The organism is Streptomyces sp. NRRL F-5630, from assembly GCF_000719475.1.
Lineage (GTDB): Bacteria > Actinomycetota > Actinomycetes > Streptomycetales > Streptomycetaceae > Streptomyces.
Window position 1 is genome coordinate 56,478 of the sequence record NZ_JOGO01000020.1, and the last position, 57,329, is coordinate 113,806.

Annotated in this window: 50 protein-coding genes, 4 tRNA genes and 1 pseudogene (1 of these 55 only partly in view); 13 read left to right on the forward strand and 42 right to left on the reverse strand. The window is 71.3% G+C overall.

Annotated elements, in window-relative coordinates; genetic code table 11:
* The 6 genes from tuf to IF99_RS0112545 all read right to left on the reverse strand — a co-directional run.
* Window positions 1-461 carry the 5' portion of an elongation factor Tu gene (gene tuf / locus IF99_RS0112520; protein WP_030996507.1) on the reverse strand. Its footprint begins 733 nt before the window's first position, so only the first 461 of its 1,194 coding nucleotides appear in the window; it begins with the start codon at window positions 459-461; its stop codon lies beyond the left edge, outside the window.
* 158 nt (window positions 462-619) lie between these two features.
* Window positions 620-2,740, reverse strand: coding sequence for an elongation factor G (fusA, locus tag IF99_RS0112525; RefSeq protein WP_030996508.1), 2,121 nt, complete (start codon window positions 2,738-2,740; stop codon window positions 620-622).
* Between the two features lie 39 nt (window positions 2,741-2,779).
* A complete protein-coding gene (rpsG, locus tag IF99_RS0112530; protein ID WP_008746138.1) occupies window positions 2,780-3,250 on the reverse strand; it encodes a 30S ribosomal protein S7 in 471 nt (156 codons plus the stop codon).
* 2 nt (window positions 3,251-3,252) lie between these two features.
* Complete coding sequence (gene rpsL / locus IF99_RS0112535) at window positions 3,253-3,624, reverse strand: 30S ribosomal protein S12 (RefSeq protein WP_007823146.1); 372 nt, start codon at window positions 3,622-3,624, stop codon at window positions 3,253-3,255.
* Between the two features lie 256 nt (window positions 3,625-3,880).
* Complete coding sequence (locus tag IF99_RS0112540; protein WP_234340677.1) at window positions 3,881-4,597, reverse strand: hypothetical protein; 717 nt, start codon at window positions 4,595-4,597, stop codon at window positions 3,881-3,883.
* 329 nt (window positions 4,598-4,926) lie between these two features.
* Window positions 4,927-5,595 (reverse strand): hypothetical protein, encoded by a 669-nt coding sequence (locus tag IF99_RS0112545; protein WP_030996510.1) that lies wholly within the window; start codon window positions 5,593-5,595, stop codon window positions 4,927-4,929.
* A gap of 235 nt (window positions 5,596-5,830) precedes the next feature.
* Here IF99_RS0112545 and IF99_RS0112550 point away from each other — a divergent pair, with 235 nt between their 5' ends.
* Entirely contained in the window at window positions 5,831-6,976 is a 1,146-nt protein-coding gene (locus IF99_RS0112550; RefSeq protein ID WP_030996511.1) for a hypothetical protein, read from the forward strand.
* A gap of 118 nt (window positions 6,977-7,094) precedes the next feature.
* Here the strand turns inward: IF99_RS0112550 and IF99_RS0112555 are convergent, their stop codons facing one another.
* The 12 genes from IF99_RS0112555 to IF99_RS0112610 form a co-directional block, all read right to left on the reverse strand.
* Complete coding sequence (locus IF99_RS0112555; protein ID WP_030996512.1) at window positions 7,095-11,009, reverse strand: DNA-directed RNA polymerase subunit beta'; 3,915 nt, start codon at window positions 11,007-11,009, stop codon at window positions 7,095-7,097.
* A gap of 139 nt (window positions 11,010-11,148) precedes the next feature.
* On the reverse strand, window positions 11,149-14,637 hold the full coding sequence (rpoB, locus tag IF99_RS0112560; RefSeq protein WP_030996513.1) for a DNA-directed RNA polymerase subunit beta: 3,489 nt from the start codon (window positions 14,635-14,637) through the stop codon (window positions 11,149-11,151).
* Window positions 14,638-15,314: 677 nt separating this feature from the next.
* The gene (gene rplL / locus IF99_RS0112565) at window positions 15,315-15,701 is read right to left on the reverse strand and encodes a 50S ribosomal protein L7/L12 (protein ID WP_030996514.1); all 387 of its coding nucleotides are present in this window, start codon (window positions 15,699-15,701) and stop codon (window positions 15,315-15,317) included.
* 114 nt (window positions 15,702-15,815) lie between these two features.
* Window positions 15,816-16,346, reverse strand: a complete 531-nt coding sequence (gene rplJ, locus IF99_RS0112570; protein WP_030996515.1) for a 50S ribosomal protein L10 — start codon at window positions 16,344-16,346, stop codon at window positions 15,816-15,818.
* A 327-nt stretch (window positions 16,347-16,673) separates the two neighbouring features.
* Window positions 16,674-17,678, reverse strand: coding sequence for a hypothetical protein (locus IF99_RS0112575; RefSeq protein ID WP_078655063.1), 1,005 nt, complete (start codon window positions 17,676-17,678; stop codon window positions 16,674-16,676).
* Between the two features lie 82 nt (window positions 17,679-17,760).
* The gene (locus IF99_RS0112580) at window positions 17,761-18,423 is read right to left on the reverse strand and encodes a hypothetical protein (protein WP_030996517.1); all 663 of its coding nucleotides are present in this window, start codon (window positions 18,421-18,423) and stop codon (window positions 17,761-17,763) included.
* Between the two features lie 144 nt (window positions 18,424-18,567).
* Window positions 18,568-19,290 (reverse strand): 50S ribosomal protein L1, encoded by a 723-nt coding sequence (gene rplA / locus IF99_RS0112585; RefSeq protein ID WP_030996518.1) that lies wholly within the window; start codon window positions 19,288-19,290, stop codon window positions 18,568-18,570.
* A gap of 94 nt (window positions 19,291-19,384) precedes the next feature.
* On the reverse strand, window positions 19,385-19,819 hold the full coding sequence (gene rplK, locus IF99_RS0112590; RefSeq protein ID WP_030996519.1) for a 50S ribosomal protein L11: 435 nt from the start codon (window positions 19,817-19,819) through the stop codon (window positions 19,385-19,387).
* Window positions 19,820-20,307: 488 nt separating this feature from the next.
* Window positions 20,308-21,057, reverse strand: a complete 750-nt coding sequence (locus IF99_RS0112595; RefSeq protein ID WP_030996520.1) for a hypothetical protein — start codon at window positions 21,055-21,057, stop codon at window positions 20,308-20,310.
* Between the two features lie 131 nt (window positions 21,058-21,188).
* Window positions 21,189-22,085: a transcription termination/antitermination protein NusG gene (gene nusG, locus IF99_RS0112600; RefSeq protein ID WP_030996521.1), complete on the reverse strand. Its 897-nt coding sequence runs from the start codon at window positions 22,083-22,085 to the stop codon at window positions 21,189-21,191.
* Window positions 22,086-22,168: 83 nt separating this feature from the next.
* Complete coding sequence (secE, locus tag IF99_RS0112605) at window positions 22,169-22,447, reverse strand: preprotein translocase subunit SecE (RefSeq protein ID WP_030996522.1); 279 nt, start codon at window positions 22,445-22,447, stop codon at window positions 22,169-22,171.
* 110 nt (window positions 22,448-22,557) lie between these two features.
* Window positions 22,558-22,630, reverse strand: a tRNA-Trp gene (locus tag IF99_RS0112610).
* 304 nt (window positions 22,631-22,934) lie between these two features.
* On the opposite strand from IF99_RS0112610, the gene IF99_RS0112615 reads away from it, so the two are divergent.
* Together IF99_RS0112615 and IF99_RS0112620 are read left to right on the forward strand one after the other, a co-directional pair.
* Entirely contained in the window at window positions 22,935-24,161 is a 1,227-nt protein-coding gene (locus IF99_RS0112615; RefSeq protein WP_030996523.1) for a pyridoxal phosphate-dependent aminotransferase, read from the forward strand.
* Between the two features lie 142 nt (window positions 24,162-24,303).
* A complete protein-coding gene (locus tag IF99_RS0112620) occupies window positions 24,304-25,362 on the forward strand; it encodes an adenosine deaminase (protein ID WP_051703465.1) in 1,059 nt (352 codons plus the stop codon).
* Window positions 25,363-25,520: 158 nt separating this feature from the next.
* On the opposite strand, the gene IF99_RS0112625 is transcribed toward IF99_RS0112620, so the two are convergent.
* From IF99_RS0112625 to IF99_RS0112665, 9 genes are all read right to left on the reverse strand, one after another.
* The gene (locus IF99_RS0112625; RefSeq protein WP_030996525.1) at window positions 25,521-26,249 is read right to left on the reverse strand and encodes a DsbA family protein; all 729 of its coding nucleotides are present in this window, start codon (window positions 26,247-26,249) and stop codon (window positions 25,521-25,523) included.
* Window positions 26,250-26,437: 188 nt separating this feature from the next.
* Window positions 26,438-27,493 (reverse strand): UDP-N-acetylmuramate dehydrogenase, encoded by a 1,056-nt coding sequence (locus IF99_RS0112630; protein ID WP_030996526.1) that lies wholly within the window; start codon window positions 27,491-27,493, stop codon window positions 26,438-26,440.
* 117 nt (window positions 27,494-27,610) lie between these two features.
* On the reverse strand, window positions 27,611-29,041 hold the full coding sequence (locus IF99_RS0112635; protein ID WP_030996528.1) for an MFS transporter: 1,431 nt from the start codon (window positions 29,039-29,041) through the stop codon (window positions 27,611-27,613).
* Window positions 29,042-29,174: 133 nt separating this feature from the next.
* The gene (locus tag IF99_RS0112640; RefSeq protein ID WP_037826825.1) at window positions 29,175-29,738 is read right to left on the reverse strand and encodes a TetR/AcrR family transcriptional regulator; all 564 of its coding nucleotides are present in this window, start codon (window positions 29,736-29,738) and stop codon (window positions 29,175-29,177) included.
* Window positions 29,739-30,093: 355 nt separating this feature from the next.
* Window positions 30,094-30,522: a MaoC family dehydratase gene (locus tag IF99_RS0112645; protein ID WP_030996530.1), complete on the reverse strand. Its 429-nt coding sequence runs from the start codon at window positions 30,520-30,522 to the stop codon at window positions 30,094-30,096.
* Window positions 30,522-30,980: a MaoC family dehydratase N-terminal domain-containing protein gene (locus IF99_RS0112650; RefSeq protein ID WP_030996531.1), complete on the reverse strand. Its 459-nt coding sequence runs from the start codon at window positions 30,978-30,980 to the stop codon at window positions 30,522-30,524. Before IF99_RS0112650 ends, IF99_RS0112645 begins: the two co-directional genes overlap by 1 nt.
* Before the next feature lie 340 nt (window positions 30,981-31,320).
* Window positions 31,321-31,485 (reverse strand): 50S ribosomal protein L33, encoded by a 165-nt coding sequence (rpmG, locus tag IF99_RS0112655; RefSeq protein ID WP_007823188.1) that lies wholly within the window; start codon window positions 31,483-31,485, stop codon window positions 31,321-31,323.
* A 90-nt stretch (window positions 31,486-31,575) separates the two neighbouring features.
* A tRNA-Met gene (locus tag IF99_RS0112660) sits at window positions 31,576-31,648 on the reverse strand.
* Window positions 31,649-31,700: 52 nt separating this feature from the next.
* A tRNA-Thr gene (locus tag IF99_RS0112665) sits at window positions 31,701-31,773 on the reverse strand.
* Window positions 31,774-32,085: 312 nt separating this feature from the next.
* Here IF99_RS0112665 and IF99_RS0112670 point away from each other — a divergent pair.
* Entirely contained in the window at window positions 32,086-33,333 is a 1,248-nt protein-coding gene (locus IF99_RS0112670; RefSeq protein ID WP_030996532.1) for an amidohydrolase family protein, read from the forward strand.
* 37 nt (window positions 33,334-33,370) lie between these two features.
* The gene (locus IF99_RS0112675; RefSeq protein ID WP_030996533.1) at window positions 33,371-34,027 is read left to right on the forward strand and encodes an SDR family oxidoreductase; all 657 of its coding nucleotides are present in this window, start codon (window positions 33,371-33,373) and stop codon (window positions 34,025-34,027) included.
* 7 nt (window positions 34,028-34,034) lie between these two features.
* On the opposite strand, the gene IF99_RS0112680 is transcribed toward IF99_RS0112675, so the two are convergent.
* A complete protein-coding gene (locus IF99_RS0112680; protein ID WP_030996534.1) occupies window positions 34,035-34,244 on the reverse strand; it encodes a hypothetical protein in 210 nt (69 codons plus the stop codon).
* Window positions 34,245-34,361: 117 nt separating this feature from the next.
* A tRNA-Tyr gene (locus IF99_RS0112685) sits at window positions 34,362-34,443 on the reverse strand.
* Window positions 34,444-34,643: 200 nt separating this feature from the next.
* Between IF99_RS0112685 and IF99_RS0112690 the strand changes: the two genes are divergently transcribed.
* A complete protein-coding gene (locus IF99_RS0112690; protein WP_030996535.1) occupies window positions 34,644-35,132 on the forward strand; it encodes a YajQ family cyclic di-GMP-binding protein in 489 nt (162 codons plus the stop codon).
* Window positions 35,133-35,244: 112 nt separating this feature from the next.
* Here IF99_RS0112690 and IF99_RS33425 read toward each other — a convergent pair.
* Window positions 35,245-35,310: pseudogene (locus IF99_RS33425) on the reverse strand (GlsB/YeaQ/YmgE family stress response membrane protein); the annotation flags it as partial.
* Window positions 35,311-35,554: 244 nt separating this feature from the next.
* Between IF99_RS33425 and IF99_RS0112695 the strand changes: the two are divergent.
* The gene (locus tag IF99_RS0112695) at window positions 35,555-35,977 is read left to right on the forward strand and encodes a YccF domain-containing protein (protein WP_030996536.1); all 423 of its coding nucleotides are present in this window, start codon (window positions 35,555-35,557) and stop codon (window positions 35,975-35,977) included.
* Window positions 35,978-36,184: 207 nt separating this feature from the next.
* Here IF99_RS0112695 and htpX read toward each other — a convergent pair whose 3' ends face one another.
* From htpX to IF99_RS0112750, 11 genes are all read right to left on the reverse strand, one after another.
* Window positions 36,185-37,057, reverse strand: a complete 873-nt coding sequence (gene htpX / locus IF99_RS0112700; protein WP_030996537.1) for a zinc metalloprotease HtpX — start codon at window positions 37,055-37,057, stop codon at window positions 36,185-36,187.
* 161 nt (window positions 37,058-37,218) lie between these two features.
* Complete coding sequence (locus IF99_RS0112705; protein ID WP_030996538.1) at window positions 37,219-38,790, reverse strand: NADH-quinone oxidoreductase subunit N; 1,572 nt, start codon at window positions 38,788-38,790, stop codon at window positions 37,219-37,221.
* Window positions 38,787-40,682, reverse strand: coding sequence for a complex I subunit 4 family protein (locus IF99_RS0112710; RefSeq protein ID WP_037826827.1), 1,896 nt, complete (start codon window positions 40,680-40,682; stop codon window positions 38,787-38,789). The genes IF99_RS0112705 and IF99_RS0112710 overlap by 4 nt, the downstream gene beginning before the upstream one ends.
* A 3-nt stretch (window positions 40,683-40,685) precedes the next feature.
* Entirely contained in the window at window positions 40,686-42,719 is a 2,034-nt protein-coding gene (locus IF99_RS0112715) for an NADH-quinone oxidoreductase subunit L (RefSeq protein WP_030996540.1), read from the reverse strand.
* Window positions 42,716-43,105 carry an NADH-quinone oxidoreductase subunit NuoK gene (gene nuoK / locus IF99_RS0112720; RefSeq protein ID WP_030996541.1) on the reverse strand — a complete coding sequence of 130 codons (390 nt, stop codon included), beginning with the start codon at window positions 43,103-43,105 and terminating at the stop codon, window positions 42,716-42,718. The genes IF99_RS0112715 and nuoK overlap by 4 nt, the downstream gene beginning before the upstream one ends.
* Window positions 43,105-44,010 carry an NADH-quinone oxidoreductase subunit J gene (locus IF99_RS0112725; RefSeq protein WP_234340678.1) on the reverse strand — a complete coding sequence of 302 codons (906 nt, stop codon included), beginning with the start codon at window positions 44,008-44,010 and terminating at the stop codon, window positions 43,105-43,107. Before IF99_RS0112725 ends, nuoK begins: the two co-directional genes overlap by 1 nt.
* Window positions 44,007-44,633: a NuoI/complex I 23 kDa subunit family protein gene (locus IF99_RS0112730; protein ID WP_030996543.1), complete on the reverse strand. Its 627-nt coding sequence runs from the start codon at window positions 44,631-44,633 to the stop codon at window positions 44,007-44,009. Before IF99_RS0112730 ends, IF99_RS0112725 begins: the two co-directional genes overlap by 4 nt.
* A complete protein-coding gene (locus IF99_RS0112735) occupies window positions 44,634-45,602 on the reverse strand; it encodes a complex I subunit 1/NuoH family protein (protein WP_030996544.1) in 969 nt (322 codons plus the stop codon). It abuts the gene before it with no gap.
* Window positions 45,599-46,963 carry an NADH-quinone oxidoreductase subunit C gene (locus IF99_RS0112740; RefSeq protein ID WP_078655064.1) on the reverse strand — a complete coding sequence of 455 codons (1,365 nt, stop codon included), beginning with the start codon at window positions 46,961-46,963 and terminating at the stop codon, window positions 45,599-45,601. Before IF99_RS0112740 ends, IF99_RS0112735 begins: the two co-directional genes overlap by 4 nt.
* On the reverse strand, window positions 46,960-47,580 hold the full coding sequence (locus IF99_RS0112745) for an NADH-quinone oxidoreductase subunit B (protein ID WP_030996546.1): 621 nt from the start codon (window positions 47,578-47,580) through the stop codon (window positions 46,960-46,962). Before IF99_RS0112745 ends, IF99_RS0112740 begins: the two co-directional genes overlap by 4 nt.
* A complete protein-coding gene (locus tag IF99_RS0112750; protein WP_078655068.1) occupies window positions 47,571-48,002 on the reverse strand; it encodes an NADH-quinone oxidoreductase subunit A in 432 nt (143 codons plus the stop codon). Before IF99_RS0112750 ends, IF99_RS0112745 begins: the two co-directional genes overlap by 10 nt.
* Before the next feature lie 382 nt (window positions 48,003-48,384).
* Here IF99_RS0112750 and IF99_RS0112755 point away from each other — a divergent pair, with 382 nt between their 5' ends.
* The 5 genes from IF99_RS0112755 (at window position 48,385) to IF99_RS0112775 (ending at window position 55,655) form a co-directional block, all read left to right on the forward strand.
* Window positions 48,385-49,611, forward strand: coding sequence for a sensor histidine kinase (locus tag IF99_RS0112755; RefSeq protein WP_051703470.1), 1,227 nt, complete (start codon window positions 48,385-48,387; stop codon window positions 49,609-49,611).
* Between the two features lie 243 nt (window positions 49,612-49,854).
* The gene (locus IF99_RS0112760) at window positions 49,855-51,408 is read left to right on the forward strand and encodes a sensor histidine kinase (protein WP_030996549.1); all 1,554 of its coding nucleotides are present in this window, start codon (window positions 49,855-49,857) and stop codon (window positions 51,406-51,408) included.
* 89 nt (window positions 51,409-51,497) lie between these two features.
* The gene (locus tag IF99_RS0112765) at window positions 51,498-52,157 is read left to right on the forward strand and encodes a response regulator transcription factor (protein ID WP_030996550.1); all 660 of its coding nucleotides are present in this window, start codon (window positions 51,498-51,500) and stop codon (window positions 52,155-52,157) included.
* A gap of 422 nt (window positions 52,158-52,579) precedes the next feature.
* Window positions 52,580-54,595 (forward strand): 2-oxoacid:acceptor oxidoreductase subunit alpha, encoded by a 2,016-nt coding sequence (locus tag IF99_RS0112770; RefSeq protein ID WP_030996551.1) that lies wholly within the window; start codon window positions 52,580-52,582, stop codon window positions 54,593-54,595.
* Window positions 54,588-55,655 (forward strand): 2-oxoacid:ferredoxin oxidoreductase subunit beta, encoded by a 1,068-nt coding sequence (locus tag IF99_RS0112775; RefSeq protein WP_030996552.1) that lies wholly within the window; start codon window positions 54,588-54,590, stop codon window positions 55,653-55,655. The genes IF99_RS0112770 and IF99_RS0112775 overlap by 8 nt, the downstream gene beginning before the upstream one ends.
* 106 nt (window positions 55,656-55,761) lie before the next feature.
* On the opposite strand, the gene IF99_RS0112780 is transcribed toward IF99_RS0112775, so the two are convergent.
* A complete protein-coding gene (locus IF99_RS0112780) occupies window positions 55,762-56,187 on the reverse strand; it encodes a winged helix-turn-helix transcriptional regulator (protein ID WP_030996553.1) in 426 nt (141 codons plus the stop codon).
* Between the two features lie 119 nt (window positions 56,188-56,306).
* On the opposite strand from IF99_RS0112780, the gene IF99_RS0112785 reads away from it, so the two are divergent.
* Entirely contained in the window at window positions 56,307-57,173 is an 867-nt protein-coding gene (locus IF99_RS0112785) for an SDR family oxidoreductase (protein WP_030996554.1), read from the forward strand.
* The last annotated feature ends 156 nt before the right edge of the window (window positions 57,174-57,329 follow it).

Here is a 57,329-nt window from a genome sequence, read left to right on the forward strand (position 1 = left end):
AGCTCGACGAGCTCCAGGATCTCCTCGTCGTCCACCATGTCGGCCTTGTTCAGGGCGACGACGATGTAGGGGACGCCGACCTGGCGGGCCAGAAGGACGTGCTCCTTCGTCTGCGGCATCGGACCATCGGTCGCGGCGACCACGAGGATCGCGCCGTCCATCTGGGCGGCACCGGTGATCATGTTCTTGATGTAGTCCGCGTGACCGGGGCAGTCGACGTGCGCGTAGTGGCGCGTCTCGGTCTGGTACTCGACGTGCGCGATGGAGATGGTGATACCGCGCTGGCGCTCCTCAGGAGCCTTGTCGATCTGGTCGAAGGCCGAGGCCTCGTTCAGCTCGGGGTACGCGTCGTGCAGCACCTTGGTAATGGCGGCCGTGAGGGTCGTCTTACCGTGGTCGATGTGACCGATGGTGCCGATGTTGACGTGCGGCTTAGTCCGCTCGAACTTCGCCTTCGCCACTGGGTTCCTCCTGTGGAGTGGTTCTGTACGCCTTGCTTCATCGGCGCCAGGGATGATCTTTGCTGGGGTGCCGGGTCCCCCGGGGGCGTCCCCACTGGTGAGCGGGGGCGCCCCGTGCGGGGGTCCGGTGTCAAGCCTACGGCGTGAACTCGGGTGAGTTACTCGCCCTTGGCCTTCGCGATGATCTCCTCGGCGACGTTCCGCGGAACCTCGGCGTAGGAGTCGAACTGCATCGAGTAGCTTGCGCGACCCGAGGTCTTGCTGCGGAGGTCGCCGACGTAGCCGAACATCTCCGACAGCGGCACCAGGCCCGTGACGAGCTTGGCGGCCGAGCGGTCCTCCATGGACTGGATCTGACCGCGACGGGAGTTGATGTCGCCGATGACGTCGCCCATGTAGTCCTCGGGCGTCGTCACCTCCACCTTCATCATCGGTTCGAGCAGGGCCGGGCTGGCCTTGCGGGCGGCCTCCTTGAAGGCCATCGAACCGGCGATCTTGAACGCCATCTCCGAGGAGTCGACGTCGTGGTAGGCACCGTCGAGCAGGATGACCCGGACACCCGTGAGCGGGTAGCCGGCGAGCACGCCGAACTCCATGGCCTCCTGCGCGCCCGCGTCCACCGAGGGGATGTACTCCCTGGGGATGCGGCCACCGGTGACCTTGTTGACGAACTCGTACCCGTCGCCCTCCAGCGGCTCCAGCGCGATCTGCACCTTCGCGAACTGGCCGGAACCACCGGTCTGCTTCTTGTGCGTGTAGTCGAGGCGCTCGACCGGCTTGCGCAGGGTCTCGCGGTACGCGACCTGCGGCTTGCCGACGTTGGCCTCCACGCGGAACTCGCGCCGCATGCGGTCGACGAGCACGTCCAGGTGAAGCTCGCCCATACCGGCGATGATCGTCTGGCCGGTCTCCTCGTCGGTCTTGACGCGGAAGGACGGGTCCTCCTCGGCCAGGCGCTGGATGGCGACACCCAGCTTCTCCTGGTCGCCCTTGGACTTCGGCTCGATGGCGACCTCGATGACCGGGGCCGGGAAGTCCATCGACTCCAGGATCACCGGGTTCGCCGGGTCGCAGAGGGTCTCACCGGTGGTGGTCTGCTTGAGACCCATGACGGCGACGATGTCACCGGCACCCACCGACTCGATCTCCTCACGCTTGTTGGCGTGCATCCGGTAGATCTTGCCGATGCGCTCCTTCTTGCCCTTCACCGAGTTCTGAACCGAAGAACCCGACTCCAGACGACCGGAGTACACGCGGACGAAGGTCAGCTTCCCGAGGTGCGGGTCGCTGGCGATCTTGAACGCGAGCGCGGCGAGCGGCTCGTCCTCGGAAGGACGACGCTTGACGATCTCCTCGGCGTTGCCGACCGCCTGGCCCTCGATCGCCTCGATGTCGAGGGGCGAGGGGAGGTAGCGGACGACGGCGTCGAGCAGGGGCTGCACGCCCTTGTTCTTGAACGCGGTGCCGCAGAACACGGGGGTGACGGTGGTGCCGTCGCCCTTGCCGGAGGCGATGGTGATACGGCGGATCGCCGCGTACAGCTGCTCCTCGGAGGGCTCGTTGCCCTCCAGGTACAGCTCCATCATCTCCTCGTCGTTCTCGGCGACACCCTCGACGAGCTTGCCGCGCCACTCGGCGGCCGTCTCGGTCATGTCGGCCGGGATGTCCACGACGTCGTACGCCTCGCCGAGCTTGGTGTCGGCGGACCAGACGAGCGCCTTCATCCGGACGAGGTCGACGACACCCTGGAAGTCGGCCTCGGCCCCGATGGGGAGCTGCATGACGAGCGGCGTCGCACCGAGGCGGTCGACGATCATGTCGACGCAGCGGTGGAACTCGGCGCCGGTGCGGTCGAGCTTGTTGACGAAGCAGATACGCGGCACGCCGTAGCGGTCCGCCTGACGCCACACGGTCTCGGACTGCGGCTCGACACCGGCGACACCGTCGAACACCGTGACGGCACCGTCGAGGACGCGCAGCGAGCGCTCCACCTCGACCGTGAAGTCGACGTGGCCCGGGGTGTCGATGATGTTGATGGTGTGGTCGACGTCGTTCAGCGGCCAGTGACAGGTGGTGGCGGCAGAGGTGATCGTGATGCCACGCTCCTGCTCCTGCTCCATCCAGTCCATGGTCGCGGCGCCGTCGTGAACTTCACCGATCTTGTACGAAACACCGGTGTAGTACAGGATCCGCTCGGTCGTCGTCGTCTTGCCCGCGTCGATGTGGGCCATGATCCCGATGTTGCGGACCCGGCCCAGGTCAAGCGAAGTGGTAGCCATAAGGCTTCAGTCTTCTCTCGGTCTCGATGGGGTCTGCGACTACCAGCGGTAGTGCGCGAAGGCCTTGTTGGACTCGGCCATCTTGTGCGTGTCCTCGCGCTTCTTCACAGCGGCACCCAGGCCGTTGGACGCGTCGAGAAGCTCGTTGGTGAGGCGCTCGGTCATGGTCTTCTCGCGACGGGCGCGGGAGTACCCGACGAGCCAGCGCAGGGCGAGCGTGTTCGCACGGCCCGGCTTGACCTCGATCGGAACCTGGTAGGTCGCACCACCGACGCGGCGGGACTTGACCTCCAGGGTCGGCTTGATGTTCTCCAGCGCGCGCTTCAGCGTGACGACCGGGTCGGCGTTGGTCTTCTCGCGAAGACCCTCCATGGCGCCGTACACGATCCGCTCGGCGGTGGAGCGCTTGCCGTTGAGCAGCACCTTGTTGATGAGGGAGGTCACCAGGGGGGAGCCGTAAACCGGGTCGATGATGACCGGGCGCTTCGGGGCGGGGCCCTTACGAGGCATTCTTACTTCTCCTTCTTGGCGCCGTAGCGGCTGCGGGCCTGCTTGCGGTTCTTGACACCCTGGGTGTCGAGCGAGCCTCGGATGATCTTGTAGCGAACACCCGGCAGGTCCTTCACACGGCCACCACGCACGAGCACGATGGAGTGCTCCTGCAGGTTGTGTCCCTCACCCGGGATGTAGGCCGTGACCTCGATGCCGGAGGTCAGACGCACACGCGCGACCTTCCGCAGGGCCGAGTTCGGCTTCTTCGGGGTGGTCGTGAACACACGCGTGCAGACGCCGCGGCGCTGGGGCGAACCGTCCAGTGCGGGCGTCTTGTTCTTCTCGACCTTGTCCTGCCTGCCCTTGCGGACAAGCTGCTGGATCGTAGGCACTACTACTCCGGTTTCTGTGTGCCGAATGGTAAAGCTAACCTGGAACACGCCCGACCCACGCGGTCGGGTGTGTCGGAACCGGGACTCCGTCGCGAGGCGTGACGCATCGCGCGGAAGGAGCGGATCAGGCGGCCTTTGTCGGGTCCTTTGAGTGCGGTGTGTAGGCACGCACACGGACCCGGGCACACCCCAGGCACGAGGTCAGAGCGTACCTACCGTATGGACCTGGGTCAAAACAAATGCGTGGGAGCCGGTCTCAGCGGTTGACCGACTGGATCTCCCGCACCTGGACGTCCTGCGGCTGCCCGTACGTCCCGTCCGGCAGATCACCGCCGGCACCGCCCGTGCCCGTCCAGGCCGTGTCCCACGTCACAGCGGTCCGCAGGCGGTACGTGGCGTCCCCGGAGGACTTCAGGTACGTGACCCCGCACGGAGGCATGCGGTCCGCCTTGCCCGCCGCGAACGGCTCCCCGATCGCGCCGCCCTCGCCCACCGGGCACGTGCCGCCCGCGGGCAGCGTCCGCGCGTCCGCGGTACCGGGCTGGATCGCGAGCCGCACCGGCTTCGCCGTCGTCGTCGCCGACATCGTGAACCCGCCCACCGCGAGGGTCGCCGTCACGGACACGGGTTCAAGCTGCGCCTTGTCCAGCCACACCCACGTCGGCAGGTTCACCTTGCTCGCCCCCGCCGGAGCGAGCCTCGCCTTCAGGCTCGGTACCTTCATCCGCTCGTACGCGAGCCCGGCGAGGATCTCGGGCGAGATGGCGTGCGGCACGTCCGGAGGCTCCGCGTTGTCCGCCCAGAACGGCGGCCGGTCGCACTCCATCATCTCGGCGAGGGTGGCGTCGTCGCGGTACTGGGCGGTCCAGTACATACCCTTGCCCTTGTCGTCCTCGTGATAGTGGTCCTCGGCGTATCCCTCGTTCTCGTCCGAGATGTCCCGCACGACGTCGGAGGCGCCCGGATCGTGCACGGCCGTGTAGTACAGGTTCTGCCGCGCCTCCCGGAACTCCTCGGGGTCGTACTGGGGCGCGTACCAACAACCGGGCGGATCCCAGTCGGCAACACTGACGCCCCCACCGCCACTCCCCCCGGAGCCACCCCCACCTCGCTGGCTGAAGGTGATGTGAGCGGAGATGTGACCGCCACCTTGGCCGGGCTTTCCTTCACCGGAGTCAGTCTGGCTGCCGCCCCCTAGCTGGAACCCACTGTCTCCCCCACCTGCGAAGGCGGGAGAAACGCTTCCTACCACCAGCACGGCAGTGAACGCTCCCGCGCAAACGGCCCCCCGTACTCCTGTGCTTACGCGCATTCTGCATCCCCCGTTGTCGCCTTCAGCTCTTTCGCCACCCACTTGTTACCGCCCACCGAGACCATCCCGATCTCGTACTTGCTGTAGGCGTCCTCTGGTGAGTCCCCTTCGATCTTCTTGCCGGTTTTCAGGTCCTTGCCGAAGTACTTCTGGTCATCGACACAGAACTGGACCACCACGATCTCGTGGGCCTTCACCACCTGCTCGAAATCTTTGTGCAGCCGACGAGTTCCAGTGACCGAGCGATCGTGATCGACATGGAGCTTGATGTTCTCCTCCGCCGCCTTCCTCGCGTTACTTGCGGGATACGAGTAGTAGCGATACGCGGCATCATTGGCGTCTTGGCGGGCAATCGCTCGATCCAGCCCGATCACAAAACGAGCAGCATCGCGCAAAGCACCGGCCTTATCGCTTACGCTCGGTTCGGCCCAGTCCGTCACGACTTTCAGATCCTTCGGCAAGCTCAAATCCGGGCCGTCCTGTTGCCCGGCGGTTGCCGACGGAGTCGGACTCGGCTTGGCCGACGGTGACTTCTCCGCCCCCGCGATCTTCCCCTCGTCCGCCTTGTCCGACTTCTCGTCGTCACCCCCGCACCCGGCCACCAGAACAGAAGTCGCCACAAGGGCGACACAAGCGGTCAAGGCGCGCTGACGCTTCACAGTCAAACTCCAAAAGGCGGGAACACATCCGGACGTACGACGAACTTAGTCAGGCCCCGGCCCACTTCGCCACCGCTTAGGGCCCAACTGCACGCATTCCGCACGTGCTTGCCATCCGTCACCCTCCCAACGCCCCCACCCCCGCCCCGGGCACTGCGCCAATCAGGTGCCCTCTGTCGCCCCCGCGCGGGAAAGCGCACCATGGGAAGCCGGACGAGCCCCCGGGGGGAACGCCATGCCCAACGACCCCGACCACACCCCGTCCCCACGCCCGGAAGACGCCCGCGACGACCCCCGCCGCGCCCACGGCGCCCGCGATCCCCGCGCTCCCCACCGCGCCGACAACCCCCACGGCCACCACGCCGCCCACTCCCCCCACGCGAACGCCCCCGCCAGAAACGACCCCGCCAAAACCGACCTCGCCAGGACCGGACCGCCGCCCCTGAGCTGGCCCCGCGCCCTCGCCCACGGCCTCACCAGCGCCTTCGTCCTCGTCCTCCTCCTGACGCTCTTCATGGGCCTTCTCGGCGAAGTGCCCTTCGCGCTGCTCTTCTTCGCCGGCCTCGTGCTCCCCCCGGCCCTCAGCGCCCACCACTACGCCCGGCGCCCCCTCCCCGCGCCCCGCCCCCGCGACACCCGTACCGGCCCCGAAGTCCTCGACTACGCACGGGCGATCCAGTCCCTCGACTACCAACCGGGTCCCGGCTCCACGGAGGACGACCTCGCGGACTACCAACTCGCGCTGGACGTGTACGACAAGAGCCGCACCGCGGACAGCGAGGACCTCGACCACGTACTCGCCGAGGGCTGGTCCGCGCTGACCCGCCTGCGCACCCCCAACGCCGAGTGGAACCACGGCGAGGGCGACGCCGTGCTGCGGCTGCCGCGCCCCGAGCCCGGCACCATGGCCGTCCTCGCCCTCACGAGCCCGGCGCTCGGCCTCGTACGGGTGCGGACCAGGAGCGGACGCGGCCCCTGGGCGCGGCTGTACGAGGCCGGGGGCCCCGTCTGCGCCCTCCTCCCGCTCGCGGCGCGGGAGGAGGACTCCGTGCGGCTCGAACTCCGTCTCGAAGGCGCCTGGCGCCTCGCCGTCCTCGGCGCGCACGTCATCCGCCGCCTCACCCCCGCCGCGCCCCGCCTGAGCGGCTACGGCGGCGACGTCCTCGCCCTGGAGAACCCGGAGGCGGAGCGGCTCTCCTTCCGGCACTCCGGCCCCGGCCCGTACCAGCTCCGCCGCCTCACCCCCGCGCTGCGCCCCGCCGAGGTCCTCGCCGAGGGGATGGGCGAGGCGCGCCTGAACCTCGCCTCCCCCACCGGCTTCCTCCAGATCCAGACCCGCGGTGGCTGGACGCTCGACGGAGGGGAGAGCACCACCCCCTGACAGGCTCCGGCCCATTCCGCGCCCGGTCAGGCCCCTCCGCACAGCCCCCGGACACGCCGAACGGCCGCCCCGCGCCCGAAAGCGCGAGACGGCCGTTCGTCACACAGACCGGCAGGTCTTACTGGTTGTAAGGCCCGTAGTCGTAGTCCTCCAGCGGGACGGCCTGGCCGGAACCCGTACCGAAGGGCGAGTAGTCGATGTCGTCGTAGCCGACGGCCGAGTACATCGCGGCCTTGGCCTCCTCGGTCGGCTCGACCCGGATGTTGCGGTAGCGGGACAGACCCGTACCGGCCGGGATGAGCTTACCGATGATGACGTTCTCCTTGAGGCCGATCAGGGAGTCCGACTTGGCGTTGATCGCCGCGTCGGTGAGGACCCTGGTCGTCTCCTGGAAGGACGCCGCCGACAGCCACGACTCGGTCGCGAGCGAGGCCTTGGTGATACCCATGAGCTGCGGGCGGCCGGAGGCGGGGTGACCGCCCTCGGTGACGACCCGGCGGTTCTCCGTCTCGAACTTCGAGCGCTCGACCAGCTCACCGGGCAGCAGCTCGGCGTCACCCGACTCGATGATCGTCACGCGGCGGAGCATCTGCCGGATGATGATCTCGATGTGCTTGTCGTGGATCGACACACCCTGCGAGTTGTAGACCTTCTGGACCTCGCCCACGAGGTGCACCTGCACCGCGCGCTGACCGAGGATGCGGAGCACGTCGTGCGGGTTGGTGGCACCCACGGTGAGCTTCTGGCCCACCTCGACGTGGTCGCCCTCGGCGACCTCCAGACGGGCGCGCTTCGAGATCGGGTAAGGAGTCTCTTCGCTGCCGTCGTCCGGGGTGACGACGATCTTCTTGGTCTTCTCGGTCTCCTCGATGCGGACACGGCCCGCGGCCTCGGAGATCGGGGCGACACCCTTCGGGGTACGGGCCTCGAAGAGCTCGACGACACGCGGCAGACCCTGCGTGATGTCGTCACCGGCCACACCACCGGTGTGGAAGGTACGCATCGTGAGCTGGGTGCCCGGCTCACCGATGGACTGGGCGGCGATGATGCCGACCGCCTCACCGATGTCGACGAGCTTGCCGGTGGCGAGCGAACGCCCGTAGCACATCGCGCAGGTGCCGACGGCGGACTCGCAGGTCAGGACCGAACGGGTCTTGACCTCCTCGATGCCGTGGCGGACCAGCTCGTCGATGAGCACGTCACCGAGGTCGGTACCGGCCGGGGCCAGTACGACGTCCCCGACGACGACGTCCTCGGCGAGGCAGCGCGCGTACACGCTGGTCTCGACGTCGTCCGTCTTGCGCAGGACGTTGTCCGTCCCACGCTCGGCGATCTTGAGGCGCAGACCGCGGTCGGTGCCGCAGTCCTCCTCGCGAATGATGACGTCCTGCGAGACGTCGACGAGTCGACGCGTGAGGTAGCCGGAGTCGGCGGTGCGCAGGGCGGTGTCGGCGAGACCCTTACGGGCACCGTGCGTGGAGATGAAGTACTCCAGCACGGACAGGCCCTCGCGGAAGGACGCCTTGATGGGACGGGGGATCGTCTCGTTCTTGGCGTTCGACACCAGACCACGCATACCGGCGATCTGACGGAGCTGCATCATGTTCCCTCGGGCGCCCGAGTTCACCATCATGGCGATCGGGTTCGTCTTCGGGAAGTTCTCGTTCATCGCCTCGGCGACCTCGTTGGTCGCGCGGGTCCAGATCCGGATCAGCTCACCGGTGCGCTCGTCCTTGGTGATCAGACCGCGCTCGTACTGCTTCTGGACCTTCTCGTCCTCGGCCTCGTACTGGGCGACGATGCCCTTCTTCGCCTCGGGGACGACGACGTCCGAGATGGCGACGGTGACACCGGAACGGGTCGCCCAGAAGAAGCCGGACGCCTTGAGGTTGTCCAGCGTCGCGGCGACGATCACCTTGGGGTAGCGCTCGGCGAGGTCGTTGACGATCTCCGAGAGCTGCTTCTTGCCGACCGAGTAGTCGACGAAGGGGTAGTCCTCCGGGAGCAGCTCGTTGAAGAGCGCCCGGCCCAGCGTCGTACGCAGCCGGAAGGAGTCGCCCGGCTGGTACTCCGGCGAACCGAAGTCGTCCTCGCCCTCGGCGGGCTCCGGCGGGGTCCAGCCGCGCGGCGGCATGGTGCCGACCGGGAAGCGGATGTCCACCTTCGCCTGGAGCGAGAGCTCCCCGGCGTCGAAGGCCATGATCGCCTCGGCGGTCGAGCCGAAGGACCGGCCCTCACCGATGACCTCGCGCTCCTCCTCGTCCGTGGTGAGGAAGAAGAGGCCGAGCACCATGTCCTGGGTCGGCATGGTGACCGGCCGGCCGTCGGCCGGCTTGAGGATGTTGTTCGAGGACAGCATCAGGATGCGGGCCTCGGCCTGCGCCTCCGCGGAGAGCGGCAGGTGCACGGCCATCTGGTCACCGTCGAAGTCCGCGTTGAAGGCGGTGCAGACGAGCGGGTGGATCTGGATGGCCTTGCCCTCGACGAGCTGCGGCTCGAAGGCCTGGATGCCCAGGCGGTGCAGGGTCGGGGCGCGGTTGAGCAGCACCGGGTGCTCGGCGATGACCTCTTCGAGGACGTCGTACACGACGGTGCGGCCGCGCTCGACCATGCGCTTGGCCGACTTGATGTTCTGCGCGTGGTTCAGGTCCACCAGGCGCTTCATCACGAACGGCTTGAACAGCTCCAGCGCCATCGCCTTCGGCAGACCGCACTGGTGCAGCTTGAGCTGCGGACCGACGACGATCACGGAACGCGCGGAGTAGTCCACGCGCTTGCCGAGGAGGTTCTGGCGGAAGCGGCCCTGCTTGCCCTTGAGCATGTCGGAGAGCGACTTCAGCGGACGGTTGCCGGGGCCCGTGACCGGGCGGCCGCGACGGCCGTTGTCGAAGAGCGCGTCGACGGCCTCCTGGAGCATCCGCTTCTCGTTGTTCACGATGATCTCGGGCGCGCCGAGGTCGAGAAGCCGCTTCAGGCGGTTGTTGCGGTTGATGACGCGGCGGTACAGGTCGTTGAGGTCGGAGGTCGCGAAGCGGCCACCGTCGAGCTGCACCATCGGACGCAGGTCCGGCGGGATGACCGGGACGCAGTCCAGGACCATGCCCTTGGGGCTGTTGGCGGTCTGGAGGAACGGCGAGACGACCTTGAGCCGCTTGAGGGCACGGGTCTTCTTCTGGCCCTTGCCGGTGCGGATGATCTCGCGGAGGCGCTCGGCCTCCTCCTCCAGGTCGAAGGACTCCAGGCGCTTCTGGAGCGCGGCGGCGCCCATCGAGCCGTCGAAGTACGTGCCGAAGCGGTCACGCAGCTCGCGGTAGAGGAGCTCGTCGCCCTCCAGGTCCTGGACCTTGAGGTTCTTGAAGCGGCTCCACACCTCGTCGAGGCGGTCGATCTCGCGCTGGGCGCGGTCACGGAGCTGCTTCATCTCGCGCTCGGCACCCTCGCGCACCTTGCGGCGCGCGTCGGCCTTGGCGCCCTCGGCCTCCAGCTCGGCGAGGTCGTTCTCCAGCTTCTTGGCGCGGTTCTCCAGGTCGGAGTCGCGCCGGTTCTCGACCTGCTGGCGCTCGACCTGCACCTGCGCCTCCAGGGAGGGCAGGTCGCGGGTGCGGCGCTCCTCGTCCACGTACGTGATCATGTACGCGGCGAAGTAGATGACCTTCTCCAGGTCCTTCGGCGCCAGGTCGAGCAGGTACCCGAGGCGCGAGGGCACGCCCTTGAAGTACCAGATGTGCGTGACGGGAGCGGCGAGCTCGATGTGGCCCATGCGCTCGCGGCGCACCTTGGCGCGAGTGACCTCGACGCCGCAGCGCTCGCAGATGATGCCCTTGAAGCGGACACGCTTGTACTTGCCGCAGTAGCACTCCCAGTCCCGGGTGGGGCCGAAGATCTTCTCGCAGAAGAGCCCGTCCTTTTCCGGCTTGAGGGTGCGGTAGTTGATGGTCTCCGGCTTCTTGACCTCGCCGTGCGACCAGGTCCGGATGTCGTCCGCGGTGGCAAGGCCGATCCGCAGCTCGTCGAAGAAGTTGACGTCGAGCACTATGCGTCAATCCCTCTCAGGGTTGTGTCAAAGGTGGTCTGTACGGGGTCCTGCGCCCCGGTCGTACGGGGCTGGGGTCACCACCCGGCCCGCCGGCGCGTCTCCGGGGAGTCGCGACCGGCGGGGCCGGGTGGGCCCGTCAGACCTCTTCGACGCTGCTCGGCTCGCGCCGGGACAGGTCGATACCGAGCTCTTCGGCGGCACGGAAGACGTCCTCGTCCGCGTCGCGCATCTCGATGGACATGCCGTCCGAGGACAGCACCTCCACGTTCAGGCAGAGCGACTGCATTTCCTTGATGAGCACCTTGAAGGACTCGGGAATGCCGGGCTCGGGGATGTTCTCGCCCTTGACGATGGCCTCGTAGACCTTCACGCGGCCGGTCACGTCGTCGGACTTGATCGTCAGGAGCTCCTGGAGGGCGTAGGCGGCGCCGTACGCCTCCAGCGCCCACACCTCCATCTCACCGAAGCGCTGGCCGCCGAACTGCGCCTTACCACCCAGCGGCTGCTGCGTGATCATCGAGTACGGGCCGGTCGAGCGCGCGTGGAGCTTGTCGTCCACGAGGTGGTGGAGCTTGAGGATGTACATGTAGCCGACCGAGATCGGGTCCGGGAACGGCTCGCCGGAGCGGCCGTCGAAGAGCCGGGCCTTGCCCGTGGGCTGCACCATCCGGTCCCCGTCGCGGTTGGGGATGGTGTGCTCCAGGAGACCGGCCAGCTCGTCCTCGCGGGCACCGTCGAAGACCGGGGTCGCGACGTTGGTGCGGGGCTTGACCTGGTCGGCGCTGATCGCCTGGAGACGCCGCGCCCAGTCCTCGGGGACCTGGGAGACGTCCCAGCCCTGGCTGGCGAGCCAGCCGAGGTGGATCTCCATGACCTGGCCCGGGTTCATGCGCGAGGGCACGCCGAGCGGGTTCAGGATGATGTCGACCGGGGTGCCGTCCTCCAGGAACGGCATGTCCTCGACCGGCAGGATCTTGGAGATGACGCCCTTGTTGCCGTGCCGCCCGGCGAGCTTGTCGCCGTCGGTGATCTTGCGCTTCTGGGCGACGTAGACGCGGACCAGCTGGTTCACGCCCGGGGGAAGCTCGTCGCCCTCCTCGCGGTCGAAGACGCGGACGCCGATGACCTTGCCGATCTCGCCGTGCGGGACCTTGAGCGAGGTGTCGCGGACCTCACGGGCCTTCTCCCCGAAGATCGCGCGCAGCAGGCGCTCCTCGGGGGTCAGCTCTGTCTCGCCCTTGGGCGTGACCTTGCCGACGAGGATGTCGCCGGCGATGACCTCGGCGCCGATGCGGATGATGCCGCGCTCGTCGAGGTCGGCGAGGACCTCCTCGGAGACGTTCGGGATGTCCCGGGTGATCTCCTCGGGGCCGAGCTTGGTGTCACGGGCGTCGACCTCGTGCTCCTCGATGTGGATCGAGGAGAGGACGTCGTCCTGCACGAGGCGCTGCGACAGGATGATCGCGTCCTCGTAGTTGTGACCCTCCCACGGCATGAAGGCGACAAGAAGGTTCTTGCCGAGCGCCATCTCGCCGTTCTCGGTCGCGGGACCGTCCGCGAGGACCTGGCCGACGATGACCCGGTCGTTCTCGTTGACGATGACCTTCTGGTTGACCGAGGTGCCCTGGTTGGAGCGCGAGAACTTGGCGAGGCGGTACGTGGTGTACGTGCCGTCGTCGTTCGTGGTCGTGATGTAGTCCGCGGAGACCTCCTGGACCACACCGTCCTTCTCGGCCTTGAGCACGTCGCCGGCGTCGGTCGCGGAGCGGTACTCCATGCCGGTGCCGACGATCGGGGCCTCGGACTTAATCAGGGGCACGGCCTGGCGCATCATGTTCGCGCCCATGAGGGCGCGGTTGGCGTCGTCGTGCTCCAGGAAGGGGATCATCGCGGTCGCGACGGACACCATCTGGCGCGGCGAGACGTCCATGTAGTCGACGTCGTCCCCGGGGACGTAGTCGACCTCGCCGCCGCGGCGGCGCACCAGGACGCGGGCCTCCTCGAAGTGGAGGTCGTCCGTGAGCGGCGCGTTCGCCTGGGCGATGACGAAGCGGTCCTCCTCGTCGGCCGTCAGGTAGTCGACGTCGTCGGTGACGACACCGTCGACGACCTTGCGGTACGGCGTCTCGACGAAGCCGAAGGCGTTGACGCGGCCGTAGGAGGCGAGCGAGCCGATCAGGCCGATGTTCGGGCCTTCAGGGGTCTCGATCGGGCACATGCGTCCGTAGTGGGACGGGTGCACGTCGCGGACCTCGAAGCCGGCCCGCTCACGGGAGAGACCACCCGGGCCGAGCGCGGACAGACGACGCTTGTGCGTCAGCCCGGACAGCGGGTTGTTCTGGTCCATGAACTGGGACAGCTGGCTGGTGCCGAAGAACTCCTTGATGGAGGCGACGACCGGCCGGATGTTGATGAGCGTCTGCGGCGTGATCGCCTCGACGTCCTGCGTCGTCATGCGCTCGCGCACGACGCGCTCCATACGGGCGAGACCCGTGCGGACCTGGTTCTGGATCAGCTCGCCGACGTTGCGCAGGCGGCGGTTGCCGAAGTGGTCGATGTCGTCGGTCTCGACGACGATCGTCTTGCCCTCGTCACCGACGGTCGCCTCGGTCTCGCCCGCGTGCAGCTGCACGAGGTACTTGATCGTGGCGAGGATGTCGTCGGTGGTGAGCACGCCGGCGTCCAGCGGCGCTTCCGAACCCAGCTTCTTGTTGACCTTGTAGCGGCCGACCTTCGCGAGGTCGTAGCGCTTGGGGTTGAAGTAGAGGTTCTCCAGGAGGTTCTGGGCGGCCTCACGGGTGGGCGGCTCGCCCGGGCGCAGCTTGCGGTAGATGTCGAGGAGCGCGTCGTCCTGGCCCTGGGTGTGGTCCTTCTCCAGGGTGGCGCGCATCGACTCGTACTGGCCGAACTCCTCAAGGATCTGCTCGGTCGTCCAGCCGAGCGCCTTGAGCAGTACGGTCACCGACTGCTTGCGCTTGCGGTCGATGCGGACACCGACCATGTCGCGCTTGTCGATCTCCATCTCCAGCCAGGCACCCCGGGAGGGGATGATCTTGGCGGAGTAGATGTCCTTGTCGGAGGTCTTGTCGATCGAGGAATCGAAGTAGACGCCCGGCGAGCGGACCAGCTGGGAGACCACGACACGCTCGGTGCCGTTGATGACGAAGGTGCCCTTGTTGGTCATGAGCGGGAAGTCGCCCATGAAGACCGTCTGGGACTTGATCTCGCCGGTCTCGTTGTTGGTGAACTCGGCGGTGACGAAGAGCGGGGCCGCGTACGTGAAGTCGCGGTCCTTGCACTCGTCGATGGAGTTCTTCGGCGGCTCGAAGCGGTGGTCGCGGAACGTCAGCGACATCGACCCGGAGAAGTCCTCGATCGGGGAGATCTCCTCGAAGATCTCCTCCAGACCGGACTTGGTGGGGACGGACATGCCGCCCGCGAGGGCCGCCTCGACGCGGGACTTCCAGGCGTCGTTGCCGAGCAGCCAGTCGAAGCTCTCGGTCTGAAGGGCGAGCAGGTTGGGAACCTCAAGAGGCTCCCGGATCTTTGCGAAAGAAATGCGCAGCGGGGCGGTGCTGGCACCGTTGTTCGTTTGTGCGGTCGAGGCAGTGCGCGAGGCGGCCAAGAGGGGGTCCTTCCGAGGGCTCGGACTCACTACGCGCGTACCGGTCCCGGGCTGGACGCACCGAGTGAAAGCCCTGGTCGGGGCCGTTTCTTCGATCGGTGCTCGGCTCGGGGATGCCCCTGGTGACGGGCAGGAGGCAGCTAACAGGCAGCGCAAAGGGACAGTGTAGCCATATGGCCCACTGATGTCCAGTCCGGGTTTTCTCCCGGATGCGCGAGACCCTCGCTGATCACAACTCCTGCGCGTTCCGTGCGCCTGGCGACGCACTCCGATACTGCCCTCTTCGCCACCGATCCATGCCTCGGATTGAGGATCGTTGTGACGACGCGTCCTGAGAATTGCGCGCTGCGTGCCGTTCGTCAAGGCCCCCGCGTCCCGCCGCCCGGCCGCCGCAGGGCCCCACGGGGCCCAGGGCCCGGGGCCGGGCGCACAACGAAGATCACCCTACCCGCAGGGGCGGAACGCCCGCAGCACCCGCCACGGCAACGCCGAAGGGCGACCACCCGGTTGGGTGATCGCCCTTCGGCCCCTCGGCGTTACACCCCAGGGTGAAAACGTCTCGGGTCGGTTGCCACGGCCGTCATCCGGCCGGGGCAGCCTTCGTACGTACGTGCCCGCGCGGGCCCCTCACAGGGCCGCGCGCCGGACGCGTGCGAAAGGTCCTCGCGGACCTCGGGTCACTTGACCTCGACGGAGGCGCCGGCGCCCTTGAGGGCATCGGCGGCCTTGTCGGCGGCAGCCTTGTCGACCTTCTCCAGGACGGGCTTCGGGGTGCCGTCGACGAGGTCCTTGGCCTCCTTCAGACCCAGCGAGGTCAGCTCACGCACGACCTTGATGACCTGGATCTTCTTGTCGCCGGCGCCCGTGAGGATGACGTCGAACTCGTCCTGCTCCTCGGCGGCGGCCTCGCCACCACCCTGGCCGGGGGCGGCCACGGCCACGGCGGCCGGGGCGGCGGCGGTGACGTCGAACTTCTCCTCGAAGGCCTTCACGAACTCGGAGAGCTCGATGAGGGTCAGCTCCTCGAACTGGGCGAGGAGTTCTTCCTGGCTGAGCTTCGCCATGATGGCGGTCCTTCCACTCTTCGGCTGGTGCCGGATGTACATGTCGGCGGGCGTACGTACGGCCCGCGTCGACCTCTGCCCGCTCAGCGGGCTCGGGTCAGAAAACGAGCCGAATTACTCGGCACCGCCCTGCTCGGCCTTCTTGGCACGAAGCGCCTCCGCGGTGCGGACGAACTTCGAGGGAAGCGCCTGGAAGAGCGCGGCAGCCTGCGACTGCTTGCCCTTCATGGCGCCCGCCAGCTTGGCCAGCAGAACCTCGCGGGACTCGAGGTCCGCAAGCTTCTTGATCTCGTCGGCGGAGAGCGCCTTGCCGTCGAGAACACCGCCCTTGATGACAAGCGCGGGGTTTTCCTTGGCGAAGTCACGGAGACCCTTCGCCGCCTCGACCGGGTCACCGGTGACGAAAGCGACGGCCGTCGAGCCCTTGAGGTGCTCGTCCAGCTCCGAGAACCCGGCCTCCTTGGCCGCGATCTTGGTCAGCGTGTTCTTCACCACACGGTACTGAGCGTTCTCGCCGAGAGAACGGCGCAGCTGCTTGAGCTGCGCGACGGACAGACCCGTGTACGCGGTAACGACGGCGGCGTTGGAGTTACGGAGCTTCTCCGTGATCTCCTCGACGGCATCGACCTTGTCAGCGGTCGCCATGTGCCTCGGCCTCCTTCCGGGGTGATGAGCTTCGACTGACCTCGCGATCAGCCGCAGACGAGCCGTGGACCACCGGGGCGAAGGAGAGTGGAGAACAAACGAAACGCCCCGGCGCGGGCGCGCGGGGCGTGGCTCGACCGGACTGGACGTCCGGGAGCTGCGGTCCTCATTCGCACCTGCGCGGGTCGCTCGCGTATCTGCGAGTCCTTCGGCCACCGCGCCTTGCGGCACAGGGGCGACCAGCGGTCTTCGGCTACGAAAAGGAGAGTACGGGAGCGGGCCCGCCCGGAGCAAATCGCCCCCGGCGGGCCCGGCACCGCGCGACGGTCACTCGCCGCCCAGCGCGTCCTCCAGCTCCTTCATGTCGGCGTCGCTCGGGCCGCCGTCCTTCGTGAGGTCGCCGATGCCCTTGAGCATCTTCATGAGGTCCATCGTCTGGCCGGCGGGCGGCGCGGTCACCTCGAGCGGGCCCGCGAAGTCCGAGTACAGGGTCTTCGTGGTGACGGTCCCGTCCTTGGTGACCGCCTTGCCGTCCGCGCGGACCAGCAGGTCGTCGGCACCGATCCACAGGTCGGTCTCCTGCGACTTCAGGCCCGACTTCTTGAAGCTCTCCCGCAGTTCCTTCCGCGCCTCGGCGTCCATGCCCTTGAGCGCGCCCTCCGTGTTCAGCAGCGCGTCGCCCTCCACCGTGCCGCGGAAGTGCTTCGCCTCGACACCGCCGATCTTCTCGGTGCCGACGTACTTCACGTCCTTGGCCGCGCGCAGCATGTCGATCTGCGTCGCGGCGCCCTGGTTGAAGGAGCCCATGAACTGGTCGAACTGCTTCATCGCGTCCCCGGCACCGCCGGCCTTGGCCGCGGCGGCGAGGTCGATCTTCATCCAGCGCTTGCCGTCCATCTGGGCAGCGCCTTCCTTCCCCATGTCCATGTACATGACGTCGCCGTCCCACTTCATGGGGACCTCGGCCGGCATCCCGGCCTCGGCCTGGTCGGACTTCACGACCATGTCCATGGCCAGCGGATCCCAGCCGAGCTTGCCCTTCATGGCGGTCGCGCCGCCCGCTCCGGCGGTCGCCGCCGGGACCTTCGTGGTCATGTCGACGGTGACGGACTTGAAGGTGCTCACCTTCTCCGAGGCGGTCTTCAGGGCCGCCTGCGGATCCACGTCCCCGGTGTCGGCCGAGGACTTCTCCGCCGCCGGCTTCGCGTCGCTCTTCTTGTCCCCGGAGTCGTCCCCGCCGCAGGCCGTCGCGGCCCCGCCCAGGAGCGCCACCGCGATCGCCGCCCCCACGACACGACCCGTCCGCTTCCGGCCCCAAGCTGTGCTGCTCATGTCCCCACCCCAAGTTTCCGCTGTGCGTGCCCCGAATTTTTGCCGCACATTACCCGAGGTGTACGACACTCCCGAAGCGGATTCAGTTCCCCCGCGGCACCTCCGGCACCTCCACCACCGTCCCGAAGCCGCTCCAGTACGTCGTGACCCGCACCGGCCCGGCCTTCCCCCGGCCCGACTCGATCCGCTTCACGAGCCGTCCCCGCGCGTCCAGCCACACGTCCACGCTCTGCGCCGCGACCCCCGCCGCCCGCACCCGCGCCGACTCGGCGGCCCGTACGCGTCCCGCCCAGTGCGTCGTGATGACGCCCCGCACCCGCGCCCGCCCGGCGCGGTGCGCGTCCCCGGCCGCGAGGAGCAGCCGCAGTGAGGCGGCCGGTACGAGGTCGGCCCCGCCCTTCTGCCGTACCCACCGCTTCCCGTCCACGGGCCGCGCGAGCCGTACCCACGTCTCGCCTCCCGTGAGGACGAGGTCGCCGCCCTCCCCCACCCGCAGCCGCCCGTACGGGGTGCCCGACCAGTCGAGGGAGCCCCGGCTGCGGGTCCGCTCCCCCGCGATCTCGGTGACGGACTCCGTACGCGCCGAGCCGGCCGCCTCCGTCGCGCGCACCGCCTCCCGCAGCACCCGAGCGGCCTCCCCGCGCGCCCCGCCGCTCTCCACCGTGCCGTCGCCCGAGCCTCCGCACCCGGCGAGCAGCAGGCACCCCGCGAGCACCGCCGCCGCACCCCGTCCCCAGCCGCGCACGTACGCCCCCTCGCCTCGACCGCCCCACCCAAGCACGGACGCCCGCGCGCGAACAGAGCGCGCGAAGACCCCGCACCCGGGGCGGGTGCGGGGCCTTCGTGGAAGTGCGCGTCCGTGACGCGGTCACCGGCGGGAGCCAGGGGCTCAGACGGCGGCCGGGTCCTCCTCGGTGAGGAGGTTACGGGTGCGGTTGGGGTCCACCGGGACGCCGGGGCCCATGGTGGTGCTCACGACCGCCTTCTTGATGTAGCGGCCCTTCGCGGCGGACGGCTTGAGACGAAGGATCTCGTCGAGCGCGGCGCCGTAGTTCTCGACGAGCTGCTCGTCCGTGAAGGACGACTTGCCGACGATGAAGTGGAGGTTCGAGTGCTTGTCGACGCGGAACTCGATCTTGCCGCCCTTGATCTCCTTGACGGCCTTGGCCGCGTCGGGGGTCACGGTGCCGGTCTTCGGGTTCGGCATGAGGCTGCGCGGGCCGAGCACGCGGCCGAGGCGGCCGACCTTGCCCATGAGGTCCGGCGTCGCGACGACGGCGTCGAAGTCCAGACGCCCGTTCGCGACCTCGTCGATGAGCTCGTCGGCGCCGACGATGTCGGCGCCCGCGGCACGCGCGGCCTCGGCACGGTCACCGGTCGCGAAGACCAGGACCCGGGCGGTCTTGCCGGTGCCGTGCGGGAGGTTCACGGTGCCACGGACCATCTGGTCGGCCTTGCGCGGGTCGACACCCAGGCGGAAGGCGATCTCGACGGTCGAGTCGAACTTGGTGGTGGCGGTGTCCTTGGCCAGCCGGATCGCCTCCAGGGGCGCGTACAGGCGCTCCCGGTCGATCTTGGCGTCGGCAGCCCGGAGGGACTTGCTGCGCTTCACTGCTGCTCCTGGTGTTCTGTTGCGGAGTTGTGGTCCGGACGGCGCTCGCCCTGCCACAAGAGGTCTACGGGGCCCGGCGGGCCCTGCCGCGGGCTCAGCCCTCGACGGTGACGCCCATCGAACGCGCGGTACCGGCGATGATCTTCGCGGCGGCGTCGATGTCGTTGGCGTTGAGGTCTTCCATCTTGGTCTGGGCGATCTCGCGGATCTGGGCGTCCGTGATCTTGGCGACCTTGGTCTTGTGCGGCTCGCCCGAGCCCTTCTCGACACCGGCGGCGCGGAGGATCATCTTCGCGGCCGGCGGGGTCTTCGTGATGAAGGTGAAGGAGCGGTCCTCGTAGACCGTGATCTCGACCGGGATGACCCAGCCGCGCTGCGACTCGGTCGCGGCGTTGTAGGCCTTGCAGAACTCCATGATGTTGACGCCGTGCTGACCCAGCGCGGGGCCGACCGGCGGGGCCGGGTTGGCGGCACCGGCCTGGATCTGGAGCTTGATCAGCCCCGTGACCTTCTTCTTCTTGGGAGGCATTGCTCTCTCCGGGTCCTGGTGAGAAGTGTTCGGCCTCCGTCCGGGGCAACCGGTTCTACGCGGTTCGACTGGATGGAGGCATACCGCACAACGGTAACGGGTATCGCTGTACGCTCAAAAACCGGCAGGTCACAGGGGGTGCCGGGTCTCCCCGTATCCCCTGTGACCTGCCGGAAGCCTGCGCGGCACGGCACCCTCGGAGAGAGGGCGCCGCCCGGTTCAGTTCTTCTGAGCCTGATGAGGCCACAAGCGTACCTGCGCCAACGAGAGCCCATCCGCCGCTGACCAGCTTTGCAGCCTGTCAGGGGGGCGTTGGCCATCATCGTTGGTCAGCGGCAGACAGCCCACGGGGGCCCGGCGCCAGCAGTTCTCCGCCTCCCTCGTGAGCGCGAGGAACCGCTGGCGTCAGCGCCCGTGACAAGTGGTCTGCCTCACCTGCGTCACCAACGCCCGGTGCGACGAAGGCGCCTGTCTTCCGCTGGACCTGCTCAGCGCGTGGCGGACCAGTCGGCACTGACCTGATCCGCCACGGAGAAGTCGGATTCGCAGTCCGGGCACGTCGCACCGCCGAAGACATAGGTCATCGCGTCGGCGACGTCTTGGTGCCCGTCGGTGAGGGCGATGTCGTGGAGCCGTCGGCCGATGCCGTCCAGGGTGGCGGGGTTGGCGGGACGCAGAGGCACCGTCTCGACGTCATCCTCCGACAGCGCATAGTCACCGCTCGTGGAGAAGAATCCGCGCTCGCCGATGACGATGAACAGGTTGGCTTGGCAGCCGGGGCAGGGGACCTCGTACTCCTCGTTCACGAGGCCCCCGGCGAGGTTTTCGCTCCAGCTCACGACGCCTTCGAAGCTCAGCATGGATTCCAGGAGACAGGCGTACTCGTTCCGATCGGACGATGCCCGGAGGTATTCGTTCACCGCTGCCAGCAGGGCCCCGACCTCCGCAGCGTGCTGGGCGCGGACCTCGCCGGCCCCGTGCGGCTGATCGGAGCCAGCCAAGATCGCGCCCGCCAGATTCAGGGCGCTCACCGCCTGCTCTCGGTCATCACAGCCGGCTACGTGGGCTAGCCATGGCAGGGCCGCGAAGCTGGCCGAGTAGACACTGCCTTGATGGCAGAGCGCCGACCACAGATCGTTCCAACGCTCGGGACTCGGCTCCGAAGCGATCTGGTCCAGCAGTGCCGGTATGTCTTCCGCCGAGCCGTAAGCATGGCTGAGTCGCGACCAATCCGTCATGCCGGAATCCAAACAGGTCGCTTCCAACCGCTGCGACTCTTGCCCCGGAGACAGACGGCCCACGGGGAATGACCGACGCCCCTGCCAGCAGGAAACCTGCTGGCAGGGGCGTCCTCAGCCCATGATCAGGCTTAGTTCTTCTGGATCTGGTCGAAGCTCAGCTCGACCGGGGTCTCGCGGCCGAAGATCTCCACGAGGCCCTTGACCTTCTTGGAGTCGGCGTTGATCTCGTTGATCGTCGCCTGGAGGGTCGCGAAGGGGCCGTCGGTGACGGTGACCGAGTCGCCGACCTCGAAGTCGAGGACCTGGACCTCGACCTTGCGCTGCGGCGCGGGCTTGCCCTCGGCCTCGGCGGCCTCGCGGGCCGCCTTCTCCTCCGCCTCGGGGGCGAGCATCTTGACGATCTCGTCGAGGGTCAGCGGGTACGGGTCGTAGGCGTTGCCGACGAAGCCGGTGACGCCGGGGGTGTTGCGGACCACGCCCCAGGACTCGTTGGTGAGGTCCATGCGGACGAGGACGTACCCGGGGAGCTTGTTCTGCCGGATCGTCTTGCGGTCGCCGTTCTTGATCTGGACGACCTCTTCCTGCGGCACCTCGGCCTGGAAGATGAACTCCTCGACGTTGAGCGAGACGGCGCGCTGCTCCAGGTTGGTCTTCACGCGGTTCTCGTAGCCGGCGTAGGTGTGGATGACGTACCACTCGCCGGGCAGCGTGCGCAGTTCCTCGCGCAGGGCCGCGACGGGGTCGACGGCCTCTTCCTCAACCTCTTCGTCCGCGGCGTCCTCCGCCGCGTCCTCGGCGTCCTGCCCGGCTTCCTCGGCGGCGAGTTCGTCCGCGTCGGCCGCGGCCTCCTCCGCCTCGGCGGCCTTCTCGTCGGCCGCGGGGGCCTCGGCCTCGGGCTGGGCTTCCGCAGCCGCGGCCTGCTCCGGCTCCGCGGCGCCCTCGGCCTCGGCGCCGAGAACGTCCTCGGCGGAGGCCGGGCCCTCGTGCGCGGGCTGGTCGGCGCCGTTCAGGTTCGGGTCAGACACGTCGCTGCTTCTTCCTGATACATAGGGGTGGAACACGCGAAAGGGGCGCCGAGTACGGCGCCCTCCGCATTGTGCATGCCGGCTCAGCCAAAAACGTACTTGGCGGCCTGCGAGAATCCGTAGTCGATCACGGTGACCAGGCCAATCATGATCACCACGAAGACGATGACGACGGTCGTGTACGTCGAGAGCTGACTGCGCGTGGGCCAGACGACCTTGCGGAGCTCCGCGATGACCTGCCGGTAGAAGAGCGCGAGCCGGCCCAGGGGGCCCTTCTTGCCGCGCTTGCCGCCCTTCTTCTTGGGGCGGGGGGCCTCGTCCTGGGCATCAGGCGTATCGATGGAGCCCACGGCGTCCGTCACGTGTCCTCACCTGAATTCCCGGTCGGGTGCCGTACCGCACCCAGGGGAGCCGCACGGCGGTGCAATAGCTGTACGTACACATGCGCACACATACCCGAAGGTGTGTGAAGCAGGGCCGGAGGGACTTGAACCCCCAACCGCTGGTTTTGGAGACCAGTGCTCTACCAATTGAGCTACGACCCTTTGCCCGCCCCAACGTACCGCATCCGCCCGCCGACACTAAGTGCCTGCGCTGAACGGGTCCGCCGTGGGCCAACGAGGAGAGAGCATACGTGGTCCGGGCTCCCAGGTCGAACGCGTTGTTCCGCGAGCCCGCCCCGTACCGCCCGCTCAGGGGCCGCGTACCGCCCGCGTACCGCCCGCGCCGGGGTCGCCCGCCGCCCGCGCACGGGCCGCGTAGCGCCCGCCGACCGCTTTCCGTACCGGCCTCCGTCTCGATCCGCAAACCCCGGTGCCCGGGATGTTCCCGGTCTGAAACGATGGGGACATGAGCGCTGCAACCCCTCCCACCGAGCGCCGGGTATCCGCGCGCGTCGCCGCCATCTCCGAGTCCGCGACCCTCGCCGTGGACGCCAAGGCCAAGGCCCTCAAGGCCGCCGGGCGTCCGGTGATCGGCTTCGGCGCGGGTGAACCCGACTTCCCCACGCCCGGCTACATCGTCGACGCCGCCGTCGAGGCGTGCCGCGAGCCGCGCAACCACCGCTACACCCCGGCCGGCGGACTGCCCGAGCTGAAGGCCGCGATCGCCGCGAAGACGCTGCGCGACTCCGGCTACGAGATCGACGCCTCGCAGGTGCTCGTGACCAACGGCGGCAAGCAGGCCATCTACGAGGCGTTCGCCGCGATCCTCGACCCGGGCGACGAGGTCATCGTCCCGGCCCCGTACTGGACCACGTACCCCGAGTCGATCCGGCTCGCGGGCGGCGTGCCCGTCGAGGTCGTCGCCGACGAGACGACCGGGTACCGCGTCACGCTGGAGCAGTTGGAGGCCGCCCGCACCGAGCGCACCAAGGTGCTGCTCTTCGTCTCCCCCTCCAACCCGACGGGCGCCGTCTACCCGGAGGCCGAGGCCGAGGCGATCGGGCGCTGGGCCGTCGAGCACGGCCTGTGGGTGCTCACGGACGAGATCTACGAGCACCTCGTGTACGGGGACGCGACGTTCACCTCGCTGCCGGCGATCGTGCCCGAGCTGCGCGACCGCTGCGTCGTGGTGAACGGCGTGGCGAAGACGTACGCGATGACCGGCTGGCGCGTGGGCTGGGTCATCGGCCCGAAGGACGTCATCAAGGCCGCGACGAACCTCCAGTCGCACGCGACCTCGAACGTGGGCAACGTCTCGCAGGCCGCCGCGCTCGCCGCCGTCTCCGGCAGCCTCGACGCCGTCGCCGAGATGCGCACGGCCTTCGACCGCCGCCGCCGCACCATCGTGCGGATGCTCAACGAGATCGACGGTGTCTTCTGCCCCGAGCCCGAGGGCGCCTTCTACGCGTACCCCTCGGTCAAGGAGCTGCTCGGCAAGGAGCTCCGCGGCCGCCGCCCCGCCGACACGGTCGAGCTGGCCGCGCTCATCCTCGACGAGGTCGAGGTCGCGGTCGTGCCGGGCGAGGCCTTCGGCACCCCCGGCTACCTGCGGCTCTCCTACGCGCTCGGGGACGAGGACCTCATCGAGGGCGTCGGCCGTCTCCAGAAGCTCCTCGCGGAAGTGAAGGACTGACCGGCACCGCCGCACGGACCCGAGCGGGCCCCCACCCTCCACCGGGCGGGGGCCCGCCGCCATATCCGGACGAGTGTTCGGGCAAGAGCTCGAAGGGGTAACCGGCTACCGAGCAGCCGCCCGCATGCGGCAGGATTCATGAATGGAGCGCATGCACGTGAACCCCCGCGCCGGGGTGGTCAGGGACGGGACCAGGGACCTCGCCGAGCTGCCGAAGGCGCATCTGCACCTGCATTTCACCGGTTCGATGCGTTCCTCGACGCTGCTCGAACTGGCCGACAAGTACGGGGTGCGGCTCCCCGACGCCCTCACCTCGGGCGAACCGCCGCGGCTGCGCGCCACCGACGAGCGCGGCTGGTTCCGCTTCCAGCGCCTGTACGACGCCGCCCGCGCCTGCCTGCGCGCGCCCGAGGACATCCAGCGCCTGGTCCGCGAGGCGGCCGAGGAGGACGTGCGGGACGGTTCGGGGTGGCTGGAGATCCAGGTCGACCCGACCTCGTACGCGCCCGCGCTCGGGGGGCTCATCCCGGCCCTGGAGATCATCCTCGACGCCGTCGCCTCCGCCTCGCGCGACACCGGGCTCGGGATGCGCGTCCTCGTCGCCGCGAACCGCATGAAGCACCCGCTCGACGCGCGCACGCTCGCACGCCTCGCGGTGCGCTTCGCCGATCAGGGCGTGGTCGGCTTCGGGCTCTCGAACGATGAACGGCGCGGGATGGCGCGCGACTTCGACCGCGCCTTCGCGATCGCGCGCGAGGGCGGGCTGCTCGCGGCGCCGCACGGCGGCGAGCTGGCGGGGCCCTCCTCCGTACGGGACTGCCTCGACGACCTGCACGCGGTGCGCGTCGGGCACGGGGTGCGCGCGGCCGAGGACCCGCGCCTGCTGCGGCGCCTCGCCGACTCGGGCGTGACGTGCGAGGTCTGCCCGGCGTCGAACGTGGCGCTCGGGGTCTACCCGAAGCAGGCGGACGTCCCGCTGCGCACGCTCTTCGACGCAGGCGTCCCGATGGCGCTCGGCGCCGACGACCCGCTCCTCTTCGGCGCCCGGCTCACGGCGCAGTACGAGATCGCGCGCCACGACCACGGCTTCACCGACGCCGAACTGGCGGAGCTGGCCCGGCAGTCGGTACGGGGCTCGGCGGCGCCGGCGGACGTGCGCGAGAAGCTGCTGGCGCGGGTGGACGACTGGCTGGCGGTCTGAGGGCTGTCCCTGGTGGATCAGCGCGCGGCGTCAGACGCGGTGCGTCGCGAGGCGGAGGGACATCCGCGTGCTGGAGGTAGGCGGGCGTTCCGGCGACGCGGCGAGGTGCCGTAGCTGTCGTCGTGCGCCCGCCCGGGATGACGGGACGGCCCTTCGGGTCAGGAGTCCGCGCGGTGGCCGCCGCTCGCCGAACCGAGCGTGAGGGCCATCCCCGTGCCCGAGGTGACCTGCTCGCTCGTGCCGTTGCCGACGGGCCTGCCGTCGAGGACGAAGGCGGGCGTGCCCTGGATGCCGTCGCCTTCCAGGGCGGCCTCGGAGGCCGCGACGAAGTCCGCGTACCGCATCGTGCGGACCGCCTTGTCGAACGCGGGGCCGCGCAGGCCCTCGACCTTCGCGGCGAGCGCGAGGAGCCGCGCGGTCGTGAAGCCGTCGACGCTCTCCTCGGGCTGGTGGGCGTAGAGGACGTCGTGGTACGCGGCGAAGTGCCCTTCCTCCAGGGCGGCACGGAGCGCGTTGACCGCGCGCTTCGATCCCCCACCGCCGAGGCCGTCGTCGAGGAAGGAGGCGAGCGTGTAGTCGGTGCGCACGTCCCCCGAAGCGGTGCTCTCGCGCAGCACGTCCGCCCCGTCGGAGTCCTCGAAGTCCTTGCACACGGGGCAGCGCGGGTCCTCGTAGAGGTGCATGACGGTCGCGGCTCCCGGGCGCCCGACCTGGACCGTCGTGCCGTCGGCGCCGAGCTTCTCGGGTACGGGAGCGGCAGCGGCGTGGGTCGCCGTCGCGGACCCCTTCCCGGCGCCCGTCGCGCCGTCCTCGCCCTCGCAGGCGGTGGCGCCGAGCAGCACAAGAGCCGCACAGCAGACGGACAGGACGGTACGGCGCTGCCGCATGGTGACCCCCAAGGAACCGAGAACGCCCGGCCCCCTGCCGTGCTCAGTGAGCGTAGAGGATCAGCCTTTCGCGCCGCCGCGAGCCCCCGGGCAGCGGCGGCCACGTGCGCGAAGGCGCGCTGGGCGCAGGCGCGGCGAGGAGCGGGAGGCGCGGGCCCCGCGCCTCGCCCGCGACGTGGCCGTCCCGCCTACAGCCCGACGCCCACCATCACCGGCTCGTTGACCAGTTCCACGCCGAACGCCTCGCGTACGCCCGCCACGACCTCCCGGGCGAGTGCGAGCAGGTCCTCCGTGCTCGCGGCGCCCCGGTTCGTCAGGGCGAGCGTGTGCTTCGTCGAGATGCGGGCGGCGCCGCTCCCGTAGCCCTTCGTGAAGCCGGCCTTGTCGATGAGCCAGGCGGCCGAGGTCTTCGTGAGCCCCTCGCCCGCCGGGTAGGCGGGGGGCGTGACGTCCTCGCCGAGGCGGGCGTGCGCCTTGGCGAGGAAGGTGGCGAACTCGGCCTCGGTCAGCAGCGGGTTGGTGAAGAAGGAGCCCGCCGACCACGTGTCGTGGTCCTCGGGGTCGAGCACCATGCCCTTGCCCGCGCGCAGCTTCAGGACGGTGTCGCGGGCGGTCGCGAGCGGCACGCGCTCGCCCACCCCGACGCCGAGCGCCCGCGCCGTCTCCGCGTACCGCACGGGCGCCGAGAGACCCTCGGCGTCCTCCAGCGCGAAGCGCACCCGCAGCACGATCCACCGCTCGGGCTCCGCCTTGAACCGGCTCCAGCGGTAGGCGAAGCCGCACTCGGCGGCGGGAACGGTGACCGTCTCGCCGTTCGCGCGGTCGTAGGCGAGGACTTCGGTGACGGTCTGCGCGACCTCCTGGCCGTAGGCGCCCACGTTCTGGATCGGCGTCGCCCCCGCCGAGCCCGGGATGCCCGCGAGGCACTCGATCCCGGCGAGCCCGGCGGCGACCGAGGCGGCGACGGTCTCGTCCCAGTTCTCCCCGGCGGCGACTTCGAGGCGGGTGCCGTCCAGGGTGCGTCCGGTCGTCGCGACGCGCAGCGCCGTGCCGTCGAAGCCCTTGTCGCCGATGACGAGGTTGCTGCCGCCGCCGATCACGAGCAGCGGTTCGCCGGCCGTGTCGGCGGCACGGACGGTCTCGACGATCTCGGCATCGGTGTGTGCCGTGACGAGGCGGCGCGCGGTACCGCCGAGCCGGAGCGTGGTGAGCGGGGCGAGGGGAGCGTCGTGGAGTTCCTGCACCGCTTCAGGGTACGGGGCGTGGTGCGCTCGCGAGTGCGCGCGCACCCCGGCCCCCTCCGTACGGGCTAGAGGGGGCGGGGCGCGCGCAGCCCGCGCGCACCCCGCCCCCTCCATGGGCTAGGCGGCGACCGGCGCCGCCTCGGTGAGCCGCGGCTCAGCGGCCTTCGGCGGCACCGCCCGCCCCCGCGGGATCAGCAGCGCGATCACGGCTCCCAGGAGCACCCCGCCCGTGCCCGCCCACAGGGCCGGGGTGAGCCCGTCCACGAAGTCCGCGGCGCCCGCGTACCCGCCCCGCGCGGTGAACACGGCGCTCAGGACGGCGATGCCGAGCGCCCCGCCGACCTCGCGGACCGCGTTGTTGACACCCGAGGCGATCCCCGCCTCGGCGGGACGCACGCTGTCCATGACGAGGGCGGCGGCGGGCGCGAAGTAGAGCGCCATCCCGATGCCGCCGAGGATCATGCCGGGCAGCAGTTCCCCGTACGAGACCCCCGCGTCGTAGAGGTACGCGAACCAGCCGAGCGCGATCCCCTGGAAGAGCAGCCCGGCCGCGACCACGCGCCGGCCGCCGAGGCGGTCGCTGAGCATCCCCGCGATGGGCGCGACGAGCATGGGCATCCCGGTCCACGGCAGCATCCGCAGTCCCGCCTCGGTCGGCGACCAGCCCTGTACGAGCTGGAGGGCCTGGCTGAGCAGGAAGATCGAGCCGAACATGCCGAGGAACATCAGCAGGCTGACAGCGTTGATCGCGCTGAAGGCCCGCCCCCGGAAGAGCCGCATCGGCACCATCGGACGCCGCGAGCGCAGTTCCCAGACGACGAACCCGGCGAGCAGCGCGGTCCCCGCGAGGAGCCCGCCGAGCACGGGCGCGCTGGTCCAGCCGTCCCCGTTGCCGTTGACGAGCGCGTACACGATCCCGAAGAGGCCGCCGCTGACCAGGAGCGTCCCCGGCAGGTCCAGGCGCGCTCCGGGCGCGGTGGACTCGCCGAGCCGCAGCGGGGCGAGGATCAGGAGCAGCGCGCCGAGCGGCACGTTGAGCCAGAAGATCCAGTGCCACGAGATGTGCTCCGTGAGGGTGCCGCCGATGAGCGGCCCGGTCGCGACCGCGAGGCCGTTGACGGCACCCGTGATGCCGTACGCCATCCCGCGCCGTCCGGCCGGGACGGCCGCGGCGATGAGCGTGAGGATGAGCGGCATCATGACCGCGGCCCCGACGCCTTGCAGGGCGCGCGCGGCGATGAGCTGGCCTATCCCCTGCGCGAAACCGGCGAGCCCCGAGGCGAGGGTGAAGAGCGCGACGCCCGCGAGGAACATCCGGCGCCGCCCGAAGCGGTCCCCGAGCGCGGCCCCGAAGAGCATGAGCACCGCGAAGGTCAGCGTGTACGCACTCACCGTCCACTCCAGGTCCCCCGCGCCGCCGCCGAGGTCGGCGCGGATCGAGGGGAGGGCGTTGGTGACGACGAGGTTGTCGAGCGCGGCCATGAAGCCCGCGATCCCGGTGATGAGCAGCACCCAGAAGACGGGCCGCTTGCTCGGTGTGGATGGCATGTCCTGTGTCCCCCAGACACTTGAACTTTAGTTATCGATCACTAACTTCACAGGGCGCACGTCACCGGCACGGGTAACGGCGCACGGAACCCGGCACGCGAAATCCGGCGCACCGGAGCCCGCGCCGCGCCCCTTACTCCTGGAACTCCTTGGCCACGGGCACGTCCTCCGCGTCGAGCCCGCACCAGACGTGGTGCGTCGGCGGGAAACCGAGCGAGACGAGGTTGTTGATCAACATGCCCATGGCCAGGAACTGCGCGGCCTCCTCGGCGTCACCGCCGAGGCGCAGCAGCAGGAAGTCCCACAGCTCGGTCCAGTTCCGCCGCAACTCCCCCGCGAACTCCTCGTCCCCCGCGCCGCGCGCGGCGGCGGCCTGCCCGTAGATCCGCAGGAACATCTGCGGGAACTCCGGGCGCCGCTCGATGAGTTCCTTGTACGCCGCGCCCATCGCGGCCTTCTGGCCCTCGCCCTCCACGGCGTCGGCGGCCTCCGCGAAGACGCGCACCGTCTCGCGCATGGAGTACGCGGCGGCGGCGAGGAAGAGCTCCCGCTTGTTCTTGAACAGCCGGAAGAGGTACGGCTGCGAGACCCCGACCCGCTGAGCGATCGACTCGGTCGACGTCCCCTCGTACCCCCGCTCGGCGAACTCGGCGACGGCGGCACGAATGGCGCTCAGCCGCCGCTCCTCTGCACTCATCCTGACCACGGGAAGAAAGTTAGTACTCAATCACTAACTTGGCAAGGGCGGGTGGTGGGTGGGCGACGAGCGGCGCGTGCGGCGTCTTGAGAAGGGGGCGCGGGGCGGGGCTCGGGAGGGGGCCGCAAGGGCGGAGCAGTTCGCAGAGGCAACCGCGAGGCGGAGCCCCGCGAAAGCGGCCCCCGAGACACCGGCTCGCGAAGGGAGCCGGGGATGAGGCCACCGGCTCGCGTAGGGAGCCGGGTGGGGCCGCCTGCTTGCGAAAAGACCTGCGGACCACCAGCGGCGGACAGCCCCGCCGGGCACCACCCCACAGACGGGGCCGCCGGACACCGCCGCCCCGCGGCCCGCCGCCTCACGCCAGCCGGACGACCGCCCGGCTCATCCCGAGCACCTTCTGCCCGCCGCTGGTGGCCAGCAGATCGACCCGCACCAGCCCGTCGTCGAGCTTCGCCGCGACCTTCCCGCTCACCTCGATGACGGCTCCCTCGTCGTCGTCGGGCACGACGACCGGCTTCGTGAACCGCACGCCGTACTCGACGACGGCCCCCGGGTCACCCACCCAGTCCGTCACGACCCGCGCGGCCTCGGCCATCGTGAACATGCCGTGCGCGATGACGTCCGGCAGCCCCACGGACTTCGCGAAGCGCTCGTTCCAGTGGATGGGGTTGAAGTCCCCCGAGGCGCCCGCGTACGCGACGAGCGTGGCACGGGTCACGGGGAAGCTCGCCGGCGGCAGCTCGGTGCCGACCTCGACGTCCGCGTAGGCGACGGTGGCGCTCATCACTTCTCCCCTTCCCCGGCCGCGCGGGCCACGAGCTTCATGACGGTCGTCACGACGAGTTCGCCCTCGGCGTCGTGCACCTCACCCCGGACGTCGATGACGTCGTTGCCCGCGAGCGACTTGATCGCGTCGATCGTCGAGGTGACGCTCAGCACGTCCCCCGCCCGGACGGGACGCACGTAGGCGAACTTCTGGTCCCCGTGCACGACGCGGCTGTAGTCGAGCCCGAGCGCCGGGTCCTGGACGACCTGCGCGGCGGCACGGTACGTGACGGCGAAGACGAAGGTCGGCGGGGCGATCACGTCCTCGTGCCCGAGCTTCCGGGCGGCCTCGGGGTCGGTGTACGCGGGGTTCTCGTCACCGATCGCGCGCGCGAACTCGCGGATCTTCTCCCGCCCCACCTCGTAGGAATCGACGGGCGGATAACTCCGCCCCACGAAGGACTGGTCGAGCGCCATGCGCCGTCCCACCTCCCGGTCTCGGCTGTACGTGCGTAGGTGTACGCCGCGGTACGTCATGTATCGCCGCGTAGGTGTACGCCGCGGTACGTGGCGTATCGCGGCGCCCCAGCGTCTCACGGGTGGTACGGCGCACCCGAGGAGAGCCCGGCCCCTGCCCGCACAGACGCCCCCGGACCGTGCGGCCTACACGGCCCGGGCCTGTGCGAGCACACACGCCCGGTCCGTGCCCGTCCTCCACGCCTCTCGGAGGACCCATCCCCGGAAACGCCGAAAGGCCGCTCCCCGAAGGGAACGGCCTCGCGAACGAGCCTGATGCGAAAGGTCCGTGACCGGAAGGTCAGCGGGTCTCGCGGTGCGCCGTGTGCTTGTTGCAGCGCGGGCAGTGCTTCTTGAGTTCAAGACGATCCGGGTCGTTACGCCGGTTCTTCTTGGTGATGTAGTTCCGCTCCTTGCACTCCACGCAGGCCAGCGTGATCTTCGGGCGGACGTCGGTGGCAGCCACGTGAGTGCTCCTTGACGAACGGATAGAAAACGATTAACGCAGGAAAGAGTAGCCGACCGAAGGACCGACCCCACAATCGGCTACTGTCAGTAGCGGTGACCGGACTTGAACCGGTGACACAGCGATTATGAGCCGCTTGCTCTACCGACTGAGCTACACCGCCTCGGTGTGAGTGCGGCCCCCGTCCCACAAGGACGGGGATCTCTTCACACCAGAGCCCCAAAACGGAATCGAACCGTTGACCTTCTCCTTACCATGGAGACGCTCTGCCGACTGAGCTATTGGGGCGAGCGAGGAAGACATTACACGCTCGCGGGCTGTTCGCCCAAATCCTTACCGCGACCGGTCGCGGTGGTGCGCGCCCGCGCCGCTTCACCGCGCGTACCGCCCCTCGTACGCCTGTGACCTGCGCGAGCGCCGGGGCGCCCGGCGGCGGGCGGACGCGCCCCACCGGGACATTCCGCCGGTACGACTATTGCCCTCCTGCTCGTCGTCGCGGGGAGGGAGCCCTAGGCTCGTGCCCACTCTGGGTGATCACGGGGTGATCACATTCCGCGAGTACCCGACCCACGGGAGCGAGTACCCGACCACGGGAGCACGATGCCCGACAGCCCTCCGCCCTCTTCCCGCCTCCCCGGCGGCGACGGCGGCCCCGGCGCCGGCCTGCTGCTCAGCGGCGCACGGCTGAGCGACGGGCGCACCGTGGACGTACGCCTCGCCCGCGGCCGTATCGAGGCCGTGGGCACCGTGGGCAGCCTGCCCGCGCGCGGAGCGCACACCGTCGACCTCGGCGGCTGGCTCCTCCTCCCCGCCCCCGCCGAACCGCACGCGCACGCCGACACCGCGCTGACCGCGCTCACGGCGGGCCCGCCGGACGACAGCCCGCGCGCGGTGTGCTCCCGCGCCACCGAGGCGGCCCTCCTCCAGCTCGGCCACGGCGCCACAGCGCAGCGCACCCACGTCCGGGTCGGCGACGTCCAGGGCCTCACCGCCCTCGAAGCGGTCCTCCAGGCCCGTACCGCGCTGCACGGCCTCGCCGAACTCTCCGTCGTCGCCGTGCCCCGGCTGCTCACCGGGGTCGCGGGCGCGGAGGGGCGGGCGCAGCTGCGCGAGGCGGTGAAGATGGGCGCGGCCGTCGTGGGCGGCTGCCCCGATCTCGACCCCGACCCCACGGGCTACACCGAGGTCCTGCTCGCCGTCGCCGCCGAGCACGGCTGCCCCGTCGATCTGCACACCGCCGCCGACGACCCGGTGCGCCTCGCCCGGCTCGCCGCGATGGCGGGCGGACTGCGGCCCGGGGTGGCGCTCGGGCCCTGCGGGGGCCTCGCGCGGCTGCCCGACGCCGTCGCCGGGCGCGCGGCCGAATCGCTCGCGGCGGCCGGCATCGCGGTCGTCGCGCTGCCGCAGGGCGACTGCCGCGGCACCGAGCGGCGCGGGGTAACGAGCGCGCCCGTACGGCTGCTGCGCGCCGCCGGGGTCACGGTCGCGGCCGGCAGCGGGGCGCTGCGCGACCAGGCGAACCCGGTGGGCCGCGGCGACCCCCTGGAGGCCGCCTACCTCCTGGCCTCGCAGCACGGGCTGCGCCCCGGCGAGGCGTACGCGGCCGTCTCCGCGACGGCCCGCGCGCTGCTCGGCCTGCCGGAGGTACGGGTCGAGGCGGGCTTCCCCGCCGAGTTGCTCGCCGTGCGCGGCGACCAGCTCGGGGGCGCGCTCTCGCTCGCGTACGGGCGCCTTGTCGTGCACCGGGGGCGGGTGGTGGCGCGGACGAGCGCTGTACGGGAGTACTGCGATTCCGCCGCGGGCCTCGACCTGCCCCGCCAGAGCCGGACCTCGCGCCGTACGTCCTGAGCGGCGCCCGGTCCCGCAGAGGCGTACCGTCGGAGCCATGCGCATGGTGATCGCAGGAGGACATGGTCAGATCGCGTTGCGGCTGGAGCGGCTGCTCGCCGGACGTGGTGAGGAGGCGGTCGGCCTGATTCGGAACCCGGACCAGGCGGGCGACCTCGAACTCGCGGGCGCGCGGGCGGTGGTGTGCGATCTGGAGTCGGCGACGGTCGACGAGGTGGCGCACGCGCTCGAAGGCGCGGACGTGGCGGTGTTCGCGGCCGGGGCGGGCCCCGACAGCGGCCGGGACCGCAAGGACACGATGGACCGCGACGGAGCGGTGCTCCTCGCGGACGCGGCCGAACGCGCGGGCGTACGCCGCTTCCTGATGGTGTCCTCGATGGGCGCGGACGCGGCGCACGAGGGCGATGAGATCTTCGACGTGTACCTGCGCGCGAAGGGGGCGGCGGACGACGCGATCCGCGCGCGTACGGGCCTGGACTGGACGATCCTGCGCCCGGGACGCCTGACGGACGCCCCCGGCACGGGCGAGGTCGCGCTCTCCACGAGCACGGGTTACGGCGAGGTGCCCCGCGACGACGTGGCGGCGGTCCTCCACGCCCTGGCCCACTCCCCCGCCTCGACGGGCCTGACCCTGGAACTCATCTCGGGCCCGACCCCGGTCGACACGGCGGTCCGCCTCGCCAAGACCCCCTGACCGGCACTCACCAGAGCGGAATCTGCCCCGGGAAGTCGGGCACGACGAACCCTTCGAGCGCGTCCTGCCCGTCCCCGGTCCCCACCCAGCGCCGCGACCCCGCACACGACTCCAGCCCCCCGACCGCCCGCGTCCCCGGCGCGTCATGCCGGGCCAGCCGCCCGGCGACAACGGCGATCTCACGACGGCACTCGGGACAGGAACGGCGCTGAGTCATAGCTCCAGTGTGCGGGGCGGGACCGACAGGCGCCGCGGTCCACGCCTGGCGCCCCGGAAACGACGAAGAGGCCCGGTGTCCAACCTGTGGGTTGGACACCGGGCCTCTCGCTCCGTGTGGCGGCGCCAGGATTCGAACCTGGGAAGGCTGAGCCGGCAGATTTACAGTCTGCTCCCTTTGGCCGCTCGGGCACACCGCCTGGGATTGTTGGCCGGGGGTCCGGCGCGGGGCCGGGGGTTCCTTCCAACGGGGAAAACAATACCTGATGGTGGGGGGTGCTTCGCCACCCGGTTGTCCGGGGCGGGCGGGGGGTGGGATGGCTAGGCTTTGGGGCTGCGGCCCGCTGGGGGTCGCTGTCCTCCGTCATACGTGCAATCCGAACCAAGGAGCCACAGGAACATGGCCGACTCCAGTTTCGACATCGTCTCGAAGGTCGAGCGGCAGGAGGTCGACAACGCCCTCAACCAGGCCGCCAAGGAGATCTCGCAGCGCTACGACTTCAAGGGCGTGGGTGCGTCCATCGCGTGGTCCGGCGAGAAGATCCTCATGGAGGCGAACTCGGAGGAGCGCGTGAAGGCGATCCTGGACGTCTTCCAGTCCAAGCTGGTGAAGCGGGGCATCTCGCTGAAGTCGCTGGACGCGGGCGAGCCGCAGATCTCCGGCAAGGAGTACAAGCTCTTCGCCTCCGTCGAGGAGGGCATCTCGCAGGACAACGCCAAGAAGGTCGCGAAGATCATCCGTGACGAGGGCCCCAAGGGCGTCAAGGCCCAGGTCCAGGGTGATGAGCTGCGGGTCTCCTCGAAGAGCCGCGACGACCTCCAGTCCGTCATCGCGCTGCTGAAGGGCAAGGACTTCGACTTCGCGCTCCAGTTCGTCAACTACCGGTAGGCGGCGGGCGCGGGGGTACGGGCGAGGGGGCCGGCGACCGGGGGGCGCCGCCCCTGGACCGTGAAGGAGCCCGTTCAGTTCCGCGAGTTGCCGAAGATCGGCCGGGAGCAGCCGGAAGGAGGATCTTCGCGACCGCTCCCGCCAGGAGGCCGAGGATGATCCAGCTGATGATGCCCATGTGCGTCCCACTCCTGATCGTTTCGCTTTCGGGAGGCTCTACCCATGGGGACGTAGGTGATCACCTGCGAGGTTGACGCGAAGGTGTCACGGTCGTGTCACCGGCCGCGCGTCCGCTTCCCGATCGCGCAACAAAGCAGGCGCGCGACGCTTGGCGGCGTCCTCCCCCTTGGTAGGGGTGGGGAGACGGCCTCGGACCCGGAAAAGATGCGGCACGGACGCGTCAGCGACGAAAGGCGACCCTCGTGAAACTGCTCAACCTCGTGCTCAACCTGCTGTGGCTGATCTTCTGCGGGATCTGGATGGCTCTCGGCTACCTGCTCGCGGGTCTCATCTGCTGCGTCTTCATCATCACGATCCCGTTCGGGATCGCTTCCTTCCGCATCGCGGGGTATGTGCTCTGGCCCTTCGGGCGCACCACGGTCGAGCGCCCGGACGCGGGGGCGCCCTCCTTCGTCGGCAATGTGATCTGGGTGATCTTCGCCGGCTGGTGGCTCGCCCTGGGTCACCTGCTCACGAGCATCCCGCTCTTCCTCTCGATCATCGGCATCCCCTTCGGGTGGGCGAACCTCAAGCTCATCCCGATCTCGCTCATGCCGCTGGGGCGCGAAGTCGTCCCGACCGACCAGCCCTTCGCCGCGCGCCCGGGCGAGGCACGGAGCTGGTGAGGCGCGTCGGCGGGAGGCGCGTCGACGGGGGGTGCGTCGACGGGGGGGGCGCGTCCGTCAGGGAGACGCGCCCCGGCACGGGGAGGCTCCCGGCAGGAGGGCGCGCCCGGCCGGCTCTCCGGCAGGGCGCCACACCCCGGCCGGAGGACCCGCTCCGGCGTGACAACGTGCCCGAGCACGAGGACGCCCTCCGGCCCGTGACGGCTGTCAGGGGCGCTCGACGCCGCCGCCCGCCATCCGCTCCAGACGCTGGATGCGCTCCGCCATCGGCGGGTGCGTGGAGAACATGCTCGTCAGCCCCTGGCCGGGACGGAAGGGGTTGGCGATCATCATGTGGCTCGCCGTCTCGATGCGGGGCTCGGAGGGCAGCGGGAGCTGCTTCGTGCCCGCGTCGAGCTTGCGGAGCGCGGAGGCGAGGGCGAGCGGGTCGCCGGTGAGCTGGGCCCCGGACGCGTCCGCCTGGTACTCGCGGGAACGGCTGATGGCGAGCTGGATGAGCGAGGCGGCGAGCGGGCCGAGGAGCATCGTCAGGAGCAGCCCGATGAGCCCGGGGCCCTCGTCGTCGTCAGAGCGGCCGATCGGAATCAGCCACGCGAAGTTGACCAGGAACATGATCACGGAGGCGAGGGCACCCGCGATCGAGGAGATGAGGATGTCCCGGTTGTAGACGTGGCTCAGCTCGTGCCCGAGAACGCCGCGCAGCTCGCGCTCGTCGAGGATGCGCAGGATGCCGTCGGTGCAGCACACGGCGGCGTTGCGCGGGTTGCGCCCGGTCGCGAAGGCGTTGGGGGCCTCGGTGGGCGAGATGTACAGGCGCGGCATGGGCTGGCGGGCCTGGGTGGAGAGCTCGCGCACGATCCGGTAGAGGCCGGGGGCCTCGAACTCGCTGACGGGCCTGGCCCGCATGGCGCGCAGCGCGAGTTTGTCGCTGTTCCAGTACGCGTAGGCGTTCGTCCCGAGCGCGACGAGGACCGCGACGATCAGCCCCGTCCGGCCGAAGAAGGAGCCGATGACGAGGATGAGCGCGGACAGGCCCCCGAGGAGTACAGCGGTCTTCAAGCCATTGTGCCGGCGGTGCACGGTACGCCCTCCAAGTCGTGCGGCGGGGAACCCTTCCTGACGCTCGCGGCGCCCGGTGGACCTGGGTCAAGTGGACCCTTCGTTACTGGTCAACGCCAGGCGAGCGGCTCAGGTTCCCCGGCCGGCGGGGGCGTGGCCGTCCTCCGTACGGGTGAGGCGGCTCAGAAGAGCCTGGTGTCCGCCAGGCGGAGGATGAGCTGCGGTGCCGCCGAGAGGGCCACGGCGAGGAGACCGCAGAGGACCAGGGCGGTCACGAGGGCGAGCGGGCGGCGGGGCGGTGCCTCCGCGGGCGCCTTCTCCCGTACGGCCGTGACGGTGCCGGCCCCGGCGGCCGGGAGGTCCCGCGCGGCCGGTACGTCCGTGGCCGGTGCGTCCGTGGCCGGTTCCGGTGGGGCGCGGAAGAGGGTCGCCGTCCAGCGGAGGTAGTAGACGAGGGCGATCGCGACGTTGACGGCCGTGACGACCGCGAGCCAGCCGAGGCCCGCGTCGATCGCGGCCTCGAAGACGGCGAGCTTCGCGAAGAGGCCCGCGAGACCCGGCGGGAGCCCGGCGAGGCACAGGAGGAAGAAGGCGAGGAGCAGGGCGAGCGCGGGCTTGCGCGCGTACAGGCCCCGGAAGTCGGCGAGGCGACCGCGCCCGAGGAGCGCCACGGCGGCGAAGGAGCCGAGGTTGACCGCCGCGTACATGAGCGCGTAGGCGAGGGTCGCGCCGAGCGCGTGCTCCGGGCGGTCCGTGTACGCGGCCGACGCGAGCGGGACGAGGAGGTAGCCGGCCTGGCCGACCGAGGACCACGCGAGCAGGCGCACCGCGCTGAAGGGGCGCGTGGGGTCCTGGCGGAGCGCCGCCGCGTTGCCGATCGTCATCGTGAGGGCCGCGAGGACCGCGAGCGCGGGGCCCCAGACGTTCCCGTACGAGGGGAAGGCGCGCACGGTGACGAGCGCGAGGCCGGAGAAGCCGACCGCCTTGCCGACGACGGAGAGGTAGGCGGCGACCGGCAGCGGGGCGCCCGTGTACGTGTCGGGGACCCAGAAGTGGAAGGGGACGGCGGCGGTCTTAAAGGCGAAGCCGACGAGGGTGAGGACGACGCCGACGCGGGCGAGGGTGCGCAGCTGGGGATCGACGTCGCCGAGTGCCGCCGCGATCGCGTCGAGGTGGACGCTGCCCGTGCTCGCGTAGACGAAGGCCGTGCCGAGGAGGGTCACGGCGGTCGCGGTGACGGAGGAGAGGAAGAACTTGAGGGCCGCTTCGGCGGAGCGGCGCTCGCCGTGGCGCAGGCCGACGAGCGCGAAGGACGGGAGCGTCGCGACCTCCAGGGCGACGATCAGCGTCGCGAGGTCGCGCGCGGCGGGCAGGAGGGCCGCTCCGGCGGCGGAGGAGAGGAGCAGGAACCAGTACTCGCCCGCCGGGAGGCGCTGCTCGCGCACGGCGGTGAAGGAGAGGAGCGCCGTGAGGAGCGCGCCGCCGAGGACGAGGAGCTGGACGGTGAGGGCGAAGTGGTCCGCGCGGTAACCGCACCCGGCCCCGTCGACGCAGAACGTGGCGCGGTCGCCGTCGAGGAGCGGGAGGAGGCTCAGGAGGGCGAGGGCGAGGCCCGCGACGGCGCCGAGGCCGAGGAGGGGTTTGCGCGCCTCGGGGAGGAAGAGGTCGGCGACGAGGAGGGCGAGCGCGACCAGGGCGGTGAGCGTGGGCGGGGCGATGGCGAGCCAGTCGACGGACTGCACGAGGGTGGTCATGCCGCGCCTCCGGTGAGCAGCTTGTGGACGGCCGGGTCGCTGAGGCCGATGAGAAGCGCGGGCCAGAGCCCGGCGAGGACGGTGAGGGCGACGAGTGGCGTCCAGGCGACCGCCTCGGGCGCGCTCAGCTCGGGGAAGGGGCGCTCGGCGAGGGCGGGGGGCTCGTAGGGCGCCGTGGGCGTCGGCGGGGCGTCGAGCAGGAGGGGGGCGGGCTCGTGGGCCGTGGAGGCGGCCCCCTCGACGGCGGCCGGTGTTGCGGAGGCGTGTGCGGTGGCGGGGGCGGGCTTCTCGGCGTGCGCGGCGTCGGGGTTCTCGTCCGGCGCGGAACCCACCGGGAGGAGGGAGTTGTCCCGCAGGGGCGCCGGGCCCATGCACAGGCGGCGGACGACGAGGAGGAGGTACGCGGCGGTGAGGAGCGTGCCGAGCCCCGCGACGGCCATGCAGGCGAGGTACGTGCCGCGGTGGAGGCCGCTCGCCGGGTCGAAGGCCCCGTACATCGTCAGCATCTCGCCCCAGAAGCCCGCGAGGCCCGGCAGTCCGAGCGAGGCGACGGCGGCGAAGGCGAGCAGCACGGCGTAGCGCGGGGCGCGGCCGTAGAGCGCCGCTCCGGCGGAACCGCTGAGGCGGTCGAGGACGGAGGTGCCCGCGCGGTCCTTCACGCCGCCGACCAGGAAGAAGAGCAGCCCGGTGATGAGGCCGTGGGCGATGTTCGCGAAGAGGGCGCCGTTGAGGCCCTGCGGGGTCATGCTCGCGATACCGAGCAGGACGAAGCCCATGTGACCGACGGACGAGTACGCGACGAGGCGCTTGAGGTCGCCGCCGGAACCGCGCCGTACGAGCTGGAGGCACGCGAGCGAGCCCCACAGGATGCCGGCCGCCGCGAGGACGGCGAGCCAGGGCGCGAAGACCTTCATGCCCTCGGGCGCCACGGGGATCGCGACCCGCACGAAGCCGTACGTGCCCATCTTCAGCAGGACCCCGGCGAGCATGACCGAGCCCGCCGTGGGCGCGGCGGTGTGCGCGGCGGGCAGCCAGCTGTGCAGCGGCCACATCGGGGATTTGACCGCGAGGCCGAGACCGATCGCCAGAACGGCCGTGACCTGCACGGACTTGCTGAGACCTGAGCCGTTGTCAGTGGCGAGTGCCACCATGTCGAACGTGCCCGCCCGCAGGCCGATCAGGAGCAGCCCGAGGAGCATGACGGCGGAGCCGACCAGGGTGAAGAGGATGAACTTCCAGGCGGCCTGTTCCCGCTTGGCGCCGCCCCAGCGGGCGATGAGGAAGTACATCGGGATCAGGACGGTCTCGAAGGCGACGAAGAAGAGCACGAGGTCGAGCACGGCGAAGGCGGCGAGCGCGCCGCCTTCGAGCAGCAGCAGGAGCGCCACGAAGGCGCGGGGGGTGCCGCCCCGGGGCGGCCGGAAGTAGCTGTACAGGGCGCAGAGGAAGGTGAGGAGGGCGGTGAGGACCAGGAGGGGGAGCGAGATGCCGTCGACGCCGAGGTGGAAGCGGATGTCGTACGCGGCGATCCAGCTGACGTCCGTGCTCGCCTGGATGTGGGCGGCCTGGTCGCGGTCGAAGCCGAGGGCGAGGAGCAGCGCGGCGGCGAGGATCGCGCCGCTGACGGTGACGCCGTGGCGCAGCACCGCTTGCTCCGGGCCGCGCCCGCGCAGTCCGGGCGGGGCCGGGAGGAGGGCCGCGACGGCGCCGAGCAGGGGGCCGAGGACGACGATCAGGAGCAGGACGGACAGGGCGGTGTCGCCGAGGCCGACGAGGGCACCGCTCGCGAGGTGGCTCGCGCCCTCGGGAGCGCGCGGGCTGCCCGCGATACCGGGGGCGCTCGCGCCTGCCTGGAGAGCGTGCGGCGCGAGGGCGCCGAGGAGGTGGGCCACGGTTCAGGCTCCCGCCGCGTAGAGGACGACCGCGCAGGTCAGGAGGGCGGCTGCGGCGATCAGCGCGCCCAGGTACGTCTGGATGTTGCCGGTCTGGGCGCGGCGTGCGGCGGCGCCCAGGAGCTTGGGGAGTGCGGCGGCCGCGCGGACGTAGGTGTCGACGACGGCCGTGTCGAGGAAGCGGACGAGCGTGGCGCCGGCCCGGACGGGGGTCACCGCGAGCGCGCTGTAGAGCCGGTCGAGGTGGAAGCCGGAGGCCGCCGGGCGGTGGAGGCCGCCGAGGAGGAGGCGGCCCGGGTCGGCGGGGTCCTCGGTGCCGCCGGGGGCGCCGTAGGCGGCGGGGCGGCTCGCGATGGCCTGGGCCTCGGTGCGGCCCGCGTCGCCCTCGGGCCCCGCGGCGACAGCGCCGAGCGGGTGGCGCGCGGCGAGGGCCTTGGTGTGCCGCCAGGTCCCGTAGGTGAGGACGCCTCCGACGAGGGCGACGCCGGTGCCGAGCACGGAGGTGGTGAGGGTCGGCGCGAGGTCGTGGCCGTCGAACCAGTCGGGGAGGGCCCAGGCGGTGAGGCCGAAGAGGAAGGTGGGGAGCGCGAGGACCCAGAGGACGACGTTCATGACGCGCGGCGTCGCGGGGTGGTGGGCCGTCCCGCCGGGCGCCGACGCGGCGGCCTCGGTCGCCTCGTCCGCCTCGGTCGCTTCGCGGGTGCCGAGGAGGAGCCAGAGGCGGGTGGCGTAGGCGCCGGTGAGGAGGGCGGTGGCGAGTCCGGCGACGAGGACGAGCCAGCCGGCGGCGGCGGGGATGCCGTGGGCGTGTCCGGTGGCGGCGTGCTCGGCGGCGCCGAGGACGGCTTCCTTGGAGAAGAAGCCGGTGAACGGGGGGATGGCGGCGAGCGCGAGGAGCGCGACCGTCATCGTCCAGTAGGCGTCGGGGACGGCGCGGCGCAGGCCCGGCATCCGGGACATGGCCGCGAGCGAGTTCGTGCCGGCGGCGTGGATGACGACGCCCGCCGCGAGGAAGAGGAGCGCCTTGAAGGCGCCGTGCGAGAGGAGGTGGAAGACGGCGGCGCCCCGGTCGCCGACGGCGAGGGCGCCGGTCATGTAGCCGAGCTGACCGGCCGTCGAGTAGGCGAGGACGCGCTTGATGTCGTCCTGGGCGAGCGCGGCGAGCCCGGAGCCGACCATCGTCACGGCGGCGAGGACGGCGAGGACGACGAGCGCCGCGGCGGAGGAGGCGAAGACGGGCAGCAGGCGCGCGACGAGGTAGACCCCGGCCGCGACCATCGTCGCCGCGTGGATGAGCGCGGAGACCGGGGTGGGCCCGGCCATCGCGTCCGGGAGCCACGTGTGCAGCGGGAACTGCGCGGACTTGCCGACGACACCGCACAGCAGGAGCAGCGCGATGAGCGTGGGGTGGTCGAGTCCGCCGTGGGTGACGGCGTGCAGGACCTCGGTGATGCGGAAGGAGCCGGTGTCGGCGGCGAGCGCGAAGAGGCCGAAGAGGAAGGGGACATCGCCGAGCTTGGTGACGAGGAACGCCTTGAGGGAGGCGGAGCGGGCCTCGGGGGTCTCCCAGTAGTGCCCGATGAGGAAGTACGAGCAGATGCCCATGACCTCCCAGCCGACGAGCAGCACCATGAGGTCGCCGGAGTAGACGACGAGGAGCATCGCGGAGGTGAAGAGCGAGACGAGCGCGGCGTACGAGGAGTAGCGGGGGTCCTCGCGGAGGTAGCCGGTCGAGTAGAGCTGCACGCACGTCGAGACGACGGTGACGAGGACCGCGACGAGGACGGCGAAGCCGTCGAGGTGGAGGGCGAGGTCGACGGGGGCGGCACCGGTCGGGGTGAGCCGGGTGGCGGCGTCGATCGCGCTGCCGCCGCCCTGGCGGACGGCGACGAGGACGGCGAGCACGGCGCTCGCGGCGGCGGGCAGCACGGCGAGGGGCCGGACGAGCCCGGCGGCGCCGCGTCCGATGAGCAGTCCGGCGATCCCGCCGAGGAACGGCAGGAGGGGGACGAGGACGGCGAGGGTCGTGGTGTTCACGCGGCTGCTCCGGGGGTGCGCGTGCCGGGGGCGGCCGGGTCCGTGCTGCCGGGGGCCTCGGGGTCCTCGGGGCCGTACGGGGGTTCGGCGGTGTCGCGCAGGGCGTCGACGGCGATCGTGCCCCTGGCGCGGTACACGGCGAGGACGACGGCGAGACCGATGCCGATCTCGGCGGCGGCGATCGCGATGGTGAAGAGGGTGAGCGCCTGCCCGGCGTGGAGGGTGTCGCGCAGCCAGACGTCGAAGGCGACGAGGTCGAGGTTGACGGCGTTGAGCATCAGCTCGACGGACATCAGCACGAGGATCGCGTTGCGCCGCGCGAGCACCCCGTAGATCCCGGTGCAGAAGAGGAGGGCCGACAGCACGGCCGGATAGACGAGATGCATCAGCGCGGGTCCTCCGGGTGCGGGGCCTCGGGGGCCGGGGGCGGCGGGGTGGCGGGGGACGCGGGGGCGGCCGGGCCGGAGGCTTCGGTCACGCGACCGGCGCTGGAGGCGGCGCCCGTGGTCGTACGGGAGGCACCGTCCGCACCCGGACGGGAAGCGGCGCCCGTGCCCGGACCGGACGTACCGCCCGCGCCCGGACCGGGAACGGCGCTCGCGCCCCGGCCGGAAGCGGCGCTCGCGCCCGAAGTCGTGCCGAAAGCGGCGCCGCTGCCCCGGGCTCGGCCCGGGGCCGGTGGGGTCGTGCGGGGGCGGGGCTTCGGCTTGCGGGGCGGGGCGGCGTTGTCGCCGCGCTTGCGGGAGAGGACGATCGCGCCGACCAGGGCGGCGAGGAGGAGGACGGAGAGGGCCTCGAAGGGAAGGACCCAGTGACGGAAGAGGAAGGCGCCCGTGGCGGCCGTCGTGCCCTGGGGGTGGTCGCCGTCGAGACGGAGGTACGTCGTGCGGAAGGCGTCCGTGACGACCCAGACGAGGCCCCCGGCGGCCAGGACAGCGACCGCCGCGGCGAGGGGGCGGTTGCGGGAGTCGGCGTCGTCGGAGCGGCCGATCGGGGCGCGCGTCAGCATGAGGCCGAAGAGGAGCAGGACGACGACCGAGCCCACGTAGATGAGGACCTGCACCCACGCGATGAACTCCGCCGTGAGCAGCAGGTACTCGACCGCGAGGCCGCCGAGCGTCACGACGAGCCACAGCGCGGCGTGCACGAGTTGCTTCGTCGTGACGGTGACGAGCGCGGCGCCGAAGGTCAGCAGGCCGAACAGGACGAAAGCGATCTCGACGCCGGTCGGGGAGAGGAAGCCCTGCGGGGCGGTGCCCGTCGCCGGGGCCGCGGCCAGGAGCGTGATCACGGGCGCGGCTCCTCACCCGTCGCGGGAGCCTCACCCGTCGCGGGGCCCTCACCCGTCGCGGGGCCCTCGCCCGCTGCCCGTACCGGCGTCGCGGGCCGTGCCGCGGCCTCCGCCTTCTCGGCGGCCTTGCGTGCCGCCGCCAGTTCCTTCGGCTCCTCCGCCGCCGGGTCCACGGCCGGGGGCTCGGGGACCGTCCACATCCACTCGCGGAGCTTGTCGCGCTCGTGCGTGAGGTCGTGGATGTCCGTCTCCGCGTACTCGAACTCGGGGGACCAGAAGAGCGCGTCGAAGGGGCAGACCTCGATGCAGATCCCGCAGTACATGCAGAGCGAGAAGTCGATGGCGAAGCGGTCGAGGACGTTGCGGCTGCGCTCGCGCCCGCCGGGCGCGGCCGGGGGCACCGTCTCCTTGTGCGAGTCGATGTAGATGCACCAGTCGGGGCACTCGCGCGCGCACAACATGCAGACCGTGCAGTTCTCCTCGAAGAGCCCGATGACGCCCCGGCTGCGCGGGGGCAGCGGCGGGAGCGTGTCGGGGTACTGCGCGGTGACGGACTTGCGCGTCATCGTGCGGAGCGTGACGGCGAGGCCCTTGGCCAGACCCGTGCCGGGAATCGGGGGCATCTAGGAGATCACCACTTTGACGACGCCGGTGAGGGCGATCTGGGCGAGGGCGAGGGGGACGAGCAGCGTCCAGGAGAGCTTCTGGAGCTGGTCCTCGCGGAGACGGGGGTAGCTGACGCGCAGCCAGATGACGACGAAGGCGAGCAGCGCCGTCTTCAGGAGCGTCCACAGCCAGCCGAGCCCGTCGCCGCCGAAGGGGCCGTGCCAGCCGCCGAGGAAGAGGACGGTCGTGAGGCCGCACAGGATGACGATCCCGGCGTACTCGGCGAGCAGGAAGAGCGCGAAGCGCAGGCCGGTGTACTCCGTGTAGGCGCCGAAGATGATCTCCGAGTCGGCGACCGGCATGTCGAACGGCGGCCGTTGCAGCTCCGCGAGCCCGGCGACGAAGAAGACGAAGGCGCCGATGATCTGCCACGGCACCCACCACCAGTGGAACTCGCCGAGGATGCCGGGCAGCGAGACCGTGCCCGCCGCCATCGCGACGGACGCGGCGGCGAGGAGCATCGGGAGCTCGTAGGAGAGGAGTTGCGCGGCCGTGCGGAGGCCGCCGAGCAGGGAGAACTTGTTCGCCGAGGCCCAGCCGGCCATGAGCGAGCCGAGCACGCCGACGCCCATGACGGCGAGCGCGAAGAAGATGCCCGCGTCCACGACGGTGCCGACCGCGCTGTCCCCCGGCCCGACCGGGATCACGAGCAGTACGAGGAGGTACGGGAGCAGCGCGACGGCGGGCGCGAGCCGGAAGATCCGCCGGTCGGCGTCGGCCGGGACGATGTCCTCCTTCTGCGCGAACTTCACCCCGTCGGCCATGAGCTGGGCCCAGCCGTGGAACCCGCCCGCGAACATGGGCCCGAGCCGCCCCTGCATGTGCGCCATGACCTTGTGCTCGGCCTGCCCGACGGCCAGGGGCAGCGCGAGGAACCCGGCGAAGACGAGGACGAGTCGCAGGGCGTCACCGAGGACGTCGTTCACGCGGGCTCGCCTCCGGCGGGGTTCTCGGGACGGGGGTCGTCGGTCGGGGGATCTGCGGGACGGGTGTCCTGGCGGCGGGAGCCCTGGGGACGGGGGTCCTCGGCAGGGCGCCTCTCGGCAAGGGGCTCCTCGGTACGGGGCTCCTCGGCGGGGGGCTCCTGGGTACCGGGCTGCTCGGCCTGGGGCTCCTCGGTACCGGGCTCGTCGGCGCGGGGTTTCCCGGTACGGGGCGGGGCTCCCGCCCCGGCCTCGGCTTCAGGCGCAGCCTGGGCCTCAGCCCCCGCCCGGGCCTCAGCCCCGGCCCGGCCCTCAGCCCCGGCCTCCGCCTCGCCTGCACCCTCGGCCCCAGCCTCGCCGCCACCGCCAGCGGTGCGGCCACGAGGTTTCTCTCGCTCCGTCGTCGGCTCGCCGTCCGGTCGCGTGGGCTCGAAGGCCGGGCGGGCGTGGTGCCAGGGCGCGTCGGGGCTGCCTGCCGGGCTCGCGCCGCCCTCGGGGGTGTCGCGCTGCGACGCCGAGCCCTCGGAGGCGGTGCGGGAGCGACGGGCAGGTGCCGCGCCCGGCTCCGCCCGCTGCGTCGCCGAACCTTCCGAGGCGGTACGGGAGCGACGGGCAGGTGCCGCGCCCGGCTCCGCCCGCTGCGACGCCGAACCCGCCGAGGCCGAGCGCGCACGCCGGGCCGGGGTGCCCTCACCGGCACCCGGCGCCGCCCCCGCGCCCCGGTCCGCAGCCGCGCCCGCAGCCCCCGCCGCTCCCCCGGCCGTCCGGGTGCGGCGGGCGGGGCGGGCCGGGGCCTCGGGGAGCTGCCCCTTCAACGGGCCCCACTCGTTCGGGTCCGGGACGCCCGGCGGGAGCATCTGGCGGCGCTTCGGGGTGCCGTGGCCCGACTCTCCCGGCTCCTTCGCTCCCGGCCACGCCTTCGCGACGCGCGCCGCGAGGACGAAGTCCTTGCGCAGCGGGTGGCCCTCGAAGGTCTCCGGCAGGAGGAGCGGGGACAGGTCCGGGTGGCCGTCGAAGCGCAGGCCGAACATCTCGTGCGTCTCGCGCTCGTGCCACGCCGCGCCCGCGTAGACCCCGACGGCGGAGGCGAGTACGGGCGACTCGTGGGGCACGGTCGTACGCAGCAGCAGCCGCCGCACGGGAGCGAGCGCGACGACGTGCGCGCACACGCGGAAGCCCGTGCCGGGTTCGTCGACGGCCGAGAGCCAGTCGAAGTACGTGCAGCCGAGGACGCGGCGCGCCGTGTCGAGCGAGGCCGTCCACGTGTCGGCGGGGACATCGACGGTCAGCAGGCCGTACGCCTCCTCGGCGCTCGCGCCCGTGCCGAAGACCTCCTCGGCCGCTCCCGGAAGCCAGCCGGTCACCGCTCCCCCTCCGGCGGCGGGACGAGGCCGCTGCGGAGCGCGGCGGTCGGTGTGCGTCGCCCGTGCGCGTACCGCTCGGCGGGCGACTCGTGCGCGATCTTCTCCTGGAGCTTGAGGATGCCCTGGAGCAGCGCCTCGGGACGCGGCGGGCAGCCCGGCACGTAGACGTCGACGGGGATGATCTGGTCGACGCCCTTCGTGACGGAGTACGAGTCCCAGTACGGGCCGCCGCAGTTGGAGCAGGCGCCGAAGGAGATGACGTACTTCGGCTCGGGCATCTGCTCGTACAGGCGCTTGACGGCGGGCGCCATCTTGTCCGTCACCGTGCCCGAGACGACCATGAGGTCGGCCTGCCGGGGGCCCGGCGCGAAGGGGATGACGCCGAGGCGGATGAAGTCGTGGCGGGACATCGAGGCGGCGATGAACTCGATCGCGCAGCAGGCGAGGCCGAAGTTGAAGACCCACAGGCTGTAGCGGCGGCCCCAGTTGAGGACGACCTTCATGGGCTGCGGGGCGAGCCGCGAGAGCACGCCGGTCGTCCCGGCGGGCGGGGCGGTGGGGTCGGGGAGGTCCACGGGAGCCGGAACGGCGGTGGCGGGCACGGGGGTCACGTCCATTCCAGGACGCCCTTCTTCCAGGCGTAGAGGAGTCCGATGGCGAGGAAGCCGAGGAAGACGAACATCTCGACGAGCGTCGTCGCCCCGTAGCCGGGCGCGGCGAAGACCGTGGCCCAGGGGAAGAGGAAGATCGAGTCCACGGCGAAGATCACGTAGAGGAACGCGTAGACGTAGTAGCGGACCTGGGTGTGCGCCCAGCCCTCGCCGACCGGGTCGACCCCGCACTCGTACGTCAGGAACTTCTCGCGCGTCGGCACGACGGGGCGCAGCAGGCGCCCGGCCGCGAAGGCGAAGGCCACGAAGAGCACTCCGGCGGCGGTGATGACGCCGACGAGGGTGTACGCGTGGAAATAGCCCGAGGCGAGGGAGACGGCGGTGCCGGGGGGACCGGGGAGGTCCAGCGGGACACCGGGGGGACTCAGGGGTTCCGCCACGTCCGTCCTCCGCTCCGCCGGGTCTCACCGCTCGCTCTGCGCCGTGCCCCACGGGCACCCCCGGGAGTCTAGGGCGTGCCCGCGAAGTCCCGCACAGCGCCCACGGCGCCCGGCACGCACTCTCGCAGCACCGGCCCCAGACCCGAGTACGTCCAGTACGAGGATCTGGAGCCGGCGCACCGAGAGCACGCACCGGACACCGCGGGCACCGCACGGACTTCGCGGACACACCCTGGGGCCTGTTGAAGCAACGGTAAGCAGTGAGGTCCGGGCGGAACCGCGCGGGTGCCGGGGACGGTGGGGATTTCCCCCCTGCCTCGCTCGGGGCGACCTCATGGCGTCCGCCGTGCCGAACGGGCAGGCTGGGGCCATGACCGCTTCGGTGACCCCTCAGGACCAGCGCGACCCCGGCGCTCCGCCCCCCGTGGGCCTCGCCTACCCGGGGGCGACGTGGAAGGAGTTCGCGCACCTGCTGGCCAACCTTCCGGCCACCCTCATCGGCTTCGTCTACAGCGTCGTGTTCGTCTCGCTCGGCGCCGCGCTCGCGGTGACGGTCATCGGCCTGCCCGTGCTCGTGCTCGGGCTGCGCGGGGCGCGGCTGCTGGGGCGGGCGGAGCGGGGGCGGGCGCGGCGGCTGCTGGGGGTGCGGATCGAGGAGCCGAGCCGCATCCCGCGCCGCGAGGGCGGCGGGGTGCTCGGGCGGCTGTGGGACGGCGTGAAGGACCCGGTGGGCTGGCGCGCCGCGCTGTACTCGGTGATCCGGCTGCCGTGGGGCGTCGTGACGTTCACGGTGTCGCTGGTGTCGTTCTTCGCGCTGTGGCCGGTGCTCGGCCATCTCGTACGGGGCATGGCGAACGTGGACCGGGCGATGGTCCGGGGACTGCTCTCGCCCTCGGACGAACTGGAGCGCCGCATCGCCGAACTGGAGTCCGGGCGCGGTGTCGTGGTCGACACGGCGGCGGCGGACCTGCGGCGCATCGAGCGGGATCTGCACGACGGGGCGCAGGCGCGGCTCGTGGCGCTCGCGATGGGGCTCGGGCTCGCGAAGGAGAAGGTCCTCGAGGACCCCGAGGCGGCGGCGCTCATGGTCGAGGAGGCGCACGGCGAGGTGAAGCTCGCGCTCCAGGAGCTGCGCGACCTCGCGCGGGGCATCCACCCCGCCGTCCTCACCGACCGGGGGCTCGACGCGGCGCTCTCGGCGGTCTCCGCGCGCTGCACGGTGCCGGTCCGGGTCGAGGTGGACCTGCGGCAGCGGCCCGCCGAGGCGATCGAGGGCATCGCGTACTTCACCGTCTCCGAGCTGCTCCAGAACGTGAGCAAGCACAGCGGCGCCCGGTCGGCGGCGGTCGAGGTGTGGCGCGCGGGCGACCGGCTCCTGCTCCAGGTCCACGACGACGGGCACGGGGGCGCCTCGCTCGACGGCGGCACGGGGATGGCGGGCCTCGCCGAACGCCTCGGCGCGGTCGACGGCCTCTTCGTCATCGACTCCCCGCGCGGCGGCCCCACGACGATCACGGCCGAACTCCCCTGGCGGGACCGGGGCGAGGACCGGGCGGGACGCCGGGTGCCGGACCGGCGGGGCGGCGCGAAGCCGTAAGTGGGGGCGGGGTGGGCGCCGCACGGGCGGTACGGGGGCGGGTGCCACGGGGCGCGCGCCCCGTCGGCGTGCTCGGTCTCCGCGCTCGCGCTCGCCATGGCGCTCGTGAGCCGGCCCCCGCCGGTCGCGGAACCGGCGGCCGGTCGGGGGTGGGGATAACCCCCCTCAGGAGAGACCGATCTCCCACATGTCCCCGGGCGCCCCGGCTCGCCATGCTGGAGGGGAGAGAGAGGAGGCGTCCGGATGACGGCAGGGACGTGGGACGAGAAGGACGGACCGGGTGGGGCCCGCGCGCCGCACGGCTCGGGCACGTACACGCGTGGCCCGGGTGCGTACGGACCCGGCGGTGAGCCCTTCGCGCGCCGCGCGGACGGATACGGGCGCCGCGACGAGCGCTACGACCGCGACGGCTGGCCCCTCGTGCCGCCGCCCGGACCGCGCGCGCCCTCGCCCGAGGCGCGCGCGCCGCTCGCGCGGGTGCTGCTCGCCCCGGTGAGCGCCCGGTTCTGGCGTGAGCTGCTGTACGTCGTCGTGAGCCTTCCGCTCTCGCTCGTCGCGTTCTGCTGGGCCATGGCGATGTTCTGGCTCGGGGCCGGGCTGCTCGTGACGTTCATCGGGGTGCCGGTGCTCGCCGCCCTGCTCGCCTCGGCGCGCGGCCTCGCGCACGTGGAGCGGGGACTCGCGCGGACGCTGCTGCGGACCCCGGTGCCGCCCGCGCGGCCCGTGGAGCACAAGCGGCACTCGCCGTTCGGGCGGATGGGCGCGCTGCTCAAGAGCGGCGAGTCCTGGCGCAATCTCCTCTTCGCCTTCCTGCACTTCCCGTGGGCGGTCGTCGCGGGGGTGTCGGCGCTCGTGGTGTGGGGCAGCGGCCTGGTGCTGCTCACGTACCCGGTGTGGATGTGGTGGGTACCGAGCGAGGTGGGCCGCGACGGCCTCCAGATCTACGGGGACACACACCGCGCGGAGTACCTCGACGCCCCCTGGGAGATCGCGCTGACCTGCGCGGCGGGCCTCGTGCTGACGCTGCTCGCGCCCTGGCTCGTCCGGGGGGTGACGGCTGTGGACGGGATGCTCGTACGGGGGCTGCTCGGGCCCTCGCGCCTGGCGAGCCGGGTCGACGAGCTGGAGTCGGACCGGGGCGTCGTGGTCGACACGGCGGCGGCGGACCTGCGCCGCATCGAGCGGGATCTGCACGACGGGGCGCAGGCGCGGCTCGTGGCGCTCGCGATGGACCTCGGGATCGCGAAGGAGAAGCTCCTCGACGACCCGGAGGCGGGGGCGCGGCTCGTCGCCTCGGCGCACGGCGAGGTGAAGACGGCGCTCCAGGAGCTGCGCGACCTCGCGCGCGGCATCCACCCCGCCGTCCTCACCGACCGGGGCCTGGACGCGGCGCTCTCGGCGGTCGCGGCGCGCTGCACGGTCCCGGTCTCGGTCGAGGTGGATCTCGCGGAGCGGCCCGCCGAGGCGATCGAGGGCATCGCGTACTTCACCGTCTCCGAGCTGCTCCAGAACATCAGCAAGCACAGCGGGGCCCGCACGGCGGCCGTCGAGGTGTGGCGCGCGGACGGGCGGCTGCTCGTGCAGGTGCGCGACGACGGCACGGGGGGTGCCTCGCTCGACAGCGGTACGGGGCTCGCCGGGCTCTCGGACCGGCTCGACGCGGTCGACGGGGTCCTCCTCGTCGACTCGCCCGCCGGGGGGCCGACGACGGTCACCGCCGAACTGCCGTGGACGGCGCGGACCGGTACGCGGGCCGCCGGGGCGGGCGCCGGGACCCACGGGGGCGCCGCTTCCTGAAATGCTGTCCCCCGTAGGAGCGATTCCGGCAGCGGGGGAACGTGGCAGAAGTGGCAGACATGGCAGAGGCAGTGGCAGGGGCGGCGAAGGTGCGGGTCGTCATCGCGGAGGACTCCGTCCTCCTGCGGGAGGGCCTGACCCGCCTGCTGACCGACGCCCGGCACGAGGTAGTGGCGGGCGTCGGGGACGGCGAGGCGCTCGTGAAGACCGTGCGGGACCTGGCGGAGGCGTCCGAGCTCCCGGACGTCGTCGTCGCGGACGTGCGGATGCCCCCGACGCACACCGACGAGGGCGTGCGCGCGGCCGTCGCGCTCCGCAAGGCGTACCCGGCGCTCGGGGTGCTCGTGCTCTCGCAGTACGTCGAGGAGCAGTACGCGACGGAGCTGCTCGCCGGGTCGAGCCGGGGGGTCGGCTATCTGCTGAAGGACCGGGTCGCGGACGTGCGGGAGTTCGTGGACGCCGTGGACCGGGTCGCGAGCAGCGGCACCGCGCTCGACCCGGAGGTGGTCGCCCAGCTCCTGGGCCGCTCCCGCAAGCAGGACGTGCTCGCGAACCTGACGCCGCGCGAGCGGGAGGTGCTGGCGCTGATGGCGGAGGGGCGGACGAACTCGGCGGTCGCGAAGGCGCTCGTGGTGAGCGACGGGGCGGTCGAGAAGCACGTGAGCAACATCTTCATGAAGCTGGGGCTCTCGCCGAGCGTGGGCGACCACCGCAGGGTGCTCGCGGTGCTCACCTACCTGCGGTCGTAACGCGGGGACGCCCCGGGCCGCCTCGGGAAGGCTCGGGGGTTGCTCGCGGAAGCCCTCGGCGTGCTCCCGGGACGCCCCGGGAGCCGTGTCCGGGTGGCTGCCTAGGCCAAAAGAACCAGACATTTCCGCCTCCGGTCGCTCCCGGGGCGGGGAGTCGAAGAAAAACAGCACGAAACAGGCACATTTGTCCCTGCCGTTTGCGGAAAGGGCCCGGACCAGGCATTCCACCGCTGCCCCCACAGGGCTGCCGGGCCGCCCAGGACATGACCCGTCCCGGGAAGGGGACCCTTACCGACGTAGGCTGTGCCGCAGGGACAGTGCCGGTTTGCCGGTACGCACACAGGCACAGCAGCAACGGCCACGCAAGGCCCCCGCCGGCACCCGGCGGGAGCGCCACCGCCTCGACGGGAGGTCCACTTCCAGTGACCAGCCAGGTCAGCAGCCCAGCCGGGCCGTCCGACGGCGCGGTCGTCGGCGAGCCGCGCCCCACGGACGCGCCGCAGGCCCCCGCCCCCGTGACGGACGTACTCGAAGGCCCGGAGCCCGACACCGACCGCTTGGAGGCACCCGCGCAGTCCGGCGCGAAGGAGGTCCGCAAGCTGGACCGCGTGATCATCCGCTTCGCGGGTGACTCGGGGGACGGGATGCAGCTCACGGGTGACCGCTTCACCTCGGAGACCGCCTCCTTCGGCAACGACCTCTCGACGCTGCCGAACTTCCCCGCCGAGATCCGCGCCCCCGCCGGGACGCTGCCCGGCGTCTCGTCCTTCCAGCTCCACTTCGCCGACCACGACATCCTCACGCCGGGCGACGCCCCGGACGTGCTCGTCGCGATGAACCCGGCGGCGCTCAAGGCGAACCTGGCGGACGTGCCGCGCGGCGCGGAGATCATCGTCAACACCGACGAGTTCACGAAGCGCGCGATGCAGAAGGTCGGCTGGGACGCGTCCCCGCTCGACGACGGCACCCTCGACGGCTACAGCGTCCACCCGGTGCCGCTCACGACGCTGACGGTCGAGGCGCTCAAGGACTACGACCTGTCGCGCAAGGACGCGGGCCGCAGCAAGAACATGTTCGCGCTGGGCCTGCTGAGCTGGATGTACCACCGGCCCACCGAGGGCACGGAGAAGTTCCTGCGCGCCAAGTTCGCGAAGCGCCCGGAGATCGCCGAGGCGAACCTCACGGCCTTCCGCGCGGGCTGGAACTTCGGCGAGACGACGGAGGACTTCGCGGTCTCCTACGAGGTCGCCCCCGCCACGACCGCCTTCCCGACCGGCACGTACCGGAATATCTCGGGGAACCTGGCGCTCGCCTACGGGCTCATCGCGGCTTCGCGGCAGGCCGGGCTGCCGCTGTACCTGGGGTCGTACCCGATCACCCCGGCCTCCGACATCCTGCACGAGCTGAGCAAGCACAAGAACTTCGGCGTGCGCAGCTTCCAGGCCGAGGACGAGATCGCGGGCATCGGCGCCGCGCTCGGCGCGGCCTTCGGCGGCAGCCTCGCGGTCACGACGACGTCGGGCCCGGGGGTGGCGCTGAAGTCGGAGACGATCGGCCTCGCGGTCTCGCTCGAACTGCCGCTGCTCATCGTCGACATCCAGCGCGGCGGCCCGTCCACGGGCCTGCCCACGAAGACCGAGCAGGCCGACCTGCTCCAGGCGATGTACGGGCGCAACGGCGAGGCCCCGGTGCCGATCGTCGCGCCCCGCACCCCCGCCGACTGCTTCGACGCGGCGATCGACGCGGCGCGCATCGCGCTCACGTACCGCACACCCGTCTTCCTCCTCTCGGACGGCTACCTCGCCAACGGCTCGGAGCCCTGGCGCATCCCCGAGGCGGACGAACTGCCCGATCTGACGACCCCGTTCGCGACGGCGTTCAACCACGAACTCGCCGACGGCACCGAGGTCTTCTGGCCCTACAAGCGCGACCCGGAGACGCTCGCGCGCCCGTGGGCCGTGCCGGGCACGCCCGGTCTCGAACACCGCATCGGCGGCATCGAGAAGCAGGACGGCACGGGCAACATCTCCTACGACCCGGCCAACCACGACCTCATGGTGCGCACCCGCCAGGCGAAGATCGACGGCGTGCGCGTCCCGGACGTCGAGGTGGACGACCCGGGGAACGAGGCGCGCACCCTCGTGCTCGGCTGGGGCTCCACGTACGGGCCGATCACGGCGGCGGTGCGGCGACTGCGCGTCGCGGGCGAGAGCATCGCGCAGGCGCACCTGCGCCACCTCAACCCCTTCCCCGCCAACCTCGGCGAGGTCCTGAAGTCGTACGAGAAGGTCGTCGTCCCCGAGATGAACCTCGGCCAGCTCGCGACCCTCCTGCGCTCCAGGTACCTCGTGGACGCGCGCTCCTACAACCAGGTCAACGGAATGCCGTTCAAGGCGGAACAGCTCGCGACGGCGCTCAAGGAGGTCATCGATGACTGAGACCACGCAGGCGCCGGCGGGCCCCGTCTCGCTCTCGCTCGTGCCCAAGGCCGAGGCGAAGCAGTCCATGAAGGACTTCAAGTCGGACCAGGAGGTCCGCTGGTGCCCCGGCTGCGGGGACTACGCGGTGCTCGCGGCCGTGCAGGGCTTCATGCCCTCGCTCGGGCTCGCGAAGGAGAACATCGTCTTCGTGTCGGGCATCGGCTGCTCCAGCCGCTTCCCGTACTACATGAACACGTACGGGATGCACTCGATCCACGGCCGCGCCCCGGCCATCGCGACCGGGCTCGCCTCCTCTCGGCAGGACCTGAGCGTGTGGGTCGTCACGGGTGACGGCGACGCCCTCTCCATCGGCGGCAACCACCTCATCCACGCGCTGCGCCGCAATGTGAACCTGAAGATCCTGCTCTTCAACAACCGGATCTACGGGCTCACCAAGGGCCAGTACTCGCCGACCTCCGAGATCGGCAAGATCACCAAGTCCACGCCGATGGGCTCGCTCGACAACCCCTTCAACCCCGTCTCGCTCGCCCTGGGCGCCGAGGCGACCTTCGTCGCGCGCACGGTCGACTCCGACCGCCAGCACCTGACGAGCGTCCTGAAGGCGGCGGCGGAGCACCCGGGCACGGCGCTCGTGGAGATCTACCAGAACTGCAACATCTTCAACGACGGCGCCTTCGAGGTCCTGAAGGACAAGGAGACGGCCGCCGAGGCGGTGATCCGCCTGGAGCACGGGCAGCCGATCCGCTTCGGCACGAAGGGCGTCGTTCGGGACCACGAGTCCGGCGACCTGCGCGTGGTGGACGTGACGCCCGAGAACGAGGCGGACGTGCTGGTCCACGACGCCCACCGCGAGACGGCCACGACGGCGTACGCGCTGTCGCGCCTGGCCGATCCGACGACCCTGCACCAGACCCCGATCGGGATCTTCCGGGACGTCGAGCGGCCGGTCTACGACACGCTGATGGCGGAGCAGCTCGACGCTGCCGTCTCGGAGCAGGGCGAGGGCGACCTGTCCGCCCTGCTCGCGGGGAAGGACACCTGGACCGTCGTCGGGTGAATCCGTCGTCGCACGCGGGAGGGGCCGGGAAATCCGGCCCCTCCCGCGTGTGCGGAGCGGGGTCCCGGGGCGGAGTCCCCGGTACGAGTCCCCGGTACGGCACGGCTCAGGCGCGGGCGGCCTTGCGGCGGTCGTACGCGCGCCTGGCCTCCTCCACCTCCCGCACCTGCCTCTCGCTCCACCGCGCCAGCTCGTAGACCTGGCGGGCCGCCTCTTTCCCCGGCTCCGTGAGCCAGTACTCCACGTGCGGCGGCACGACCGCCTTCGCCTCGCGCACCACGAAGCCGTCCCGCTCCAGTGTCTGGAGCGTCTGCGCGAGCATCTTCTCGCTCACGCCGCCCACCGTCCGCCGCAGCTCACTGAAGCGGTACGTCCGCGTGAGCAGCGCCGCGAGCACGAGCACGGCCCAGCGCGAGGTCACGTGCTCCAGGATTCCCCGCGAGGGGCACATCGCCCGGTACACGTCGGGCGCCCCCTCCGCGATTCCCTCGCTCCCGCCGAGGAGCTCCGCCATCTCCGTACTCACTGTCATGCCAGTACCTTACTCCGAAGTGGGTACTTTCTTTCGGTTAGTGCGCATCCTAGGCTGGCCACGGGGCCCAAGCGGCTCCCCCAGCACCCCCACCCCATGCAGCGCGAAAGGCACACCTCATGAGCATCGTCGTCACCGGCGCCACCGGGCAGCTCGGCCGTCTCGTCGTCGCGGGCCTCCTGGAGAAGGTCCCCGCGGGCGAGATCGCGGCCGTCGTCCGCAGCGAGCAGAAGGGCGCCGAGTTCGCGGCGAAGGGCGTCGAACCGCGCGTCGCCGACTACGACAAGCCGGAGACCCTGAAGGACGCCTTCCAGGCGGGCGACCGTGTGCTCTTCATCTCCGGCAGCGAGGTCGGCAAGCGCGCCGCGCAGCACACCGCCGTCGTCGCGGCCGCGAAGGAGGCGGGCGTCGCCCAGCTCGCGTACACCGGTGTGCTCGGCGGTCCGGACGCCGACTTCGCCCTCGCCGAGGAGCACAAGATCACCGAGCGGGCGATCCTCGACGCGGGCGTCCCGTACACCTTCCTGCGCAACGGCTGGTACGACGCCATGTACATCGAGCAGATCCCGGCGTACCTCGCGCACGGCGCCGTGCTCGGCAGCTCGGGCGAGGGCCGGATCGCCCCCGCCCCCCGCGAGGACTACGCCGAGGCGGCCGTCGCGGTGCTCACGGGCGAGGGGCACCTGAACAAGGCGTACGAGCTGAGCGGCGACGTCGCGTGGACGAAGAGCGAGTTCGCGGCCGAGCTCGCGCGCCAGTCGGGCAAGCCGGTCGTGTACACGAACGTCGCCCCCGAGCAGTACCGGCAGGTGCTGGTGGGCGCGGGCGTGCCCGAGCCGATGGCGGAGATCCTCACCGACGTCGAGAACGCCATCGAGCGCGGTCTGCTCGCCGGCACCACCCAGGACCTCTCCCGCCTCATCGGCCACCGGACCACCCCGATCGCGGACTCGATCGCGGCGGGACTGAAGAAGCTGGAGGGCTGAGCGGGAGCCGGAGGCCCCGGCCCCGCCGCCGGACGGCCCGCTCACTCCGGCGGACTCCCCCACTCCCCCGCCGGACGGCCCGCTCTTAGCGGCGGACGGCCCCCTCACCGGGCCGGACGGCCCGTGTCCCCCGGGGCGCGGGCCGTCCCGTCATGA

What these genes read in the sequence shown, in the direction of transcription:
- fusA (WP_030996508.1), bottom strand. Translation starts at nt 2,740, where the DNA reads ATGGCTACCACTTCGCTTGACCTGGGCCGGGTCCGCAACATCGGGATC.
- rpsG (WP_008746138.1), bottom strand. Translation starts at nt 3,250, where the DNA reads ATGCCTCGTAAGGGCCCCGCCCCGAAGCGCCCGGTCATCATCGACCCG.
- IF99_RS0112550 (WP_030996511.1), top strand. Translation starts at nt 5,831, where the DNA reads ATGCCCAACGACCCCGACCACACCCCGTCCCCACGCCCGGAAGACGCC.
- rplL (WP_030996514.1), bottom strand. Translation starts at nt 15,701, where the DNA reads ATGGCGAAGCTCAGCCAGGAAGAACTCCTCGCCCAGTTCGAGGAGCTG.
- rplJ (WP_030996515.1), bottom strand. Translation starts at nt 16,346, where the DNA reads ATGGCGACCGCTGACAAGGTCGATGCCGTCGAGGAGATCACGGAGAAG.
- IF99_RS0112575 (WP_078655063.1), bottom strand. Translation starts at nt 17,678, where the DNA reads ATGAGCAGCACAGCTTGGGGCCGGAAGCGGACGGGTCGTGTCGTGGGG.
- rplK (WP_030996519.1), bottom strand. Translation starts at nt 19,819, where the DNA reads ATGCCTCCCAAGAAGAAGAAGGTCACGGGGCTGATCAAGCTCCAGATC.
- IF99_RS0112595 (WP_030996520.1), bottom strand. Translation starts at nt 21,057, where the DNA reads ATGACGGATTGGTCGCGACTCAGCCATGCTTACGGCTCGGCGGAAGAC.
- IF99_RS0112615 (WP_030996523.1), top strand. Translation starts at nt 22,935, where the DNA reads ATGAGCGCTGCAACCCCTCCCACCGAGCGCCGGGTATCCGCGCGCGTC.
- IF99_RS0112620 (WP_051703465.1), top strand. Translation starts at nt 24,304, where the DNA reads ATGGAGCGCATGCACGTGAACCCCCGCGCCGGGGTGGTCAGGGACGGG.
- IF99_RS0112625 (WP_030996525.1), bottom strand. Translation starts at nt 26,249, where the DNA reads ATGCGGCAGCGCCGTACCGTCCTGTCCGTCTGCTGTGCGGCTCTTGTG.
- IF99_RS0112635 (WP_030996528.1), bottom strand. Translation starts at nt 29,041, where the DNA reads ATGCCATCCACACCGAGCAAGCGGCCCGTCTTCTGGGTGCTGCTCATC.
- IF99_RS0112640 (WP_037826825.1), bottom strand. Translation starts at nt 29,738, where the DNA reads ATGAGTGCAGAGGAGCGGCGGCTGAGCGCCATTCGTGCCGCCGTCGCC.
- IF99_RS0112645 (WP_030996530.1), bottom strand. Translation starts at nt 30,522, where the DNA reads ATGAGCGCCACCGTCGCCTACGCGGACGTCGAGGTCGGCACCGAGCTG.
- IF99_RS0112650 (WP_030996531.1), bottom strand. Translation starts at nt 30,980, where the DNA reads ATGGCGCTCGACCAGTCCTTCGTGGGGCGGAGTTATCCGCCCGTCGAT.
- IF99_RS0112670 (WP_030996532.1), top strand. Translation starts at nt 32,086, where the DNA reads ATGCCCGACAGCCCTCCGCCCTCTTCCCGCCTCCCCGGCGGCGACGGC.
- IF99_RS0112675 (WP_030996533.1), top strand. Translation starts at nt 33,371, where the DNA reads ATGCGCATGGTGATCGCAGGAGGACATGGTCAGATCGCGTTGCGGCTG.
- IF99_RS0112680 (WP_030996534.1), bottom strand. Translation starts at nt 34,244, where the DNA reads ATGACTCAGCGCCGTTCCTGTCCCGAGTGCCGTCGTGAGATCGCCGTT.
- IF99_RS0112690 (WP_030996535.1), top strand. Translation starts at nt 34,644, where the DNA reads ATGGCCGACTCCAGTTTCGACATCGTCTCGAAGGTCGAGCGGCAGGAG.
- IF99_RS0112705 (WP_030996538.1), bottom strand. Translation starts at nt 38,790, where the DNA reads ATGACCACCCTCGTGCAGTCCGTCGACTGGCTCGCCATCGCCCCGCCC.
- nuoK (WP_030996541.1), bottom strand. Translation starts at nt 43,105, where the DNA reads ATGCATCTCGTCTATCCGGCCGTGCTGTCGGCCCTCCTCTTCTGCACC.
- IF99_RS0112730 (WP_030996543.1), bottom strand. Translation starts at nt 44,633, where the DNA reads ATGCCCCCGATTCCCGGCACGGGTCTGGCCAAGGGCCTCGCCGTCACG.
- IF99_RS0112745 (WP_030996546.1), bottom strand. Translation starts at nt 47,580, where the DNA reads ATGGACGTGACCCCCGTGCCCGCCACCGCCGTTCCGGCTCCCGTGGAC.
- IF99_RS0112755 (WP_051703470.1), top strand. Translation starts at nt 48,385, where the DNA reads ATGACCGCTTCGGTGACCCCTCAGGACCAGCGCGACCCCGGCGCTCCG.
- IF99_RS0112760 (WP_030996549.1), top strand. Translation starts at nt 49,855, where the DNA reads ATGACGGCAGGGACGTGGGACGAGAAGGACGGACCGGGTGGGGCCCGC.
- IF99_RS0112775 (WP_030996552.1), top strand. Translation starts at nt 54,588, where the DNA reads ATGACTGAGACCACGCAGGCGCCGGCGGGCCCCGTCTCGCTCTCGCTC.
- IF99_RS0112780 (WP_030996553.1), bottom strand. Translation starts at nt 56,187, where the DNA reads ATGACAGTGAGTACGGAGATGGCGGAGCTCCTCGGCGGGAGCGAGGGA.
- IF99_RS0112785 (WP_030996554.1), top strand. Translation starts at nt 56,307, where the DNA reads ATGAGCATCGTCGTCACCGGCGCCACCGGGCAGCTCGGCCGTCTCGTC.